We start from the raw sequence: 57,671 nt of genomic DNA on the forward strand, positions 1-57,671 counted from the left end.
CAAAGTTTCCTTTTAAATGAGAGTATTTTTTAAGCTCCGGATAACCGTGGGCAGGAAGCATTTCACCATGGGTGTAAATGTTAATTCCCTTTCCTTCAGTCTGCTCTAAAAGGTGTTTGAGATCCAAAAGATCATGGCCTGATACCACTATAAAGGGACCTTTTTCTACATTGGTTGTTACCTTCGCAGGTACCGGGTGGCCATATGCAGATGTATTGGCATCATCTAAAAGTGCCATACACTTTAAGTTGATATTACCAAATTCCATCAAGAGCCCTAACCATTCATCTACAGTATGATCCTCTCCTAATGCTTTCAAACCTTTATAAAACCATTCTGTAACATCCTTGTCTTCTTTACCTAGCACATAAGCATGCCATGCGTATGCAGCCATACCACGCATACCTAGTAGCAATGTTGATCGTAATGATACTATATCAGTATCTCCAGCCCATAATGAAGCTGCATCATAATCCTGTCCATCCCCGTGTTTAGCCTTTTCTTTCCATATCAATTCCTTTGTTTCATCAACCCTATCACCATCAAAACTAACATTTGTTACAGTAGTAAAAAGTCCTTGCATAACAAGCTCATCAGCTTCTTTTCCACCTGATTTCCCATTGGTTGCTCTGGCAAGGCCTATTAATGCACCAGTAAGCTCATCCTGTTTATTGGCTACCTCCGGTTTCTTGCCGCATACACCTACATTTGTACAACCTTTACCTCCTGCAGTCTGTTCGCATTGAAAACAAAACATGTTTGACATAAATAACTTCCTCCCTTTTTAATAAATCACTTAACTTATTTATAATAACTTGCCAATGTTAAGATATATACCTACTTAATCATCTATTACAACACCATCGGTTGTAATTGTATGAACGCTCCATGGAAGCATTTTGCCGCTTTCCATGAGGGCTTTCTTTACTGCTGCTACTATACCGCCGCAGCAAGGCACTTCCATTCTTAATACAGTTACACTTTTTATTTCATTTCTTTTAATGATTTCTCCCAATTTTTCAGCATAATCAATATCGTCAAGTTTCGGGCAACCAATTATAGTAATTTTATTCTTCATAAATTCCTGATGTACATTTGCATAAGCATAAGCCGTACAGTCAGCTGCCACAAGAAGATGGGCATTATTAAAGTATGGTGCATTCACAGGAACCAGCTTTATTTGACAAGGCCACTGCCTGAGCTGGGACTCAATAGGTCCTTCCACTGTTTGTTTCATAGGCTGTTCCTTCTTTTCTATGGTTTTTGCACGCATTCCGGGACATCCGAAGGCTACAGGTTTTACTTCCTCTTTCTTATGTTCCCCATTTTTTTCTTCCATTCGGGATTTTACCAATTCCTCATCAAATTCAGCTGCTTCCCTTTCAATTATTTCCATGGCTCCTGTAGGGCACTCCGGAAGACACGCTCCCAAACCATCACAATATGAATCAGTTATAAGCTTGGCTTTACCATTAACCAGTTGAAGTGCTCCCTCGTGACAAGCATTTATACAAAGACCGCAACCGTTGCATTTATCTTCATCTATAGAAATTATTTTTCTTTTCATAATTAATTTGCTCCTTTCGATTTATATCAGAGGATCCTGTGTTGTGTTTACAAACTGATTATAATATAATGGTAAATAATAATCGGTATCTTCAGATACCAAAATGCAATAAATAATAAAAGTATAAATATATCTTTTAGGAAGAATGTGATTATAATTATGGAAAAGTACTTAACCTCCTTAAAGAAAGCTCCTCTTTTTAATAGCATAGATGAAAATGAGTTACTTACAATGCTTAAATGCATAAACCCTAAGATTGTCAGCTATAAAAAAAATGACTATATAGCTTTAGCCGGTGAGAAATTCAATAGTTTAGGAATTATTGCCGAAGGTGAAGCCTCAATTAGTATGGAAAACGCTGCTGGAAATCGTATAATGATGGCCATTTTAAAAGCCGGAGACATGTTCGGAGAAATGCTTGTTTTCTCAAAACTCTCAGCATGGCCTGCAAATGTTCAGGCACAAGAGCCCTGCACAGTGTTTTTTCTTCAAAGAGAAAAAATTATTGGGGAATGTGAAAAGATGTGCTCCTGGCACAGGACTCTTATACAGAATATGCTTGTTATAATATCCGAGAGAGCTTTAATGCTTAATAAAAAACTAGAGTACCTTTCTATTAAAAGCATCAGGGGTAAGCTAAGTAAATTTTTACTTGAAGAAAGTAAAAAAGCAGGCAATACTACCTTTATGCTACCTATGAACCGAAACGAACTTTCAGATTTTTTAAATGTTTCCCGGCCCTCTATGTCAAGAGAAATGTGCCTTATGAGGGATGAGGAAATTATAGATTTTCATTTGTCATCAATAAAAATATTAAATGTTGATGCACTTAAAAGTTTTCTTTAAAGAGTTTATTTATAAGTCTTTAAATTTTACCATCGCCCCTATGTCGCCATATGTCTATTGACATGGTATAAAAATAAATGTACAATTAACCTAAAGTTAACGTTAATCTTGCTAAATCGTAAGAATCTTTATAAGAAAGCGGTATACTAATGGAGAGAAGCATAACGATGAAAGACATCGCCGTTAAACTTGGGATAAGCACGGTAACTGTATCAAAAGCTTTAAATGATAAAGACGGCGTGAGTATTGAACTAAAAAACAAAATTAAGAAGTTAGCTGATGAAATGGGCTACCGTTACAATATGTTGGCTAAGTCCATGCGGGATGGTTGTTCTTATAACATGGGGGTTATTGTTGCAGAACACTTTATGGGAGACCAATCCTTTTACTTGAATTTCTTTAAACACATATCCGTTCAACTTGAAAAACACAGTTATTGCGGCATATTGCAGATATTAAGCCAGCAGGATGAAGAGAACCTGTTTCTTCCGAAACTATATTATGAAAGAAAAGTTGACGGACTCATTATATTAGGTCAGGTCAGCAAACCTTATATCGAGGCATTGCAAAACATTGATATTCCCATAGTATTTCTTGACTTTTATGATGAAAATTCAAAAATCGATTCAATTGCTGTAGATAATTTTTATGGTGCCTATGAATTGACAAATTACCTTATTAAGAACGGCCATAAAAATATAGGCTTCATAGGTAATATCTATGCTACCAGCAGTATTCAGGACCGCTTCTTAGGCTATTACAAATCACTTTTGGAGCATAGATTTAAACTTAACGATAAATATGTTATTAGTGATCGCGATGAACACGGCAGATATATCGAGATCAAGCTTCCTCAGGATATGCCTACCGCATATGTGTGTAACTGTGATGAAGTAGCCCGGAATGTTATAAATAAACTTAAAGAAATGGGTAAGTCCGTTCCGGATGATATTTCTGTTGTCGGTTTTGATAACGACATGTTCTCAACTATTTCCGAGCCGCAGCTTACCACTGTAGAAGTTGATGTTGAAGAAATGTCAAAAACAGCTATAAAATTTATACTTGGAAAGATATCCAACGAAAGCAGGAAATATGGTAGAATCATGGTTAAGGGACGTATTGTCTATAGACATTCGGTCAAGAATATAATTTCTGAATGAACAAAATCGCTTGCGATTTTGCAAGCTTAATTGTTGTCGTGAGAAATTAAGGTATAGCATAAACCCCAATTTCCCAAACATTAAAACTAATTAAAAATTATATGTTACAAGTAAAAATCGCTGAAATCAGTATGTATATGCTGGTTACAGCGATTTTTTATTTATTTTAGTCCTTACTAAGGAATGGATTAAATAAAAGGAAATTATCGTGTATATTAACACAAATAATAATTTTTCCAATATATTGACATGGAAAATTTTAAGTTATATAATTTCATTAAACTAATCGTTAACCTAATAAATAAATCACAAATAAGGGGGAGCAAAATGAATAAGAAAAAGATTTTATCATTAACCTTAGGAGCATTTATTCTAGCTTCTGGTATTTCAGGATGCGGAAAAGACGAGAACGCGTCCCAAACTCCGTCGGAAGTTCCTCAAACCTCAGGTGATGCGGTTCTACCTTCAAGTGAGGTTAAAGGAGAAATCACATTCGTCAACCATAGAACAGATATGATGAATGGTAAATGGGATGAATACGCCAAGAAATTTAATGAGAAGTACCCCAATGTTAAGGTTAAGTTTGAAGCAATGGCCGACTACGAAGGCGAAATTGCAATCCGTATGAATTCAAGCAACTATGGTGATGTGCTGATGATGCCTGCTAAAATGAAAGATTCCGATCTTCCCAGTTTCTTCATTCCTTTAGGTAAAAAGAATGAGCTTGAAAAGAAATACAACTTTGTTCAGGACAGATATGTTGGTGAAGATACTTATGGTATACCTACTGCCGGAAGCTGCAGCGGTATTGTTTATAACAAGAAGGTTTTCGAGCAGGCAGGAATAGCAAGCCTTCCAAAATCACCGGAAGAATTTATTGAAGACCTTAAACTGATTAAGGAGAAAACCTCTGCAATACCTTTATATACAAACTATAAGGACAGCTGGGCACTCAATCAATGGGAAAGCTACAGAGTTAACACATCAGGAGATCCAAATTTCGTAAACCAGGTTCTTCCTCATACCGACAAACCATTCACAATGGGCTCTCCACATTACATATTATATAAACTTTTATATGATGTTGTAAAAGAAAAACTCGTAGAAAAAGACCCTATGACTACAGACTGGGAAAGTTCAAAACAAATGCTTCCAGACGGTAAAATCGCTACAATGCCTCTTGGAATATGGGCTGTAGGTCAGATGAAAGCCAAAGCAAAAAATCCTGAGGATGTATGCTACATGCCGTTTCCATATCAAAAAGACGGTAGAATGTATTCTTCAGCTGCAGGAGACTATAAAATCTGTGTTAATAAAAATTCTAAAAACATTGAAGCAGCTAAGGCTTGGCTATGGTGGTTTGTAAACGAATCAAACTTTGCATATAACGAATCAATGATTCCTCCTTTAAAAGATGCAGAGTACCCTGATACATTAAAAGAATTCCAAATGATGAATGTAGAAATGGTTGTTGATAATGGTCCAAAAGATGGAGAAAACGGATGGCTTGATGCTATTGATAAAGAAAGTGAAGTTGGTCTGTGGGCTGAGAACTTTAAAAAAGACATAGTTGAGACAGCATTAGGCAACAAAAAGAACAGAACTTACGATGACATTATGGAAGAATTAAACAAAAAATGGTCCGATACTCGTAAAAAACTCATCCAGGATGGTAAAATAAAAGCATAATCAATTGCTGTTAGACTTAATAATAATTGGGGATGTAACCTTCCCCAATTATTATATTTGTAAGTCCATCTATTATGTCACTACATCATCAGTCTTCTTGTTTATACATACCGCTGCCAAGCAGCAAAGCTTCGCTGGTCAACGCGGCGGGCTTTCAAGGAAAAATTCCTAAAAAAGTTTGTTTAAAAACAAACTTTTTTGGAGGAATTATATACGGAGGTGAATCTATGTTTTCCCGGCTAAGTTATAAAACCCAAAGAAATATAATCATTCTTACATTTCTTGCAATCCCCTTAGCGTTATTGGCAATTTTCTCATATTACCCTGCTTTAAATCTGTTTTATTTGAGTTTTCATAAATGGGATGGTATTTCAAAAATCAAGGAATTTGTGGGATTTGAAAACTTCATCACACTCTTTACAAAACCTGAATACTTTATAGTATTTAAAACAAGCCTTTATTATCTGATAGGCTCCTTTATACAGTTAACCCTGGCCCTGTATTTTGCAACACTTTTAAACTCTAAAATAAAAGGAAGAAATATTTTTAAGGGAATTATCTTTTTCCCCTACCTTTTAAACGGTGTTGCAATAGGATTTATATTTCTGTTTTTTTTCAGGCCTGATGGAACCCTCGACAGCATATTGAATTTATTAGGACTTGGGAGCCTTGCAAATTTATGGTTAGGCAATCCTAAGATAATTAACTTTTCATTGGTAGGTGCTTCAATATGGAGATATATGGGGTACATGTTCATCCTTTTTCTTGGTGCAATGCAATCTATTCCACAAGATCTTTATGAGGCCTCAGAGCTTGACGGAGCAAACAAATGGCAGCAATTTCGCTATATCATATTTCCGTCCATAAAGAAAATAATTGAACTAAATTCAATCCTGGCCATAAGCGGAGCAATCGCAGTATTTGAAATGCCATATATTATGACAGGAGGTTCTAACGGTAGCGAAACATTTGTTATAAAAACCGTTGAAACAGCATTTAAATGGATGAAATATGGAATGGCATCTGCAATGGGTATAGTATTACTTGCAATAGTTATCATCATAACTATGATACAGAAAAAGATCTTCGCAGAAAGGATGGAAAATGAATGCTCATAACAAAAATAAAATCATTAATACCGGGCAAAGAAACATATATTTCTCCCAAGGCATCAAAAAAGTCCCGGGAAATATTTGACTCAACGAGAATAATTTCATTTATAATAAGCGTAATAAAGTATCTCTCTTTGATAATAGCTTCATTAGCTGCAATAATCCCCATATTAACGGTATTCTTTGCATCCTTTAAGACCGAAGAAGAATATGCAGCTACCGACCCTCTTAAATTTCCGAAAAACTGGCTTAATTTTGAAAACTTCAAGCAAGCATTTACAGATGGCAACATGAATACCGGCTTTATCAATACAATAATAATACTTGTTTTCGTACTTGCAGGAACTATTATTTTCGGCACTATGGTAGCTTATGTTTTAGATCGCTTTAATTTTAAGGGACGCAAACTTATATTGTCCGCATTCCTGATTGCAACCTTAATTCCTTCAGTAACAACCCAGGTAGCTACATTTAAAGTCATAAATGGATTAGGGCTTTTTAACAGTCGTCTTGCTCCAATAATTCTTGGTGTTGGGACCGACATAATGGCAATTTATATCTTCATACAGTTTATTTCCAGTATTCCAGTATCATTAGATGAGTCGGCCATGCTCGACGGTGCATCCTATTTCACCATTTACCGAAAAATTATATTCCCCCTTTTAAAGCCAGCTATCGCAACTGTTGTTATACTTAAAGGAATTGCCGTATATAACGATTTTTATACCCCATTTTTATATACTCCTGCGGCAGAACTCCAAACGGTTTCAACATCCCTTTTTAAATTTAAGGGGCCTTTTAGTGCACACTGGCAGGTTATCTGTGCTGGAATTGTGATCGCAATTATACCTACGCTAATAGCGTTTTTATTCTTGCAGAAGTACTTCTACAATGGATTTACAGGCGGCTCCGTCAAGTCTTAAGGCGTGATTTATATATTACTTCCCGTTTTGAGCGTGTGTTAATCTTTTCTCATTTTTGAAAAATGTAAATTAAAGTGCTACATTCCTAATGTAGAAATGCAGCACTTTAATTTTTCTATGTGTGGCAATAATATTCTATTAATTTATTTACCACCGGATATCAATGCCTGAACCTCATCAATCTTTGGCATTGAAGGGATTGCACCTTTTTTAGTAGTACTCAAAGAAGCTACAGCATTCGAAAACACCAACATATTGTGTAGTGCTTCCGCATTAAGGTTTTGGAGTTGTCCATCATGCTCATTAAGCAGTGAATAAAGAAAACCTCCTAAGAAAGCATCGCCTGCTCCTGTTGTATCTACCGTCTTACATCTGGTAAAGGTATCCACCTGCCCTGTCTCATCCTTAAGCCTATAGAAACATCCGTTACTGCCTCTTGTTACCAATATGACATCTATCCCGTATTCCTTGTATAACTCAAGGCTTCCATTGTGTAAATCTCCCATGCCTGTGATAAATTCCAGCTCTTCTTCAGATATCTTAAGTAACCTGCAAAATTCGAGGCCAAAGCCTATTTCCTGCAATGCGTGTTCCATGCTCTTCCATAGTGCGGGGCGCAAATTTGGGTCATAAGATATAATTACGCCCTTTTCTCTGGCATATTCCAGTGCCGCAATTGTAGCACTTCTGGCCGGTTCATCAGTCAATGAAAGTGATCCGAAGTGAAATACCTTTGAATTTTCAATAAGCTCATAACTAAGCTCATTTTTATCGAGGGTTGTATCTGCTCCAGGATTCCTGTAAAAGCTGAATGACCTGTCCCCAGCTTCATTTAGCTGAACAAATGCAAGGGTGGTATTGGCGTCACCTGAGAACATGAGCCCCGAAACATCAATACCATATCCTTTTAATGTTTCTGCCAGATAATCTCCAAACATATCCTTTCCAACCTTGCCAATAAAAGCGGTCTTTCCTCCAAGCCTTGAAATGCAGGCTAATACATTAGCAGGTGCACCGCCGGGATTTCTCTCAAAGCAGATATTGCCCTGCTCCGACAACCCTGCCGGTGTAAAATCAATTAATAGTTCACCTAACGCAGTTACATCAAACATGACATAATACCTCTCAAACTTTTCTGTTTTGTGCAGGATTTATTCTAGGGTCCGTGTATATATCATAATCATCTCTGCTCTTTGTTGAAAACTCTGATACCACGGCCCCTTCAGGTCCCGCCTGAAACCAGTGCAGTGTATCTGGTGATAAGGTGTATTGCTCTCCTGCATTCAGCTCAATTTCATGCCATACTGTAAAATATTCTTCACTTCCCTTTGGTGCTTTTGCTTTTGGATTCTTTGAAGGTTCACCCGGTACATACAAATATACCTTGCCGTATCGGCATCTGAAGGTTTCTTCCTTTCCAGCCTCACCTTCTACAGGAGGGTGTCTATGTTCCGGACAAGTCTGTCCAGGTAATAAAACAAGTTCCTTGGCACAGCACCTATCTGTGTTTACATATACAATGAGCTCAAGACCTATATTTTCAACATCATTAAGCCCATACTCCGCAACTTCCATTTCACTCTTTTCTTTTTCTGTTACTACTATACCTGCTTTATTTAAGTATTCCAAAGCTCTTTCACATGTTTTGGAATATATCTCCTTAGTCAACATAAGATAAGCCTCCTTGTATTTTTTGCCGCCTAGGCCTTTTCATAGCTGTCATATAGACTGCGTATCGTTAATTCTAACTTAAGTTCCTGAAGTGAAATATTTCTTGTAAGGGAGTCCTTATTTAAGTACACTTCTCTTATCTCTCCTCCCGACATGTCAAAGTAATTGTCACTAAAGACGCCATCGGTAATTTTGAGATTAAGCTCAATGTATTTTGCAAGTTTCTTTGATGTCAAACCGATAACAAACCTGTCCGGTTCCTCCTTTATATTAACTTCAATTTCAGGATCCTTAAAATTAAAATATTTTGCAGGGACAAACAGAACAATACCTGAGCTAAGTACTTTATCCCCTTCAGTAAGCTTGAAGTCAAGATAAGCGTTTCTTTTTTTATCATCAGTGTCAAGAACTTTTGAAAAATCCAACTTCTCAAATTCAACGGCAGTTAAGGGCTCTACAATACCTTCCCTCAAATTATGCATAAGCACATTTTCCGTTAATGCATATATAAGTCTCCATTTCATAGTTCCATTAACCTTATTTAGCGTATCATTTGTAATATGGAGGGATACACTGGTGCCATCCTCACAAGCAGAGGCCAGTACACGCGAATAGAATCTTTTTGCAGCATAATGCAGTGCCTTCCATCTGCCGAAGCTGTCGATACTTGCCCAGGATGCCACTGGCCAGCAATCATTCAGCTGCCAGTATATAGCTCCCATACACCTTCCTCTGTTCCTCCTCCAATGCTCAACTCCATATCTTATGCCTTCTGTCTGAACTAGCTGGGATAGGTATAAAAGCGAATCGAAACTGTTGGGATATCTGAAGTTTTGAGAGATATAATACATAATTTTTTCGTTGCCGGTTCCGCACTTTTGGTGTTTTTCCATTATATACGAAAAAATATTTCTGTCCTCGGGCAAAGTAAACGACTCAATAGTCTTTCTGCATGGAAATGACTGTAGGCCAAACTCAGACATGAACCTCGGGAACCTTTTTCTATAATAGCTAAACGGCTCACGAGAATGCCACACTGTCCAATCGTGCATATCTCCATAGTTTTCATCATTGGGCCTGTCAAAACCGCCGAAGGATGAGGGTGAAGCTAGCCAATAGAATGTATTTGGGTCGGTATCCTTCGCAACTTGCGGCAGCACCACTTCAAATTGATCAATGTAATATTGCTTGCGCTCTTCCGACTCTTTCATATCCCATTCCGACCATCCCTGCTCCATCTCATTGTTTCCGCACCAAAGCCCTAATGAAGCATGGTGCCTTATCCTCTTCATATTGCAGACTACCTCGGCAATTACTTCCTCTTTAAACTTACCGAAGAAGTCATATACACCGCAGGCAAACATCAAATCCTGCCAAACAATGAGACCATATTCATCACAAAGATCAAAGAAATAGTCTTCGGGATAATAAGCACCTCCCCAAACTCTTATGCTGTTAAAATTGGCATCAACACAGCTTTTTATAAGCCTTTCTGTCCTTTCCCTGCTGCATCTTGCCAGAATATTATCCATTGGCACAAAATTGGCACCTTTAGCAAATATCTCAATGCCATTTATTTCATATGCAAAGGATCTGCCCCATTCATCATCCTTCTGGTTTATTGTCATGGTCCTAAGACCAATCCTTAAACTTTTGGAATCAAGCCGATTCTCACCTTTGGAAAGTACAACTTCAATATTATAAAGATTCTGCTCCCCACAGCCATTAGGCCACCAAAGCAAAGGATCGGGAATTTCTATCAACACATGCTCTTCCCTCTTATACATGGTTATACTTTTTTCAATCTTATCCCCTTGAGGTGAACAGACAGTAAGGCTTATGCCATAGTCCATTCCGTCATCCAAATCAAGCTTTAAACGAATATCTAAAGTAACATTTCCCTGCTCATGTTTCTGTGTTACATAAACTTCGTCAATTCGCTGCTTGTTAAACCCTTCTATGTATATACTTCTCCATATTCCCATGTCAGGAAGGGCCGGCGACCAGTCCCACCCGAACATATAATGGGCCTTTCTAAGATATGCAAAGGAAGTATCAGAAAAATTTGACCATATAGGCTTTACTTTTTTTCTCTCCTCAAGATAAGTAACAGGTGACTTAAAAAGAATATTTATTGTGTTTACTCCCTCAGCTAATATCTTCTTAATATCAAATTCATAACTTCTATGCATATTTTCAGTTTCTGCTATCTTTTTTCCATTTACCGATATTTCGGCAATAGTGTCAAGTCCCTCGCACTTTAATTTAAGGAAATCATACTCCAAAATACTTTTAGTAACAGTAAATTCACGGCTATACTCATAATCAAAGCATGACAACTTATAAACACTATCTTCATTTTCTCTGTAAAATGGATCTTCAATCTTGCCTGCAGATAAAAGGTCGCTATAAACCGATCCCGGAACTTTTGCTTCTATCCACTGGGGTTCGTCCACCCTTTTCATCATCCACTTTCCGTTCAAATCCATTAGTTTCATTTATTATGCTCCTTCAATAATCTAGAAATATTAATCATGACTATACAAAAGTTAATTACTCTCACAGCATGTAATAATTAAAATTATACTTGATGTTTTGATACTTATCCATCATTAATATAATTCATTTGTAGAAACTTTTAACTAATCGTCAACCTAACAGAATTATAACAGCTTTACCAACTATTTTCTTGTAATGCTTTCACAATATTTTTGTACTATTTTAACATACTTTACAGTTGATTTATAAGAGTACATTTAATATCATTATGTTAATGACTAATAGTTAATTATTAATTATAATATTGATTTAACATAATTTTCATTAATTTTGATTTATATAAGGAGCTAACTGATGGCTATTCAAAAGTTCAGTTATATTACAGTCATGGAAAGCGGTGCCGAATCCTTTCTATCCCCGGTAAATTCTATAAAATATGCTTCACCCATACATTGCCATGATTTTTATGAATTTTTTCTAATAACCAAAGGTAAAGCTGTACATGTTGTTAACAACGAGAAACAGCAAATTTCAGAAGGAACCCTTGTATTTATAAGACCTTCCGATGTCCACTATTATGAATACGAAGATGGTCAGAAGTGCGAGTTTATCAATGTATGCTTCACAAAGCGTGTTGTAAGTAGTTCTCTCAGATTTTTAGGTGAAGCGTATTCCAATGATTACCTGCTAACTTCCAAACTACCCCCATGCATTAACCTGCCTCCCATTGAAAAGGATCATTTGGTCTATCGACTTGAAAATGTTAATATTCTGAGCAAAGGAGATTTAGGTAAACGAAAAATTCTTTTAAGAGGCATTCTGGTAGAAGTTCTACTTAACTACTTCAGCCAGCTAAATAATTCGCAAAAAAGCGATTTACCGCTATGGATGGAATCTCTGCTAATACAAATGCAAAAAAAAGAAAATTTCACCGAAGGACTAGATGCCATGTACCGACTGTCTCAAAGAAGCCCCGGCCATTTAAACAGGGTATTCAAACAGTTTTTAAACATGACTCCTACCGAATATATCAATAGTCTTCGCCTAAAATATGCAAAGCATTTGCTTCTGACAACCAAAATAAGTGTAATTGATATTTCATTGGCAGCAGGTTTTGATAATCTAAGCCATTTTTATCACCTTTTTAAAAAGCAAATGAATGTCACTCCGGTACAATTAAGAAAGATCAAAGTAACAATACATCATTCCAGTTCATAAGATATAAGAAGTTAAGGAATGCAAAATCCAGCCTGATAAAGGAGGTCCGGCATGTGCACTTTTATGAGGCTGAAACAAGCTTATTTCTCATCTGATCGTATCATGTTTGATGACAGTTCCAGGCTTGTTTTTTTCAGTGACTGCCACCGCGGAGACAACAGCAAGGCTGATAGTTTTTTACAGAATCGTGATATTTACTTGTACGCACTGGATTTTTATTACACAAATGGGTTTACATATATAGAATTAGGTGATGGTGATGAATTATGGGAAAACGACCGATTTTCAGCATTAATAAACGCCCACCTTGGAGTTTACTTGCTATTACGAAAATTCCATCTGGATAATAGGCTCTATATGATATGGGGAAATCATGATATTTTTAAAAGCTGCAAAACTTTTGTAAGAAATACATTATTCCAATACTACGATTCTAGAACACAAACCTCTAGACCTCTATTTGAAAATATTAAAATCCATGAAGGGTTGATTCTCCAGCACAGCAGTAATTTATATAAGATATTTACTGTTCATGGCCACCAGGGAGACATCCTAAATGACATTCTATGGCCTTTTTCATGTTTTATGATCCGTCATTTTTGGAGGTTTATTAAAATATCTCGCTGCAAAAACCGGTTAAGCCAGATAAAAAACAATGAAAGGCTGCAGATTATTGAGAACAACATAAGACAATGGTCTAAAAACAATAATATTGTGGTAATCGCAGGCCACACACATAATCCAGCATTTCCAAAGCCTGGCCAACCCCCATACTTTAATGACGGATGCTGTATTAAAGCCAATTATATTACTTGTATTGAAATACAAAATGGTGAAATTTCGTTAACTAAATGGAGCAGAAATATACGTTCTCAAACCATAACACGAGAGGTTTTGTCAGGTCCTGAGAAGATATCAGCTTACGTTAATCAATAAAGAGGCACTTTTTACTCATTAATTGATTTTGTAAAATTTCTTACAGATATTTTTATAGGACATCTGATTTTTCAAAGAAAGAAGAAATAATTTCTGCTCAAGTTTTCCTATTTTTTCTGCAGAAATGGATCTTTCTTCTGTTTTTATCATCAAATAAATATGCATGAGCCGGGTAGTATAAATATTGACTTCTCGATGAAGTTCTTCATCTATAATTGTCTTAAACTCATCCAAAGAAAAAGCTGCTTTAAGAGAATTACGAAAATCCTCACGACAAAGAGCTTGTTTTACACCAACAAAATCAACAAAGAAATCTATTGATTTTTCAGAACGCAGCCTGCAAAAGTCATAAATGAAAATTGGAGTATCCTGCTTTACATAGCTATTAACAGTCCTAAAAAAATTTCTCAAAGACTGAAGGTCATTCAGGTGATGTAAAGCATTAACACACATAACTCCATCAAATTGTCTATCTGCAAAGTCTTGAAGTTGAGTAAAATCTTGCTTTATAAATTCAACATTAGATAGATTCATGCTTTTAGCTCTTTTTTTTGCTTTATTCAGCATTTCTTCTGAAAGGTCAACTCCAGTAAAATGAATTTCCGGATTAATTTCAGCTACCTGGCATAAAAGCTGCCCAGAGCCACAGCCAAGGTCTAATACGCGTTTGCAGCCTGAAACTGTTTTTGATACATGCGATGAAATAAATAAATGTGGTACAGCCATTGCACCATCTGAATTGCCTTCAGCGTCAAAATCATTAACATTTTCAACTGCTGACATAATAGCATAAGCCTCAGGTGTTCTCTCAAAACATTGTTTACTAAGAGCCTCTCGTAAAATTGCAAATAAAAATTTAACCATTATGATAAATTCCTTTTCAAGTATTTTTGATAAATGACATAAGAAATGCTATATTAATGCTATATTATATTATTGTATTTGCTTTTTATCAAGTATTAAGATATATTCAAGCATCTATATGTCTTGCAATAATCATTTTACATTTTTAATTATTGCAAAACATTTTCCTTGTTTCATATGTTGCGAAAAATTCATTTTTATATTGCAAATGCAGACGATTCAACTGTGTTTGCTAATGTAAAATCTTTTCGTAACATATCTGTATTAATTAACATTTTTATCATAGTAAATAGCAAGGTTGGCAGCACTATCATGAGGTGGGAGCTCTCACAGGCTTGTACACCTTAGCCATGGTCGCATAATCCCATAGAGTATTTTTAAGAATTCTTCCACTAGTTTTATTATCACTCTGTGCTAATATGTAAACACATTCAGTAACGGATATTATATTATCAGCCTGTTTGATGGAAGTTGCAAGCACTTGGAATAAAACTCCAGAAATCGGAGTTATTGCAATACTCTTTATAACTGATGCTTTCTCCAAAATACCATAATCAATCCAAAACAGCCTGTCTTGCCCATCAATTGTGACAACAGAAGAGCCTAAATTCGAGTTTATAACTTCACCTGTATTAGGGTTTATAAGTCTGAAATCAGTCAACATAAGAGGTGAATTATCTTCTTTTGAATCACCTATGTTAAGGTACCATCTTTTCTTCCCATTCATACTTAAATCATTCGAATCAACCAAGTCAGTATAATCCAAAACAAACGTGGCACTAACCTTATCCTGAGTGCCCTTAAAACCAAACTCCCCTCCCCTGCTTGAAAGGATGCTGTCTAAGTCTTTATCAGGTTTTGTGCTTGTTATATCTGAATATCCTAACGATACAGTCATTTGATTTCTCTTTGAATGACCTATTGTAAATTCTGCAATAAGCTTTGGTTTATATTCATTTTTTGCTGCAAGCCATGTTGCTTGTCCCCCAAGAATAGCCTGTGCTCTGTTTGTCACAGGCCCGCCGCTTACAGCAGAAACCTTTTTGATAGCATCATAAGCAATCCATGAAAAGCCACTATCTTCCCAACTTATGCCCCATGAATTTGCAATCCTCAATGCTCCCTTTTCTCCATTATCCACAGTGCCATTATTGTTTATATCAACCCATAGACTATCATTATACCCTACAATAGTCATTGCATGAGGCCCTAATTTACCGTCAGTCCAATAGCAAACCCTGGAATCTTTATAGGAATCATCAGCATTATCCGACGGATCATCCTTCACAGCAGAAAATTTCCAGCTATCCAGCCCTGTTGTAAAATTAAGTACATAACCATCGGTTAGCAGCATTTTTAGATTGTTAAGCCCTATATCGGTATCAAGATCCTTTATCACTCCAAATTTATCAGCTTTATTGCCTAATGCCTTTATCCATATATCCTTATCTACCTGCCACTCAGTATAGTTTGAATCATATGGTACATCCTCCCATGTTGCAACACCAATACTTGACATAACCTGGTATACCCCATAAATTGATGTACCTTCATCCTTACCGCCGTTGGCCATATTATAAGTCCATTTGGGAGAAAATTTAATTGTATTGTCGTTATTGTCTTTTTCACTCCATCCCCTGACTAACGCTGTCATATGTGTCATTGCATAATATGTTGTTGAAAAACTTGCACAGGACCCAAGAGGCTTCTGGTCCCTAATGGGCGGAAAACAATCAAGCTTGCTGTTATCCACGCTTATAGGTAAATCATCAGTTGATATTGCTGAATCTATTGTCTCCTTATTAATTGATGCATTGTCATACCTTCCTAAAAAAATATTATAATCATTAGCTAATACTTCCTGTCCAATATCTACAGCAATACTTTTATCCAATAAGCCCTTTTTCAAATCCTTTCGTCTCTCATTAATCCTCTCTACAGCTAATTCATTAAGGTTTATCTGCCTTGTAACCAGTATATTATTTTTAGCCCAGCTTTTTTCTATCTCAGTAGACTCACGAAGACCGTTTTTTAAGCCATCTCCCCTTATTTGTGAAAATACTGCTGTATAAGAACTTAAAAATGTGGCTGAAGTCATAATAAATACCATAACTCCATGCTGAAAACGCCTAAGTTTATTAGACATGAGAATGTACCCCCCTATACTAACAAGCTCCAAAACAAAAAACGTTATGCCTTTGTTTTAGAGAAATACCAGAACAAAATCGCTTGCGATTTTGTCTGATGTAAATTTTATCTCTCTTTTTCTTTGATATATTTATTAACTATCAACTTATAATTTAATTATACTGACCAAATACCCATTTATATATAGGACTAATGAACCATTGACTAATTGTATTGGGCATTTTTAAAATGCCTTAAGTAACATCAATAAAATTGTCATAATTAATATTGATAAATGAATATAAATATAGTGGAGAATGGTACAAGTGATATTTATGAAGGTTCCATATGAAAAGTGATAGAATAATTAAATTAATCACTTTTCATATAACTTAGAAAGGGGAATTTATTATGAAAAGAGGCGTTACATTAGCTGTAATTAGTCTTGGAAGCACCTTTGCCGGCTTCATGGTGCAATCGCAAACAACCCCTGAAAAAGCACTAATTTTACTCCTTCTGTTCACAATAATGCTACTTTTTATAGCTCTAGGCAATATATTCAGGATATTTGCCGGGCACGTAAAGAAGTAGTTTGTATCACTCTGCAATGAATCCAGAGGGGCTAAGAGCCGCATATAGCCCCTCTCTTATCATTTACATTTCCTATTATATTTTGAATGTCAGAATTTTATTACATTGTTATTAAAAGTATCATTAACAAAATTGTTAAATATTAAAAAATCAAAAATTTATTATTGGTATTATTTTAAAAATAGATTATAATATTATTAATAGCATAAATTTTCCGTTCATAAGTTCTTGACATACTTTCGGCTAATGGCTCATTCTGATACATTTAGCCCAATGTAGATAATATCAATTAATTTGCCAATTGGCATTTGTTTAAAGGGGAAAATTAGATATGGATACTAAAAAAGTTCTTCTCAAAGGTAGTTTTGGAAATCTTCTTAATCGTATTAACTTTAAGGATGGTGATGATAAAATCAATAAGGGTAAAGGTACAATTTCTGATTTATCAAACAACATTAAGTCTGGTATTGTAAAGAATATTGAAAACAAACCAAAGCAAATTTCAGAATTAATTAAGTCCTTGAAACACGAGAAGATTAAGAACCTTGAAAAATTACTAAAAGTAGAAAAGAGTCAACTTATTGTTTCCAACCGAAAAAACAGAATTTATAGAACAGAAGTCGGATATATGTATATTATCGATAAGGATGTTTGGGGAGAGCCTGTTAGCGTCACAGTTAAAGACGATAAAAAAGTTGTTGTCAGAACTATAAAGTATCTAAACGATCAGCCTTATCTTTTTCCTGTATTTAATGAAAAAAACGTATCTGGTATAATAATACATATGACTCAGCAGGAAATCTGGTATCAGGATGATAACATCGTCATTGTGGTTTCCTTTAAGGGAGAAACATCAGATATAACCAAAATTAAGATTGCAAATATTAAGTCATTAAGTCGCAACAAGCTTCATGAATACATAAATAATTATAAAGCAGTAGGCAAAAATAAAAAGCTTCAAGAGATTGTTAAAGAAAAGGACTTGCGGATTGATGATGTCCTCATAGTGACAAACAAATATATAATAGGAAAAGATTCCAAGAATTTCATTAAAGCTTATTTATTTAATAATGAATATACAATTTACGATGAGATACCGCTAAGAGTTCTTCCGCAAATTGAGCCTTTAGCTTATGACATACTATTTTCAGAAGAAGTATTGGATTACATAAGAGCCAATAAGTACAACATTGAGGATTTCACGCAAAATGGTGACTTTATAGAATATTGGCAAAAAATAGGTGATAGAAAAATGTGCGTTTTGAGGTATAAAATATAATAATGATTTCTTAATAAAAATAAAACAAGTAACTGATTTGGTTACCAAACAGTCACTTGTTTTATTTTTATATAAAATTGCTTTTATGCTTGTGACACTTGCGGAGGGGTATAAACCCTTTGTGCCATTTCAGCATCCAACATTAATATACCCCTTCCATCTGATCCAATAAGCTTTATTTTCTCAAGATTAGCTTCTGCTGTAGCTTCTTCTTCCGCCTGTTCAGTCACAAACCATTGCAAAAATGCATTGGTCTTATGATCCCTTTCTTCAATTGCCTGATCAACTATGCTATAAATTGAGCTTGTTACAAATCGTTCATGCTCTAGAGCCATTCTCAAAACCTCTTCTATAGACTCAAATTCTGATTTCGGTTCCTCAATCAATCCAAGCTTTACTTTGCCTCCTACGTGATTAACATAGTTAAAAAACATCATGGCATGATCCCTTTCTTCCTGGGCCTGTACACGAAAGAAGTTGGCAAATCCGCTTAAATTTTTTGAAGAAAAGTATGCTTCCATCGAAAGATACAGATAAGCGGAGTAAAATTCCTTTTGGATTTGTTCATTAAGCTTTTTTTGGATTTTTTCACTAATCATCTAAATTTCCTCCCAGTTTTTTATTCTATTACCTATTATAGGGTTTTGCAATAATCATTTAAATTTTTATATATTGCAAAACATTTTCCTATGTCCATATGTTGCGAAAAATTCATTTTTAATGCAAATGCATGTGATTCAACTGCATCAGCTAATATAAAAACCTTTTCTTAGCATATATAATCTATTTCTTTAATTATATATTTTTACCCATAATTCCATTTATTAAATCAATTATAATAAAATATTTAAACTATATGTTTTCCAATAATCATTTTACATTTTTAACTATTACAAAACATTTTCCTTGATTATTTTAGATCCATTCAATAACTACTCTAATTTTACACTATATATCATAACATAATTAAATATGAATATACTTATTTTTATATTTTAAGTATATTATGTTTAATGGTGGAATAATTACATATATTATTATAAACAATCCTAACATACTCCCCAAATTTCTATAGAAAGGAGACTATTATGCAAATAGAAATGGGATCTAGTTATGATAAAGATACCGGCAAAGTACATTTCAATGTATTCTCGAAAAATGCAAGCCATATAGAAATATACTTCTATTTAACGCCCTTTGGTGCCGACGAGGTTATGAAAAAATCATTAGTAAGAAACAATGATATCTGGAGCCTGGATTTACCACTTGCTGAGCTTAAAAGTGCAGGTTTCACATCCAATTGTGTTTACTATGGATACCGCACTTGGGGGCCTAACTGGGAATACATGGAGGATTGGAACAAGACAAGTGACAAAGGTTTTATCTGTGATGTCGATGATGAGGGCAATAGATTTAACCCAAACAAGCTTTTAATAGATCCATATTCCAAAGAACTTAGCCATGATCCTCAGGTCGCAAAAATCTATATCGATCCTAATGTTTACATTGACAATTATTACAGTGGTGCCAACAGAAACGCTGATACAGGCAAAATTGCCCCAAAGTCCATGCTTTTTCTGGAAAAGGACAAAACATCTTATGGAATCAAGCCTAAAAGGCATTTGAAGGATGACATCATTTACGAAGTAAATCTTCGTGGTCTTACCATGATGGATAAGAGTATACCTAAAGATGAGAGGGGAACATATAAGGCTGCTTCAATCAAAGCTGCCTATCTTAAAGAGCTCGGTGTAACAGCCGTAGAGTTTCTGCCAATCCATGAGTTTGCAGATGAGCAGAATGATGACAACGATCCTAGAGGTGATAATTATTGGGGTTATATGACGTTAAATTTCTTTTCACCAAACAGAAGATATTCCTTCGACAAAAGCCCGGGCGGCCCAACAAGGGAATTTAAGCAAATGATAAAGGCCTTTCATGAGCAGGGAATAAAAGTATTTTTAGATGTTGTATATAACCACACCGGAGAAGGAATTTTAAAAAGAATTATAAACCAGGGAAATCCTTCTACAGAGGAAGATATCAAAAAAGCCATACAGGAGGCAAACCATTCCCGTGGAGATGACAATCTCCAGGATTATACTGCCGCATGTATAATGAGTTTTACAGGACTTGATAATAGCAACTATTACTATCTTCGGGATGGAAACAAAAGATACGAAGGCAGAGGCGGCTGCGGTGGAAATCTAAAGTATGACAATGAAGTAGTAAGGAAGCTTATCTATGATTCCCTGAAATATTGGAAGGATGAAATGGGAGTAGACGGATTTAGATTTGACCTTGCCCCTGTCCTAAGTGTCACAGGCTCTAATGGTAATTATTGGCCGGATACCAACACTACAATTTTTGAAGAAATCAGCAACATACTGCCATCAAGAATTAAAGATCAGGATAATGGTGCAGATCTTATTGCTGAGCCTTGGGGAGAAGGAAGTTCAATAGACTGGCTTGACAAGTTTCCCAACAGTTGGGCTGTATGGAACAAAGCCTTTAGAGATATATTTAAAACTTCAATGAATAAATACGGCGTTGCACCATTTAGAATATGCAATATTGCAAATGTCTCATCCGGGTCAAGTAGTATTATAAAAAAGAAACCATGGAATTCAATCAATTACTTTGTTTCTCATGACGACTGCAATTCACTTCGCAATATATTTTCCTACAACGAATACTTCCACCTGAATGAAGCTGGAATCAAGAATGATCAAATCACCTGGAATCAGGGAAATGATCCATCTCTTCAGAAAAAAGCCGTACTAAATGCCTTTACACTCATGATGTTTTCAGCAGGTGTTCCAATGTTTACGGGAGGCGATGAGTTTTATAGAGCCATTTCGCCGTATCATCAAGGCGTTGGTAGAATGAATATGGTAACTGTAGACGGACCTGATGGCTATGTAGATTTCCAGCACTTTAATAAATTAACCGTCCTCAGAAACTCAGGTAATTCACATGAAGCAGAACAGCTAACTAAAAATACTGATGAGCTTTATATCTTTGAGTTTGTAAAAAAAGTTATTGATTTTAGAAGCAATCATGAATGCTTAAGACCAGAGAACTATTTCAAAGGCGAAAGAGAGAATGACAATTTTCTTAAGGATATTACATGGTATCAGCATAATGGCCTGGAAATTGACAGCAGCTATTGGGATAGCAGTGACTTTGTTGCTTATAGGATAAGTGCTGAATCGGAGAAAGTGGCAAATGTTAATAACAGGATTTTTTCCATTTACCTTGCCTACAATCGGAGCCCTAGAACAGAAAAAGTCTTACTTCCTTCAAACATTCCAAACAAGAGATGGTACAGGCTTATAGATACTGATAACACTTACGGATGGATGTCAGAATTAAGAAACTTTGACGGCGATACACTGCTGGAAAATGAGTATGTTATGCATGATAGAAGTATATTGGTTCTAATTGAAAAATAAGCAGGAGGCAATATAATGATTGATAATAAATTTGAGAATTATTATAAAAACAAGCGTAATGATATTGAGAAAACCAAAGAAAGAATAAGGCTTAATGAATATATCGAATATGTTGAAGGCCTAATAACCGATAACTCCCAAGGTAAGAATTGGCGGAAATGGGGCTGTTACCTGAGCGAACGCCAATGGGGAACCGTAAGAGAAAATTATAATACCGTTGATTACTCATGGGGAGAAGGAGGTCAACCGGGAACTTTCCCTAGAGATCAGGCACTAAGCAGGGCTTATCGCTGGGGGGAGGATGGAATAGCCGGAATAAGCGACGACCACCAGTTCCTGTGCTTTGCAGTTTCAATGTGGAATGGCGAAGACCCATGCATTAAAGAGCGTTTATACGGTTTGACCAACGGCGAAGGAAACCATGGTGAGGACGTAAAGGAATATTACTTCTATCTTGATAATACTCCTACCCACTCATATATGAAGTATCAGTACAAATATCCATACAGATACCCTTATGAGGATTTATACAACAAAAAAGGCAGCTTTAACCCTCTCGAGTTTGAACTAATCAATACAGGTACATTTGAGGGTGATCGGTATTTTGATATCACTATAGAATATGCAAAATATGATGCAGAAGATATACTGATAAAAATAAAAGCAAAAAATATGGGTAACGAAAAAAGAACATTGCATCTTCTGCCTACAGTCTGGTTTAGAAATACATGGTCATTTAAAGGCGAAACAAGTAAAAGCAGCTTGAAAAGAAACGGGAATAATGTGAAAATCAATTATCCCAAGACAAACGAAAATAGTGATACTTATTCTAAAATAAATATGCTTTATACCGACAGAAAATATAAAGATATATTGTTTACAAATAACGAAACTGATAATAAGGCATCATTTAACAGTTCAAACGATGGAAGGAAATATTTTAAAAACGGTGTTAACAACTACATGATGGCTAAGTACAGAGATGGTAACGATGCCGTTGACAATCTTGATTATATAAATAAAGAGGAAACAGGAACCAAGGCTTCTGTACACTATATGTTTGAGCTTGAAAGCAAGCAGGAAACTACAATATCCTTAAGGCTTTCAGATAACAACAATTTACTTAATCCCTTTAGCGACTTTGAAGATATGCTTACTAAAAGGATTAATGAAGCTAATGAATTCTATGATACGTTAAGCCCATATAACCAAAACGGTAACACCAATAACAGCGATGCCGATGACATGGAAAAAGACTTATACAACATACAAAGACAGGCTTTTTCAGGTATGCTTTGGAACAAACAGTTATTCCATTTTATAGCGGACGAATGGCTTGAAGGCGATAAAATCGCTCCAATTCCTGAGCATATAAATGATCCTAAAATGACCAAATGGAAGCATCTGTATTGTAAAGATATACTTTTGATGCCTGATAAATGGGAATATCCCTGGTTTGCTGCATGGGACCTGGCATTCCACACCGTTACTGTGGGATTGATCGATCCTGATTTTGCCAAGCATCAACTTCTCCTTATGCTGAAGGAGTGGTATATGCATCCAAACGGTCAGATTCCTGCATATGAATGGGATTATTGCAATATAAATCCACCGGTCCATGCATGGGCTGCATTAAAAGTTTATGAGCAAGATAAAATGATTTATGGAAATGATGATATAGAATTTTTAGAAGAAATATTTGAGAAGCTCAATATAAATTTTACCTGGTGGATTAATAAGGTAGATGATGATGGTAACAATATATTTTCAGGTGGGTTTTTGGGACTTGATAACATAAGAATTCTTGATAGGGATCCTGATGGAAATCTTTTGGAACAGGCAGACGGTACTGCATGGATGTCAATGTTCTGCCTCAATATGATGAAAATGGCACATATACTAAAAAGGTATGAAATGGAGCGTAAATATCTACAGCATTTCATCTACTTAAGTGATGCTATGGGTAAAATAGGTTCTTCAATTTTCTGTATGGGTGAAATAGGATATGGCTTTTATGAAAAGTTGAAGGGGCAAAGCGATGATGTCCTAAAAAATATCTACGACAAACTATTTTATGATGAAAAATATAAAAACCTGTTATATCAATGGAATGAAAAAGAGTTTATAGAAGCAATGAATTTAAGGATTTTACCGGACTATAACTTCTGCAAAACCATAGAAAATATAGAGCAGATTGTTGAAGACAGTAAAAATAGCGAAGAGTGGAATCAGATAAGCAAGATTTATGAAAAAACAAGCAAAAACAGGTTTGAGATTCAAGAGTTAAATCGTTTATTGCTGGCTTATATGTATAATGAGATAAAAAAGAACACTCGATTCGGTCTTTGGGATGAAGATAAAGGATTCTTTTTTGATTGTGCAAATGTATATGGTATTATCAACGTCTGCTCAGTAGTAGGCCTGGTTCCTCTTTTTGCTATTGAAAAGGTAGAAATGAAGTCAAATGAACAATGTTATGATTCTTTTAATAGTTTTAAAGGTTCACTTGAATGGTTTATGAAAAAGAGACCTGAGCTTGTATCAAAAGAAGCACATAATAATTTTAGCGATTTAATGGAAATTAATGAAAATCAAGATGAAAAAGGCTGTCTTGAAGGTTATATTTCTATAGTTGATAAAAATAAGATTAAAAGGATCATGAAAAGAGTATTGGACAAAAACCAGTTTTTAAGTGACTATGGAATACGCTCACTTGCAAAGAACACTAATCTCAATTGGTACGGAAAAACAATTGAGTATGAGCCGGCGGAATCAAACAAGGTTAAACTAATGGGAGGAAATTCCAACTGGAGAGGACCTATATGGTTCCCCATCAATTATTTGCTGATTGAATCCCTGCGTAAGTTCAGCAATTACCTGGGAAGGAGTTTCGAAGTAGAGTATAAGGATTCTGATAATAGTACAGGTATAAAAAAACCCCTGGATGAAGTTTGTGATGACTTGGCAGATAGGCTTATAAATATTTTCAGAAGAAATAATGAGGGCAACAGACCTGTATATGGAGGCCAGTCAAGTCTATTCAATAAAGAAGACTTTATGGACAATATTCTTTTTTACGAATATTTTCACGGTGATCTTGGAGCAGGCCTTGGTGCCAGCCACCAGACAGGTTGGACCGGGCTTGTGGCAAATCTGATACAAGAAAAAGGAATCACAGAAAAGGCATAAACGTAATATATTATATTAAGAACTGCCAATGAGGGCTAACCTTTTTGGCAGTTCTTCTTTTTGTAGTGCCTTATCATAAAGCCATGCTAAAAACATATATTACATTAAGTATTAACAAATAATTAACTGGTAATACCCAAAATATAATGCAGGGAGTGGTTTAAAATGTGTGGAATTGCCGGATGGATAAATCTCAATGAAGATATACGCCCATTCCAAGATAAATTGGAGCAAATGACATCCAAGTTAATGTACAGGGGTCCTGATGCCAGAGGTAAATGGACTTCAACCCATGCACTCATAGGACATACACGGCTGATAGTTGTTGACCCGGCTGGAGGAGGTCAACCTATGGTTAAAACCTATGGAAACCGCCAATATGTCATAACATATAACGGCGAACTATATAATACATCAGATTTACGTGAAGAACTTGAGTTACTAGGTCATAAGTTTATAAGCAATTCGGATACTGAGGTGCTGCTTGTCTCATATATTGAATGGGGGCCCCAATGTGTTGAACGGCTAAACGGAATTTACGCATTCGGAGTATGGGACGAATACTCCCAAAGTCTTTTCCTGGCACGTGACAGATTTGGGGTTAAGCCGCTATTCTATGCACAGGTTGGTAATTCACTTATATTTGGCTCTGAAATAAAAGTTCTTTTAGAGAGCAATTTAATTAAGCCACAAATTGATAAGGATGGCTTATTGGAAATTTTTTCTCTTGGACCTGCCAGATCACCCGGTATCGGTGTATTCAAAGGCATACACGAACTAAATCCTGCCCATTGCCTTTTACATAACAGTAATGGCACATTTGTAAGAAAGTACTGGTCCCTTACAAGTTATGAACACAAGGACAACCTTGAATATACAATAGATACTGTAAGAGATTTGGTTAAGGATGCCGTGGCCCGACAACTTGTAGCCGATGTACCCGTATGTGTATTTCTCTCAGGCGGTTTGGATTCAAGTGCTATAACAGCTATAGCTGCAAAATCATTTTATGCCTCGGGTAAAAATAAGCTGCACACCTACTCAATTGATTATGCAGGCAATGATTTGTTCTTTAAAGCCAACGATTTTCAACCTGATTCAGATGCTTACTGGGTTAAACGAATGTCGGAGGAATTCGGTACCTGTCACCACTATATAACCATAGACAATGAAAGCCTTGCCAAAGCACTTGAAGATGCTGTTCTAGCAAGGGATTTACCAGGCATGGCAGATATCGATTCATCACTTTTGCTGTTTTGCAGAAAGGTCAAACAGGACGCAACAGTTGCACTATCAGGTGAATGTGCTATATCATTGATGTATTATCATATGTTAATTCTGAAATGTCCACAAGCAATTTAAACTCTATAGTTTTATCATGGTAAATCAATATTCTGTCCAAAATCATCTCAATAACCTTTCTATCAGGTCGCTCTGATTCAATGATGCTATCAAATTTATCAATAGCTGTTTGTATCTTCTTTTCGATATCTTTATTTCCCACTCTTTTGAGCTCTTCAATTTTTATTGTCAATTCATTTATCCTAGCTTTTTTATCATTCTCTAACTGAGAGTAACTATCTTCTATAATTTCGCGAAATTCCGCATTCGTCTCTTTGATTATATCTTTGATTTTCTGATTTAGAAGTATCTTCAATTCTTCATTTGTGACCTTGAGTTCCTTTTGAAGTCTATTCAATGACTCTGTTACATTCTTTCTACTTTGTTCAAAATTGAAGGTTTTTAAGTACTCTTCATATTGATTTTTTATCTCTTTTAAAAACTCTTTAAAGAAAAATAAGAGTTTGTCCTCCCATACATTATGACTAACGCACCTTTGAAGACCATATTTCGCATATTGTGTACATTCATAACCCCTTATGACTTTAGGTTTTCTTCCTAAATTCTTTCCAGTTGCAGCAAAACCACAATCGCCACAAAAAACAAAGGATGAAAATATATAATCATATTTTGCATTTCCCTTGTAAGTAGCTTTTACATTTGAAAAGCTCTTTCCGCTATAATCAATAAGGCTTCTTCTCTTATTGTTTATCTGTTGTGCTAATTCAAAATCCTCTTTGCTTATAATTGCTTCATGGTGGTTTTCAAAACAATACTGTTCTTCTTTCTTTACTTTTTCTTGTTTCCCGCCAATTTTTTTATTTTGCTTTTTATGTGTCCATAAGGTGCCAATATATAAATCATTTTGAACTATTCTTTGAATATTATGAGTCTGCCACAAATCGCTAACTAAATTTTTGAATACTCGACCACTTTCAGCGTGTTTTTGCTTAATATATGCTGATGGTGTCGGATAACTTTTTTCATTTAGGATATCGCTAATCTTTTTATACCCCAAGCCATCTATATAAAGTTTAAATATTAACTGGATAATGGGTCTTATATTCTCATCTATATATAGTTTAGATTTGTTATTTGGGTCTTTTATATATCCGTATAAATTTCCCATTACGAGTTCACCTTTTCTTTGCTTTATGTGCATATTTGCTTTAATTTTTTTAGAAATATCTTTTACATATCTTTCATTATACCATGTTTTTATTCCAAGTATATCATCATCATCTGATTCTGTGTCATAACCACTACCTTCTTCGGGCAAAACCAACCTCTTTCCATTTGTTTGTACATATTCAATAAATAGTAATGTTTTCGCATTATGTCTGCCTATTCTCGAAATATCTTTGGCAATAATAACGTCAACTTTACCATTCTCAATATCTTCTTTCATCCTATTAAAAGCTGGTCTATCAAATGTATATCCGCTATAATTATCATCGACATACATTCTACATATTTCCCAGTTTAATTTTTTTGCATATTCTATAATAATTTCTTTCTGTGCTACTATAGAAGAGTAGTTTTCCTTATCTTCATCGCGGGATAAACGTACATACCCAACCACGTTCATTTCAAATACCTCATCTTCACATTTTAAATATGGGCTATATCACCGATATTATATAATAGTTAATTTAGAAAGTAAACGGAATCAATAATGATTACTGATTTCTGACCTTTCTATGATCATTTTCTTCAGAACACCCTTTATATCCGCTTTCCCAGATATAAATACGGAAATACTTTTATACTTTTTCTTATATTCATCAATCCTACTGATAATCTCACTATTATTACTTTCTTCTTCAGTAATATAGATTATGAGATTTGATTCAGATTTAAAAGTTGTTTCCTTTATTCTCATTTTTCCCCCTATTTTATAAAAACAAAAAGACACTACTAAAAGTATATTAGCAATATCTTGTCTTTCTTTACTCCTTCCAGCTATCAACCTTAACGTTTCTATTTAAAAATCTATCTTAGCCCCTACATCTTTGAAATAATCCTCTTCCTTCACTTTTCTAATAAAATCCCTAACATCATCAATAGAATCTGTTACTTCAAAATCCGGCAAGGCTTTTAAAACCCTCTGTCGGTATCTGCCTTTTTTACTTATCCTGAAATCGAGAACAGCTATAACCCCGGTATCTGTTTCACATCTAATTAATCTTCCAATCCCCTGCTTCAATTTGATTATCATTTCTGGAAACACTATGCTGTCAATAAATTTTCCCATAGTATCGAACTGCTCTTTTTTGTATTCCGCAATGGGTGTAGGTGTAGGAAATGGTAAATTCACAATAATAAGTGAAGATAAAATATCACCAGGGCAATCCACTCCTTCCCAAAAAGAGCCGGTAGCAAAAAGAACACCGTTTCCGCTATTTTTATAAGCTTCTACGATGTTCCTTTGACTTTTGTCCATTTTAAAAAGAGGGTATTTAATTCTACTTCGGGCCAACTCATAAACCTTTGATAACAATGTATATGATGTAAATAGAATAACAGCATGTCCCCAAGTTGCATCAACCAAGTTAATGATTTCCTCTGCAACAGCTTCTATGAATAGATCACATTGTTTGTCTGGAAACGGTACCTTTTCACTTATATATAGCAAAGCATTTTTATTATAATCAAATGGTGATGAATAGCTTATTTGACTTGTTTTGCTTGGTGTTATTAAATCTATCCCAGTATTACGTTTAAAATAATCAAATCCTAGATCATCAGACAATGTTCCTGATGTCACAATTTTCGGAATTCCATTCCTCCATAACAGTTGATATAACTGATATTCCAAATCTATGGGAACGCCACGAATTGCAATAAGACTTTCATTTCCAGGATTCTCAAGCCAATATACAGCATCATTAGTTTTTAATATGTTTTCAAGTTGTTGCTCTATTTCCAAAACCATCATTTCTAATTCTCTGCTTTTAGAAATAATGGTGGAACAGTAATCTTTTATATTGCTGATTTGTAAAAGCATTTCAACTAGGATTTCTCTTTCATGATAGCCAATTGTAACCCCTATTTGAGATACGTCATCATCAATAATCTCTCTATTAATATTTGAAATCAGTCTCCTAAAGAATTTTGTCCTCAATAAACATAATCTTTCCAGTTTGAGTTTTGCTGAATTTTGAAACGATTTTTTACCCTTCAGATTACTACTGATCATATTCGACATTATTGTTATATCTTCACCAGAAAAGCTTTTAACAAGGATCTGCCTCGCTGCATCCATCAACTTATGTGCTTCATCTATAATATCAATTGAATGTTCCGGAATCAGCATTTGCCTTCCTTTTGCTCTTTTGACTGCATCTGCAAGATAATAATTGTGGTTACATACCTGAAAGTCATGGAAAGGTGCTCTTGCATATTCCATGTATTTCATGTATTCACAATCTTTAAATCTAGGACAGCTTTTGTCACAATTCTTTGGTACATTAATTTTCTGAACAATATGATTTTTTAGTCCTTTGTATTCATCTAAATCAATTGAATTTCTAAGATTGAACGAATTAAGCTTTTCAAACAAGTCTCTATCAACGGCCTTTTTACTGTTTTTCAAGTATTCTACCAACCGTTCATACCTCATTTTACAAAAGTAATGCTCTTTACCTTTTCTTAATACCGCACTTAGCGAACGATTTATAACTCTGTTTTTATATAAGATTTCTGATAAAGTTGGAACATAATTATTGATAATGGCATTCTGCAAGTCAATACTGGATGTAGATATTACACATGGTATAGAATCTTCTTGGCTTATACCATCTTTACTCTGCCTTTTCCTTTCATACAATGCATAACTACACAGGAGTAACCTAATGAACAAAGCATTCTCATACATAATTGACTGCATATCCTTGGAACTTCTTCATAGAGAAAGAAGCTCCAAATCACACTTTTCAACCGACTCAAACATTGACATAACAAACTTCTACAAAAAACCTTCAATCCCAATAATCACTCTTAACCCAACTGATAAACCAACAATATACTCTTACACCTTCAAAAGCGAAGTTGACAATAACAAATGCAATGAATTGATCCATGGACTTTATTATAAAAACCCAACCCAACCAGCATCAAAGTCAATAGTCTTAGTCCCTGGCTGGAGGATGAAAGATTATTCTGCAATATCAGATATTTTTTTAGAAGGTTTTCTGGAAAATGGTTATGATGTGTATTTTATATCTTTACCCTTTCATAATCCTAGGGCAGGAAGTGATTCAGAATATTGCAGCGAATTAATGATTAGTACCGACATTGGTAGAACCCTGTTATCTGTAAAACAAGCAGTGTCAGACATTCGGGCACTAATATGCTATCTTAAAAGCATCAACCAAAAGGTTGTACTTGCAGGTATCAGCCTTGGCGGTTTTATAACCAATTTAACTGCAACTGCTGATGAAAACATAGATGCACTCATATCTGCGTTTTATGCAAACAGTATGTCGTATTCAACATGGCACACTATTCCTGGCAGGTACCTAAAAAGAGATTTTGTTGCCAATTCATTTGATTATGAAACGTTAAAACAGAAATGGAACATTTTTAATCCAAGCCTACGTATGCCTCTTATACCAAAAGAGAATATCCTATTATTCAGTGGATTATATGACAAATATGTTCATATAGAAGATACTGATAGATTGTGGGAAGCCTGGAATAAGCCAAAAAGAATTTTATATAAGATTGGACACTCGGGACTTATAATCTATAAAAAAAAAATATTACATGAGTCTTTATTGTTTATAAAAGAAAAAAACCTTTAGAACATTGCAATGAAGTAAGAACATCTTTAGGATGTGAAATAGATGCTTTTTATTTGTATTTTTCTTTGGACAATGTCTGCAATGCTATTTTTCAGCAATCCTAAAAACAAGGTAAATGTCTGGTGCAGCCTGGTTGCATTTTTTTCAGGTTGTGCCGGGCTTGGGACTTATATTGAAGAATCGGTAATTTCACTGCTTACGGGTCAACTAAAATATTGGATAACAATACTTGACTCATTCATTTTTACGCTTTCTCACCAATTTTCACCATATGCATTCTTAGTTTATTCAATCCATTATTCAAATTCATTCAAAAAACGTTCCGACAGAATTAATAAACACTTTAGCAGGGTTCTTGCAATTCCAGCATTAATAGGCTATTTTGCACAACAAATAGTCCCGTATTTTAAACCCAATTATGTATACCTTTGTATTTGGGTAGTACCTTACATATTCTGCGGAAATTACTTGATATTCAAGGAGTATCTTAAAGAAACCAACCTACGAATCAAGCAACAAAAACTTCTGGTATGCATATTATTTTGCCCCATAACATTGCTTACTGCATTCCTTAATTATATTTTTGGGTTAATTGATATCAAAGACGCGTGGCGTTTCCAGGTGTTTACGGTAGGAACTGTGTTTTTCCTATTCATAATATACGCAGTTAAATTTGGTGCATTAGGAGTTAAACTTAAAATTGAAAATACCGCTTGGATAATGCTTTTAAAGCCTTTTCTTCAGGGACCGTCCAGCTGAATCATTCTATTAAAAACGGTATATTGAAAATAACCATGTGTATAGATAATATAAAAATTAGTACCAAAAAAGCCAATGAGCTTGAAACCCTTAAGAAATCACTTAATGAGGATATTCATATAATATCTGTTTCAGCTGATCACTTGATTGAAATGGTTAAACGATTTCGGGAGCAGATGCAGGATATTGTTATTAGTCCAACCCAGAATTCTATTATGGATATAGTAAACCAAGCATTAACCATGGTTAACCCCTTAATTTTATCTAAAAACGTAACTGTGATAAAAGATATGGAGTTTGATGCAATTTTAAAGTGTGATGAATTCCATTTGAAAGAGGCCTTGATCAATATTCTGAAAAATTCGATTGATGCTATGGAACCAAATGGAAGAATCATAATAGATTTTAGCAGGACTCAAAACAGAGGTATTGCTATTAGTATTACCGACGATGGAAAAGGAATTCCAGAAGATACTATTAACCGTGTATTCGATTCATTCTTCTCAACCAAGAAAAGCGATCTTAATTTTGGCCTGGGCCTTTTTTACTGTTATAACGTGATGCTTTATCATGGAGGGAAGTGTGATATCAGTAGCAGAGTAGGCGAAGGTACATCGGTATTTCTGACCTTTAATAAGAAAAGTGTTTTTGAAGTCGTTGAAGTATAACGGAGGTTTTTATATGGATCAGATTAGAATTATTATAGTAGAAGATGATACTGATTGGATGAAAACTATCACCAAATTCCTTAGTAATGAAGATGATTTCCTAATTGTGGGTACTGCCACCTCTAAAGCTGATTCTGTTAAACTGGCAAAAAGCATAGATTTTGATATTATTCTAATGGATATAAATTTGTCAGGTGATAATTACGATGGCATCAATGCCGCCCAAGAAATTTTGGAATTTTCCAATAGAAAGATACTGATGCTAACCTGTATCAGTGATATTGATGTCATAAAAAACTCATTTACTGCTGGAGCCGTCAATTACATAACCAAAGATAACTACCGAGAGCTTCCAGGTATTATCAGAAATTGTCTTAATGATAATTCTCCGCTTAATGTTATGCTGCAAGAATACGCCCGTTTGAAGGAACAATAGCAGCTCATGCCGCTTTCCGATGCAGAAAAGGAAGTGTATGTTCTTATTGAAAAAGGGCATTCAAGAGCTGATTTGCAGAAGATTTTGGTGAAGAGCGAGAATACCATAAAAAAGCAGATTAAGGGTATTTTCAAAAAGCTTGGGGTGAAGAATAGTCAGGAAGCGGTTCGGAAGGTTAAACGGAAGGGACTTTTATAGAAGTTATTGAGCTCCAAAGCCTTGCTCTTTAAGACTTAAGCTGTTTGTTGCACCAAATTTAAAATACATCCTCTTCTCGGAGTATAACACCAATTACTTCAACCCCTATTGAAATCTCTTTATGTTTATCTATAAGCCGCCGAAATACACAATAGCTATTGCAATACTCATGCCAATTCTACCTAAATCCCTAATCGGTAACTGTAAAATCTTCAAGTTGATTATAAATTTTCAAAGTACATATACTTTCATCGTTACCTATCTTATAGCTTATTTGTGTCATTTCAAAAGGTTCAATCTTCTTTCCTATTTTAGACTTATCAATACACAATCTATTATTCCCTTTATAAGATTCCCCTATATAATTCCCTTCCGAAGAATAGATTTCATTATCAATAAACTTACCGATTATTTTGCCATCTGAATTCCATAAGAACCCTTTATCAAAATACCCAATACATTTACCGCTCCAGTTCCAATACCATTGCAATTGATTAATCAATTTATAATACTTGCTAATTGCGTTAATATGAGGCGAGAACAGCAACAATCCACCACATGCTAAAAAATATAATATCATTAAATTACTAATTAACGTGAGTTCGATAATATGATTGTAATAAGAATGAAACAGAAATGAAAAATGAAGCTCCTGTCCGAATCTGTATAATCAATGTTGGCAAAACAAATTTAACAGAGGGAGATGGAGCTTCATGGAAGATTTACTTATTAAAATTTTCTGCGATACTGATGATTTTTGCATTAGGCTCAACAACTATTTAAAGCATCATTTGGTTACTGATAATAGACTGAAGGAACCTAACCTCTTTAACATTTCAAGAATGATGACACTAAGTGAAGTAATAACAATAACAATATATTTTCATCATTCGAGTTATAGAAACTTTAAGCATTATTATAAAGAATTTGTTTGTAAAAGATTAAGTGGGTACTTTACGAGCCTTGTAAGTTATACAAGGTTTGTAGAGTTAATGCAGCAAGCACTAATTCCATTAATATTATACACACAAAAGTTTAGACTAGGCAAGACAACAGGAATTTCCTTTATTGACTCTACGACATTAGATGTTTGTGATAACAGGAGGATTCACTCTCACAAAGTTTTTAAAGATATTGCTCAGAGAGGTAAATCTTCTACAGGTTGGTTCTACGGGTTTAAGCTGCACATTGTAGTAAATGAAATAGGAGAAATTTTATCGTTCTTTTTAACACCAGGTGATACAGACGATAGAGACTCAAAGGTGATAGATATACTTACAAAAGATCTATTTGGAAAACTTTTTGGAGATAAGGGCTATTTATCACAGCCTTTGTTTAAAAAGTTGTATGATCGAGGGATAAAGCTAATAACCAAGATAAAAAAGAACATGAAAAATAAGCTAATTGATATAGAAGAAAAGCTTCTACTCAGAAAGCGAGCTCTTATTGAGACAATAAATGATTTTCTGAAAAATACTTGCCAGATTGAACATACTAGGCATAGAAGCTTTACAAACTTTTTAACTAATGTTGTAGCTGGTATTGCTGCGTATAGCTTTTTGCCGAGCAAACCAAGCTTAAAGTTTAGTAAAAGCATTCTTGTTGCCACACTCTAAGGTTGCTTTTCATAATAAAAAGGCTTCAGAATTCAAGAAACTAAAGCCTTACTTAATTATAATCTATGAGTATGGTTAATTATGGCACTTATTTTATCGAACTCACGTTAATTAACTTAACAAGAAAATTAAACGTGTTAAGTTGTAATTGGTGCATTAAGTAAAACCCTAATATTGAAGCCGATAGGAATAGAATAACTAAGGTAACTCTTGCTGCTAAACTTCCTTCCCTGGTTGCTCTTAGAAGAGCAATTGCGATAACCGTTCCAATTCCTAGGGTTATTATTCTATATATTCCTTCACCAACCCCAAACGCAATAAATGCTAAAAGTGCTGTTATACAAGCTAATGCAACATAGGTATATTTAATAAAATCAATAACCTTTTGACCAGTCTTAACATTGTCATACATTTTTATCGTCCACCTTTACCAATGAATTCTTATAAAAAGCTTTATAGCATTGAATCCTTCATCCTCTAACGATTCAAATCAAATCCCTCGCAAGCCTCAATAACCTTAGCATATCCAATATCAAATCACAAACTCCATCCTCAATTTCATCAATACTGTGCAATCGTTTCTCCAATGCTTCCGCTATACACTCCACTTGACGAGCAATCCTCACTAATCCTATGGCCCCAGCATCATTTGCAATTTGTTTCCACAAAGCAGCTGTTTGAATGTCCGTTTTTCTGATGCCCATCTGTAATATTTCAGACAAAGCATACTCTAAAGAAGAAAACCACCGAGCTATTGGGTCACGTACTGGAAGTTCCTCATGACTGGTTGTGGTCTCACTTGCCTGCAAACCTTGAGGCCCATCCAACCAAGGCTGTATCATTGTCCTGCGACCATCCTGTTCAACAACTACCGATGCTGGATAAATGGTTAATCCAGCGGAGGTTATTTTAATGTGTCCTGCTGCAAAAACAGGACGTACATTCTCTTGTGAAAGGCTTCTTAGCAGCAACTCACAACCTGATGCCGCTTGTGACAAATACGGATGAATCATTGATATCTTAGCACCTTGACTATCAATAAACTCACATCGGATCTCTTGAGTCACAGGGTCAAATCGTGTGTTCTCAACTGCTGTAATTCCTATTATTTGAAAAGACTCTGCCACACGTCGAGCCCTAAGTGATGATGGCGGTTGAAAAGTCATACGGTTGTGTAATTCTGCATAATCAATATGATAATTATTTTCCCTGAATCTTTCCCAGTTAAATGCCTGTGGATTAACTACCAATTTACGCCCAAAGGACAGAATACCTGAAGCAGTTCGCTTAGATGACCCTGATAGGAGCTGTGACCTTGCAATATCAATAAATTTTGCACCTGCCGCAACCGGTGTCTCCCCAAGAAATCTAAACTCACGGGCTGGCCCATTTTCCGGATTCAAAAACTCTTTTTCAATTACTACGATCAAACCGCTATCAGCATCTTCTAAAAACACTTGTAAAACTACACTCTTAGACAGAATCCTTACACCTGATCCCAATCCGGTAAACCTACGTGTACCAAGTTCATGAGGTGTATCATACCGGGTGCCGCCTACAAGTGCTGAAGGAATAGAGTTTTGAGAAGATGTTAGACAATCGGCACGAAGCAAAAACTCTCCTGCATACTCAAGACAACGTTCAGGTGAAAAAAGACTATCATGGTCTATGTACCGTCTGAATTCAAGTGCAAGATCCGACATAATTTCAGCCGGCCACATGAGGCTTGACTCACGAAGATGTTGCTCTGCACTTTTTAGCCTGTCTTCAAAACGCGGCGGAAGAGAAACAAATCCGAAATTCATGACCTCCGAAATATTTAATTTCCCTGAGTTAAAGACTTCGGAAGAAATAGCTTCTGACTGTGCCGTTACCACAAAACCCGTCTCTTTATCTTTATCAAGAAGCCGAAAAGCCCATACTGCAATTACAGACCCTAAAGTCGCCATATTTCCTTCACAGTCTGCATGAACATAGCGAAAATCACCTGACACGGGAAAACGGACCATAATTCCAAGTCCATGGATTACTGCATAAGGCTTTAAAGAACGAATACACTCGACTAAAAGTCCTTCAGAAAAGAGTTTTTTAGCTTTTGCCAAATGACCTGTTGATATCAGAGCTTCTATATCAGCATCAGATATGTCTCCAGGATCCCATTTTGATAAAACATCGGTTTCACTATCAATTACTGTTTCTTTGTGAAACCGCTGGTAAAAAAGCACTGTTCTTACCAAATGGCGGCACATGGAAGTAGCCGGACATGTACATCTCCCGTCCTTGATTAGCACCCCAGGGGCAAAACGGCATATAGCACCATCAGACCATAAGACCTCTACCAAACCATCGTCAGTTTCGTTTAATTTGGCGGTAAACAGTGCTTCATCAAGATCACGTACTGCTCTCTTAACAGTCCCACGATTTGTGAACACCTCAAGATCAGCTTCAGAAATTGTCATTAAATCTTTTCGCATGATAATCTCCATAATTAGAAATAGTTAAAGAATCTAAAACAATATTTTTTATAATATTTCGTTTGTCTATTGGCAGCGTATCATCGAATTTTCTCTCCCACCCAGGCAGCAAGTTCACCAGGAGTCATGGCAGCTACTTCAGCCCCCAAATTGACCATCCGTTGTGCAATAGCCTTATCATAGTTAGGATTGGCCTGCTCGTCTAAAGCAGCAAGTCCCAATAACTTTGCACCACTCTCCACAATCCCATGTGTCGTTCCCAATAGCCGCTTTGGATCGGCACCTTCATAAAAATCAGTTATCAAAATAACTATCGCCTTCCTAGGATTATCAATCAGTGACTGTCCGTAAGCAAGTGCCTTTCCAATATCCGTACCGCCGCCTAGTTGTACTTTCATAAGCATTTCTACAGGGTCCACGCAATCTGCTGTTACATCAACTATATTTGTGTCAAAAAGCACCAGATGAGTTTTGAGTGCCTTGATTCCCCAAAAAATCGATGCAACAATTGCCGAATGAATAACACTATTAACCATGCTCCCTGATTCATCCACAAGGATTATCACTTGCCAGCGGTCAGCATTTACACGTATCCTTGAATTGAATATCGGATCCTGAATTACCAGTAGCCCTCTGGAAGTATCAAAATGACGAAGATTACGGCGTATAGTTGCTTTCACATCAAAGTTTCTGGCAATTTTACGGTAAGAGCGGTGTTGTCGATCCCTTATTCCAAATAGAGGTGACTCAACTTGTCGGGCAAGTTTTTGCATAAGCTCATCAACTACCTTTCGAACAAGTTGACGTGCCATGCCAAGAACATTCTGGTTCATAAGGTGCTTGGTGTGGAGCACCGCTTTTAAAAGAGTTACACTTGGTGTTGCACGCTGAAGCAATTCCGGGTTGGTTACAAGCTCCTGAATTTCATACCTCTCTAAAGCGTCACGCTCTAGCCGTTCAATTGTCTTTTGAGGAAAAAGATCATGTACATCATTTATCCACTCCGGAACGATAATCTGAGAATCGCCAAGTGAACCTTGACGACTGCCTCCGCGAACATTTCTTGCATTGTACTCCCTTGAATAAAGATATCCCAGAGCTTTATCACGTTTCTCGTCTATGTCGGAAAGACATCCGCCGAATGCTGATTCACTTCCCTCTCCTAGAACCAAACGCCATCTTGCATTACGCATTTGATTTTTATCCAGCATCAGTACCTCCTTTAAGACCATATTTCGAAAGAGTCTCATAAAGTTTATTCTCAAAACGCAATGATAACAGAGCTTGCTCAGCATTTACAATAAGATCTTCAGGCGATTTATCAGCAATTGCCCTTTTGCAAGAATTATTAGTGTCCTGAGTATCAAGCAACTGCATTGACAAATAGTATTTCTCTCTGGGTGTAAAGTAAGTGAATGCCAGCCTTAAGGACGGAACAGCTTCTAGGAATTCATCATCATTTAGCTCTATAAGCCACCGATCTATTTCTGTTAAAAAATTTTTATCCCGCTGTATTGTTTCCCGTGCTAATGCAAAAAGGCCTGTAAGGTAATCCCCCATGAGACCCGGATCATAAAAAAGACGAAGGTCACTTAGTATCGACGAATTTTCAATGAGTTTTAGTGACAATAGTGTGCCGGCAGCAGCACCTCGAAGCATAGGCGATTGTTCCCGGTCTTCTTTGACACGTTTAAACACCCCTCCTGTTTCTTCCAATGTAAGCCCTAATGAACCTGCACAGCGTTCATATACTGCTGCAATACCCCTGATTCCATCTACATATCGTTTGTCACCTTGGGCAGACACCCCCAAATTCTCAAGAAGGTAAAGACATCGCCTATAGGTTTCTATAAATAAATCTGTCATACTTTCTCGATTTTCAAGCTCTAGAACTGTATTATAACTGTATAAGTATAAAAGGTTATCAAGCACCATGGTTGTTGCCGGAAAATCGTATCCAAACCGTATCATAGCCTCAAGACGCTGGGTTAGCTTGCCAAGCTTTCCTCCCAATCCAGCCAGTGTAGCGTCTACAAGAAGTTGAGAAGCCTTTTCTATATCACGGCCTGCTTTATCAGCACTTTCAACCAGTGCGGCAGAAGCTGCGTCAATAAGACACGGACCAAGTGACGCAGCTTCAATCACTGAAGATGCAAATTCAGGTATCCATTTGATGGACCATTCCTCCTGTACATCCGCATGATAGGTACCAGAGCTTATATCAATTCCTCCTGTCAACGAAAATCCACTGATCCCTAGAATACGCAAGCAATGAAGGACACGGCTTCTCTTTCGGTCATCTTGTCGGTTTAGATTGAGCTCAATAACACGCTGCTTTTCTGTAGGTGTAAGGCTTAATTCCTCAAGTATGGTTTCAATTTCACGCATAAGCTGGGGTACTGTCGTTCCTTGGGCCAACCGCCCTACACCATTACCTCGGAAAATTTCCGAAATAACATCAAGCAGAGGATGCGTACCGCCCCTAGCAAGGTCATCTTTTATTAGTGAACCTCTCAAGCCATCTATTATATCCCTACGCCATACGTCCCTGTGCCCCCGCAAGTCTGCAAGAGCCCTACATGTAGAACTTGCCGCTATCAAATCGGCTGTACTGAAAAGAACACCTTTCTCACGAAGGGAATTGACAAGTCTTACTAATAGAGGACTGTAGTCGAAGGATTTATTTATTGATCTGTCTTCCCATACAAATTCATAAAATCCTGGCCCCGGCATTCCTGATTTATACCCTGTCAAGCTGTCCAATCGCTCATTGGAAAATGGAGTTATTGCACTACCATAATCCGCTGGAAGATCAACTTCAATGTTTGGTTCATCAATGATAGACTTTTGAGTGATAAGTGCTTCTAATGCTGAGGTATGATATCCACCTGTGATCACAAGTATGCTTCCTGTATATTTATCCATACACTCAAGTATCTGCCTAGCCATAAATCGTTCTCGTTCAATGTCTATGGGATCCGGAATATCAACCTGACGGCAATGATCGCAAAATGTACGAGCTCTCAAGACATATTCATCGCATGACAATTCAGGATCAATTTCAAACAATTCATCCCATAATCCGTCGAAATCATCTACCCCCACTTCTTTACACAAACGGGTTATATAGGAGCTCCGCCGCAAATGAACGTCTGCATACCGTTGTTCTTCAAGAACAGGTCGTTCCGGCAGATTTGGTAATGCAGCTTCCAGATGACATATATATGACCATGGCAAATCAATAAACATAACTTCCGCACCAATACTATGCCCCTTTTGCAAAGCTTGCCATTCCGGTGAATAAGTAATAAACGGGTAGAATGCTCCACGCCTTTCACCGCCCGCATCCCTGAAATAGCAATAAACCGCCAGTGGAAGACGGTGTGGCAGAAAGAGTTCATTAATATGCTGATTAAAATCACTTGGACCTTCAATCAAAATAGCAGCGGGCTGAAGCCTGTCTATAAGCTCATTTACTGCCCGTGCAGCTGCCGGACTATGATGTCTGACCGGCAAAAAGAAAACTTGTGAGGTATTGAAATCATTTGATATATTCTTCAATATTTTATCTTCCATCAATACACCGCCGTGCTGCATAAAACTCTTTCCAATGGCTGCCTGTGCGATTGGCAACTACATGTTCAAAGTAATGACGAAGTTTTTTGACATCATCGTTTGAGTCTTTTAGTGCAGATCCAAGCATATTGGTGACTAAATGTTCTGCCCGAACAATTCCGTCATCATAGTAAAAAGCATGCATTGCTGCCGCATATCCGACGGATATGGCTTCAGCAGTGCTCATTACCGTATTTAACGGCTCCATCGATTTTCCTTCACAACTCTCTGCATTACGAAGTTCATGAAAAACAGTAACAAGGACCTCGGTTTTATCAGGTGGAAGAATAATACTTACCCCTGCCCGTTTAAGCATTTTTTCAGTTTCCCTCTGGACTAGTGCAAACTCCTCCTTAAGGTTCAGAATTGGCTGCACAGTTTCAAAGTTAAAACGGCGTTTAAGTGCAGCACTCATTTCATTTACACCGCGGTCACGGGTGTTTGATGTTGCAATTATATTGAATCCCTGTCGTGCAAAGAGTACATTATTCTCACTCTTTAGCTCTGGAATATGAAGCACACGATCACTTAGGACCGAGAGCAAGGAGTCCTGAATTTCGATCGGACACCTTGACAGTTCTTCAAATCGTACCAGTTTACCTTCGCTCATCCCCTTGTGTAAAGGTGCTGCTACAAGAGCTCGTTCTGAAGGACCTTCTGAAAGCAAGAGAGCATAATTCCAAGAATATCTGATCTGGTCTTCGGTAGTTCCTGCACTTCCCTGTATTGTCAAAGTGGAATCACCGGAAATTGCTGCAGCTAGGAGTTCACTTAAATAGCTTTTTGCAGTACCTGGATCTCCAATGAGCATAAGCCCACGATTAGTAGCTAATGCGACAATGCAACACTCAACAAATGACCTGCGACCTACAAATTTCGGTTCGATATTTCCTTTTGCGTCCCCAAGTACAAAATCCAACACTGCCCGAGGTGAAAGAAACCACCCCGGCGGCTTTGGAGCACCTTTATCACGCTCCTGCAAAACAGCAAGTTCATCAGCATATAATTGCTCGGCAGGTGGACGTTGTAGATTTTTTGTTTTATTATCTGATTCCGTAGCAGTTCTTTTGGGCATGATTTTCCTCCAATGAATATTTTATATTATAAACGACTTGTTACTTGTTAATATCAACTGAATATCTATACAAAAAACTATTTTGCTTTTGCAGCAAGAAGGGATAAATCATGTAAAACTTCGCTAATTACCACCCTGTCCACCTTTTCCAGATTAAGCTTGTTCTCCTTGTGATAGTAGCCTGAAGGCTCACGTAATCCCTTTACAAAATAAATATCTGTAATAGTAAGATCCTCTTCAGGCATAATATATCCCATTCCTACATTTCCATCATAAGTTACAACAATGGTAACATCAGCAGCCGGGAACTGCTTTGAATGCTCGTCAAAACATCCTGCATCCATTGGTGTCCCACGTTCCCAACCAAACTTCTCAAGTGTAAATACCAGAGTGGGAGCTGGAAATTTCATTCCAACAAATCTTGCAATTGTATCGTTTTTCAATTCAGCAGGATCAAGAGTATAAACAGCCCTGCCCAACTGCGGGAAAGGAGGCATGATTTCATAATCACTGAACAACTCACCCCATGTACTCGCACTGTCGCTAGTTAAGTTAAGGGGATGAATAATTTCGATACGCTCGCACTCGTCTATAAAAACTTCCGAATCGGTTTCATCAGCATAATTCCCTTCCTCAGTAACCCTGAAAGTCCTAATGAAGGTACCCTCTTTTGAATAACCTGCCCACACAACCATACGGGTAAGATGAACCATTAGCGGATGCCGAACTAGCAGTAATTCAAACTGATCACGAGTCCATTGTCTTCCGATAATCATGGCCTGTTCAAGTCGGCCAGCCTGAATTTTAGCAACTTCCCTTATCTGCTTCTTCATAAGTTTCCATGCAGCTACCGAATCAGCTGCTTTTTCCTGGTCGTCTTTTGAATTAGGTTTAGGCAGATCATCTCTCAGCTTTCCATCCTCGTCACGTATCATAGGCTTCATATCAGGGCCTAATGCAAAGGTAAATTTACGTGCTCCAAAATCAAATTCATATCTTCCTTTTTCGTCCAGTCCACAGTCGGGTACAATACGGTCCTCAAGTTCCGCTTTCGTCAATCCTTTATCTTTAGCGATAGCATCCATACACTCATTTGCACGCTGCTTGAGCCCTTTAAACTGAACCTTTTGTGCTATACCGTTAAGCTGCATAAGTGCAGTGTCAGTGCCTATAACTCGCAGAACTTCAAGGCCAGCTACAGCTCGTTGATGTTGTGCTTCACCAGGCCAGACACGAATCATAGGTGAGAGTTTAAGTGCGGTACGATCTCCACCGGTAAACCCAAGTGCTGCAAAAGCCCATTTTTCTTTGCTCGGTGCACCTACACCCAGCCAAAGCTCGAAAAGCTTCCATCCAAAGTTTTCAAGTGATGTCGTATCCCCTTCCTTTTTAATTTCATCTATAAGCTCCAGTGTCTTATCCGGTATTGGTAAAATAAGATGCAAAAGAACTGCTGTGGTTTGCTCCCTGGTTAATCGACGTTTATTTACCAATATAGGCGGTAGTTCGTCAACGATAAGCCATGGAGGTAGTTTAGCCTTCGGCGACCACTCTGTAAGAATTGATGCAAGCCTTTTTGGGGTTGTTGCTTCATCCAGAAATGGTGCAGAAAGAGCCTCATTTTCAAGTACCTCAATGCGTATCCGCTCACGCGTTGATTCAGAAAGACTTAATGATATTTTAGAAATTGTTTCTGTTAATCCTTGTGCATGAAAGGTACGGAGCATATCAAGTGCTGCATCCGCTGTTTTTCCACTTCCTCCTGCGATTGCTGCAAATCCTTCAATGGCATGATGCTGGTTTTGCACAATCCATTCCTTGGCTATATATGGTGCTTTAGATCCCTGATATATCTCCAGCATAGGTACTGCCGCCTCAGGGGATTTCACACACGAAAATGCCTTGACAAGAGATTCTGATATTTCCTTGTTGGTATTCTTGTTAATTGTTGAAACTATGAGATCAAGATTGGAAAATTCCATATGTGACAGCCAAGCTTTAATATATTGTGGTTCATAGAGTGAAAGTTTCAACCTTCTCATGTGTAAATTTACAAGTGAATGGTCACATAACCCGAATACAACTTCCTGATGCCGTGATCTGTAATAATTTTCTGAACATAAGTCATCTGGCCAGGACTCTATGACCTCAAGTAATTCCTCATGCATTCCGAGCGGTGATGCAAGTAAAAATGCTATTGGTACTGGGTGAAAGGTAGCGGGCCAAGCCTTTTTTCCAATTTTAGGACGCAAAAACGCACGGCATCTCTCTATTTGTTCTGAGGTAAGGTGTGGCAGTACAAGTAGCCTGAAGCTGTCAACAAAACCATCGATTTCGCATGGTCTTCCAGCATAATCCCTTCCTAGTGGTGTTGATATTAATTCACAGAGTTCTTCTAATTCCAGCAGGTAAAAGAGAGGCAAAACAATGTCTGGTGTAACCAATAGCCTACTCTTGCTGTTAAAAAGAGCCTTAGATGTTTCAAGGCTTATATCCCCGGTGGGTTGAAAGCTTTTCATATGATGAATCATATCATCAATAGAATATTCTCTTTTCAGATTTACCATTGCTTCCACCCAGAAATGTGCCTCGATCCGACTCATATACATGGGAAGTTTAACACCTGACCAGTCTGAAGCCCAGCCATATTGTACCAGCTTGACAGCTTTAAGCTTTTTTAGTCCTTCTTCAATATCAAAGGGCTTAGGGTCCTGTACCGGGAGCGGTGGAATATTACGCCATGGTGCCCATCGCAGCTCATCATTTGTTAGTCCAAGAGTTCTCTCGCTGGATAGTATTTTGATATCTTCCGTAACTCGTGGTTTCACCACTTCCAAAGAAGTTTCTAATACGTTTGAACCCGTCGATGACTCTGATTTGTTTAAAGTATCAGGAGATAAGTTTGAAGATTTATTTGACGCAGATTTCGATTGAGTTGCAGTTTTTGCCGTTTTTGTTTTTGGGGCAGGCAGATTAGTTGAAACCTCTGTTGACTGCTTCTCCAAGCCATCACTATCACCTGCAATTTCCAGGTATCCTTCTTTAATCTTTTCTTTGATTTGTTGCTCACCTTTTTTTATTGTCTCAGCCTTAGATTCAAAGTTTTTCTCCTTTGTCTGGCCTGTGGTTCCAATCCTTCCCCACCTGACCTTAAAACTCAAATCTGAAAATTCGATTTCCCAGAACTTGTTAGATGTGCCTTGAGTGAATTCAAAATATCTTTTGCTCATAATCCATCCCCTTAAAAAGTCCTATGTATTTTCTCTGATCTATTTGAAAATTATTGTATCATTACATATTTGCTGGTGCAATAAGATTTTCACAGGGCTTGATTTGTGCAAAGATTAAATCATAAAATCGCCAACCTTTATAATGAATAACCGCAGAGCTTATTCATTGTGTTTTATATTAAGCTCATAATCCTTACACACAATTTCAAAGACATCATCGTATGTTTGTATAATGAAATGCCGCAAATCAACTCCTCTATTCCTTTTGGCACATTTCAACAGGTCTGATTCCAGAACTTCAAATAAACTTGAGTTGTGATTATCCATATCTATTAACTCATCGCTAAGATCCAACTCAACCATTTTAAAAATATAAACGCTTCGAAACTCCAAAAGATATTTTGTAGCAGAATTATCAATATCAAACCGGCTTCCAAACTCACCCTTTAATCTAACAATATTGTTATTATAATTAAATTCAACATCATCAATGAAAATAGCATCTCTTCCCCAAAGAACTCCAAGACTCGTCTGAATAGGAATACATTTTCTCAAACCATTCTCCTCCTGACATTGATTTATGTCTTTTACTTCCTTATCTTTCCTAATACTCTCCATTGTACTCAACAAAACTTGTTCGTTTTACGCAGTCAACATGATGTGGTATGTAAATATTCCTTGCTTTAGGAGATAAATTTTCTATAAAATCAATTGCAGCATCAACTAATTCATCAGATGAAAACACTTCCTCATCCAAAAATCCTCCTATTAATGCTGCATCCCCTTTAAATTTGATATAAAGATAGCCAAAACCAGGGTCAACAATAACAAGATTGATAATTTCATCTTCTTCCTGCTCGTTAGAACTATCATAAAATCTTATTAATAAATCATCTTCTTTATAAAAAATATCTACATCACACGAAAAGTTTTTATATTCAAATTTCATCCTTTAGCTACCTTTCTGAATACACTCTCTGTCACTTTTATCATGCCAATTATGCTTACATTTCAAGCATTGTTTCGCCTTGGGTGTTCTGGTGAGATTTCCACATTTCGGGCAATAATTTAAATATATATCATTGGCATGTTCCTTCAATATTCGATTAGTCGCATTCGTATAAAATTCATTTTCATCACAATCAATTAAATCTATGATACCATGAATTTTGTAAATGCTCTCCAATCTCGCTACTGTATCTTTTCGCCCTTTGGCATTAAGCAGATAGTATTGCCATATAACACGCTCCTTGAGAGTCAATAGGCCACTATAGTTTCTAAAAATATATTGAACTAGTTCATCCATAATTATCACCGACCTTTTTAAGACGTGTAACAAATAATTCTATAACTCTATCTATTTGCTATAAATTTTATTGTATTGACAAGTACTCTTACTTCTCTTCTGATTTTTCATATTCTTCTGTAAATTTATATTTTAAGAATGCACCAATTTTATCACCCTCGAAACCCGGTGCATCCAAATCCCCATCAATTTCTTTCATGATTTTATCTGGTATAGGAAGTGGAATTTCATATATTTCTAATGGAACATTATTAATACCATATTCCCAACAGATAAATTCAAGGCACTCAAACGCACTCAAAGACACTACTTTATCCTCAGAGTAGAGTTTTTCAATGATAAACTGGTATTGATGTTTAAAAGTCCTGGCGAACTCCAATCCAAGCCTCTTACCAAAGGATGGTGTATATCTTGGCAACCTCATACTCCTTGGAAAGTCCTCTATTCTACTATGTTTAATCCATATTTTTAGACAGTTATTCCAACTTACTTCAATATCTTCACTAATAAACTCTTTAATATTTTCTTGGTCCACAAGATAACCTCGTAAAAATTAATTCTGCCTACCAACCTAAAAGGCTGCAGCACCAGGACAATCCACTTCCTTGTAAAAGAACCCAACTTTATCTCATATTGTCATTTTTATTCCAATTGATATATCCATAACACTTTTCATTTTCTACAATTCTTTCCCAATGTTCAATGGTTATCATGTCAATATTTCCAATATTTGTTCCAGTAAGTACGTACTTGTCATCCCAACTGTAAACTTCGTTAATGTCTATCATAGATTTTTCACTTAATATCGGCAATTGTAAATTCAATAGCCAATAACCTTCTTTGATTAAGCTGAGCATTGATTTTATATCCTTTGGAAAATCTAAACAAGTCCATTCTGATAATTCTGACGCAATTCCTTCATTTATTTTAGAACTTTCCCAATATCCCTCAGCATGCCAGGAATACTCGCTTTCCCAACGTCCTTCATTAATCCAAACAAATTTTTTCTGCTTATTCTGTGATATTTTTATTGCAATCTCCGAATAATATTTTGGGTCGTAGTACCATGGTTCCGACATAACCCCTCTGGTAATATCAAATCCTACCTCAAAATTTTCTAAATAGCTAAATTCACTATTTAAACTTTGAATGTATGGATTAATTCTACGATATAACTCATCGATATTTTTACTTTGGTTTAGGAAACACAATAAATCTGACTTCATCAAATCACATCTTTTTTGATATTGGTCCATATAGCTTTCAATAATCCTATTCATCATAACCTCTTTCCAAACAATTATTCAAAGTCATACACATAAACAGGAATTCCTCGTTCTGTTAAATTACTTATTATTAATGGTTCAATATTCTCCCATTTACCGCCAGCTAATCCGCAGCCTATTCTGGGTATATGAACACTTGCATTTATTTCAAGAGCTTTGAGCCCTAATTTATTTAAGCATTCATTAACTGCCTCGTATCTTATAGGTGGTCCATTAGCACCTCTTTTTATATCGTGCTGGCCGATCATATTAGCAATGAAGATATCTTCTTGTGCTTGAACAAATTGTACTTCACCCAGTTTAAAATTTTCTCCTTCCTTAAACCACTTTCTATATTCTGCTTCAGGCTGCTTCCATTTCTTTGATAACGCAAGAACAAACCCCTTTCCCCAACCTCCAATGTCGTTACAAATATGAGCTATTATCTTAACCCCCTGCTGACTTGGACAAGTTGCATCTCCTTTTAAAAATACAATATTTTGAATCATAACTTATTCACCCCGTCTTCTAGTTCTTCATAAATCAACCGAATATATTTAAAATTATTATCTTGTTGAACCAACTTGTAAAAATATTTGTTCATGCTTTGGGATAATAACAGCTTATTCCCCGTTTTAATTTCAACATTTTGGCTCTTAACATTATCATAAAACGACCTTATAAAATTCATTTCAAACTGCTCTATCTTGTCCCCAAGAAATTCTGCATACAGCTTACCTTCTATTCCAAATGTAAAGGGCATCCCAGAACCATATTTTATATATTCCTTTATCTCCAGATAGAACTCATTTAATTTCTCCAATTCTAAGGGAATAAAGTCTCCCCACCACTTGTACTCTTTATCACTGCCGTAAAAATTAATATATGTAACTGTACCATCTATCTCACTCTTAAAATCATATTTATCTGGCATATATATGGTTGACATTCTATTTTTCCAACTTTCAAATATACTTTTCTTAACTTCGATGACTTTACCTTCGATTGAAGGAACTTTTTTAAAGTCCAATCCTCTTTTGATACAAAAATCAAATCTCATAACATCGTCGGGAATATGCCATTCATAAAATGCAGCATACCCACTATCAAGAACTTCCCACATTTTTGAGCTAAAGGCCGGATAAGGGGGCTCTTCATTAATACTAACCACTTTATTTCCCGTTACCCCTGCATGATTACCTTGCAAGAATATCATTTTACTGTCTGAAAGGAAATCTGAAAATTCACCTTTTCTCATAAATTCACCTATTTTTCGTAAAGTTACTTTAGTAAGGGTTAAATATCAAGCTCTATTATAAATATACCTTTACAGTTATATTTTATCACTTGTTTCAGTTATTTCATATTGAATAAAAGTTAATGGCTTTAGTTCCGGTCCTGTTATATTAAATCTTGCTTTAGTAAAATTATCAGTTTAAGAAACCATTACCCCCATTAAATGTTAATTCAAGTTAATAATTGATTTCATGTTAGAGAAAGCATTCCGTCAATCTCTCCTTGTAAAACTCCCTTTAAACTATCACTCTCAATGTTGGTTCTATGATCCTGCACCATTTCATTGGGGTAAAATATATAGGAACGCCTTTTATTCATTAAAGCTTCGTTTACTGGAATTTCTATAAGATCTTCAATACTTTCAAGCTTGGCGTATCTCATCATATCAAGAAGTTTTGAATTAATAATTTTAATAGCTGATGATTTCTTCTCTCTCATTGTAGCTCCTGAACCGGAACCTAACCAGATGTTTATACCTGTTGGTACATGAACAACCTGAGAAACATCCCTGTGACGACCTTCTTTATCTTTTGTCAAATAGCAATTTATTAAATAGTTCTCAGGTTTTACATATACTTCTTCGCTATCTTCTAATTCAGGCACAACATCCACCAAGATTTCATAATTACACAATTCGTTTGTCAATTTGGATATATCGGTAAATTGATGTACTCCTTTTTCACCTTTCAAATACCCGTATGCATATTTCCCGATCACTCCAAATACTAATTCATGAATACTCTCAGAAAACATCTGCACAGTAAATTTATTCTCTTCTCCCCATTTTGAATACATATTAAAAAGCATTTTGAGATATTCCTGAGTTTGTTCATCTTTATTATCGGAATGAATTGTTATTATTGCGTTATTTGTTCCAAATCCATCCGCTGAAAGAATTGCTTCCAATCTGAGCTTATCCAGGTCTTTTTTAAAGGAGTCAAAAGTCTTTAAAATATCATCCAAAACACTAACATCTTTTTCCTCAATTGCAAGGTCACATAAATTCTTTAAGTCACTCCATGCTTTTTCAAGTTGGTCATATTTCTCAACCTTTTCCTTCAAGTAAGTCAATCTTTTCATAACTTTTTTAGGATTCTTTGTATTTGTCCAGAATCCCGTTTCTGAGACCTGCTGTTCAATTGTATTTATTTCTGATTCTATTTTAGGAAGGTCCAATAAACTTTTTAAATCATTTAATAACTCTTTATAATTATCAATATTCTCTTTTAGTTGAATTATTTCCAGCATAAGATTATCCCCTTCCTCCTTTTAAACGCAGAAATATCATCAGGTATATCCAATGATATTTTTCAAATCATCTGATATTGGGTATTCGCTTATATCAGGAAGTAAGCTAGACACATCTTTACCAGATTTAATGATACTGGATATTTCTTTTGCTAAATCCGTAACATCTTCAACCCCAATTATCCATTCATATACGTATTTTTTTATTGCTTCATTTCTTAGTCCAATTTGTATAGCACGTCTATTAAGCTTCATTCCATTTAATGATCTATCCGGGTCCCATTGTGGATAACATCAGATTTTTCAAAATCAGCTTTCCAAATAGTTTCATTTTTGTACCTTGAACTGTCAAATTGGCTTGGAACGCTTTGAGAAAGGATCTCAAGCCATGCTTTATGTGATAATTTGATTTTTGCAATAGCTTCCATCCTGTGCTTGGTTGCATAGCTTGACCTATGCAAAATCCATCCAAATGAAGGTTTTATCCAAGTGATTCTATCTAAACCAAAGCCCTTACCAAAAGTGCCAATTTCAACAGCATTTTTAACTATATTTGGTTTAAACGCCTGATAAACGTAGACCCCTTCATCATCAAAATAAGCAAAAATACGTTTCATATAGCTCCCCCAATAATATTATTTAAGCATTTCTTCCACTCGCTTACGCTCTTTTTCCAGTAACCTCATATAAAATCCATACTTCTCTGATATTCCAAGCCTATTACAGCAATCGTTGGCTTTCTCTAACATATTCAAATGATAATATTTGATTGTGTTTATCATTTTATCTCCATTTAAAAAACAATCATTAGCAAGCTCAATGTCATTTAATTTTATAAATCCCAAGCAAATGTCAAACCATATTTCTGTTAGCATCCTGCCTAACCCCGTATCCTTCCAGCGATCGAATTCACTAAGCATGCTATCCCATTTCTTTGCGGTTTCGAATGCGTTTAAAAGATCTCCATTAAGCAAATACATCTCCGCAATGCTTTCAAGAGCCGAAACTTTATCCCACGCTGTATCTGCCTCTCCAAGAACTATCCTTTTGTAATAAATAGCTTTCTCATAATTCTTTATATCCTTAGCACAATGATATAATGTGGAGGCATCATTTTCTTCATCTTGTTCCATTAAACCGAACAATCTTTCTGCCTCTGTACAATCTTCAAACTCTACCGCTCTTCTAAAAAGGGTTTGTACCGACTCTTCTTTTATGCTTTCAGGAAACCACAGCTTCATTCTTGCCAAAAATTTCTCTATATCTCCTTCGGTGAAAAGATCATGTAGTTCATCCCTATATTCATAAAGATAGTTCTCTTCGGTTAACCCCTTCTTTTCCAAGTAATCACAAGTCACTTCAACCCCTGCAGAGAATATAAACTCACTATTATATCCCAGAGCTGTATCAAAATTAGCACTTTTTGCTTTATCAAATAACCACACATTTTCTACTTCCTTAAATTTAGCAAGTAGATATGAAATAAGGTTCAGAGAATCACCAACACCTTGATAAGGATCATTTATTCTGCTTTCAACCTCATTCTCCATAAGGAATTTAATAAGTTCTTTATCTTCTTGTCTATTGTCATATTGTAGTGCAATAGCCAAGGCATACCTCTTCATATAATTAATATCTGGATCAGAATACTCAAACTCCTTCCACATATCTTTAGAGCCTCTGATTTTGTCCAAATTTTTTTGAATATCTTTTATTTCCATCTATAAAACCTCCGAAAATCCATTGTTAAACTGGTGGTTTCTTCTAATTATTACGACATTTTAAGTTTATCAAATACTGCTATAAAAATCTTTGTAATATTTTTCGCATCATCAATTCCTCTGTGATGTGTCCCTTCCAAAGGCAACCCAAGCAAATCCAATGCTCTGCTCATACCACAAGGACTTATGCCTTTGATTTCAGCAAATTGATGTTTGATACTGATATGCTTATCAAGCAGACTATGGATTCTACGGGAATAATTCTTTAGTTTGCACTCCTTATATATCTGTTTCTTGTCATAGAACCCCCATGAACATAAAGCCACTTCAGTATCTGAGGCAGTAATCCAGTTTTCAAATTCCACCATAACATTCTTAAAAATATCTGCTACATCAACATTTTTTTGCTCTATGCTTGTTAGTCTTATGCAAAAATCGGAAAGTGCTGGGTATATCACAGGTTTAATGAACTTTGAGAAGGTAGCAACTACCTCCAGCTTATCATTCAATTTTACTGCACCAATTTCAATTATTTCACTGGTTTTCGACTTGTCATTTTCCCAACAAGTTGCTTCTAAGTCAAATATAATGTAATTCATTTTCCTTCCTTTCTTTGAACAATCCAGTTCATTTGTTTCAAACTTTTTGTCTATCTTTTTATAAAACAAGGACAAGATTTTCATCAACCATAACTTTATTAAATGCCAAATGAGTCGCAATTTTATAACACATTTCACTAGAATCAGTAGTATTTATATAAAGATCTGTAAGTGTAATCTTCACATTAATGATTGGCTTATTATTATCATGTAAATTGTTGAATTCCTCTTCAAGTCTTTGATGGATTGCATTCACATAACTAATAAAGTCATTTTCATACTGCCTGTTTCCAGCCAGGTCACTCTGAAGAAAGGCTTGATTAACAAAATATACTGTCGGGTCCACTTCAGAAAAATACGGTTCAAAAGTCAGTGTAAAAACTGCAAATTTGTCATAGCTGCAACTTTGCTTGATATATCGTGCATTTTGAACAATAGTTTTATTAATCGTCCAGGCTGGTCGTACATTTTTATCATATTTTGTATTTATAGAAATACTATTCATTTTTAGACTCCTCATCAACAATTATATCTTAATTTTACCATATTTCTAATCTCCCCGACGGGATTCGAACCCGCACTCGGTTTCCTAAGCATGAGCCTGGGACTGGTCGCAAGCAAGCTTGCTGCTCGTCTATGCAACCTAGATAATGTGCTTCCCTACGCATTTCAGCATACAGGAATTTCACCCGCTTCGGGTATTCATCCCTTTCGGTGCTTCCTCAACCCTCACCCTGCAACCCGCTCCAGTCAATCTTTTTACGGTGCTCTTCCCTCCTAGAGCTACGGGGAGATATAAAAATTGCTTAGTCCGGAAAGTCTGTAACACCTCGGACAAAATATTTAATTTACTTGAGGAAAGTGGCTGAAGACAACGTGCTCTGCCAACTGAGCTACTGCCCCACTTGCGGGGCAGGTAAGATTCGAACTTACGACAACGCGGTTAAAAGCCGATGTAGTCTTCAAAGCACCTCAAGTAATTATGGTGGGTGAGGATGGATTTGAACCATCGGTGTTTCAATGTCACGGTTTTACAGACCGCTGCCTTCGCCTCTCGGCACACTCACCCATAAAATTGTGGTGACGGATAGGGGAATTGAACCCTCTATTATGAGGTTGAAAGCCTCATTTCCTAGCCATTAGAAGAACCCGCCATAAATATTGGTCGGTAAGGAGAGAATCGAACTCCCACTCTCCACGTTATCAGCATGGAGCTTTACCGTTAAGCTACTTACCGGAGTAAATATGGTGCAGGGAGAGGGAGTCGAACCTAGGACGCATAGGCGAGCAGTGTAGCGAAGCGAAACGACCAGCCCTCAAAACCTTGCTTCTAAGGCAAGTATCTATGCCAATTCGATTATCCCTGCATATTATAATTTTTAGTGGAGCCAGAGAGATTTGAACCCTCTACCTCCTGTTTGCAAGGCAAGTGCTCTCCCATATTGAGCTATTGCCCCAAATTTTGGCGGTGGATAGGGGAATTGAACCCCTGACTTAAGATCGACAGTCTCATGTGATAGCCACTTCACCAATCCACCATGATGATCCGGGTAGAGAGACTTGAACCCACGCCCATCCGGTTAAAGGCCGGGCTGGGCGTTTCGCTCCGCTACACTGCTCGCCCATGTATCCTGAGTGCACTACATACTTTCGCCACAGGCACATTCTTTTTTTGATAAAAACAAAGAGTGGTTTAATCCTTTTCTGGACTTAACCACTCTTTTGATAAATGCTTTTATATATCAACCCTTAACTAATTCCTATCCAGATAAGATGGTTTCTGCATTTATGCAATAGAGGATTAAGCCAATGTACGAGTAAATCCTTACTTGGTTTATATTCCAAATCAATCGCCATATTAATTTGTTCGAGTATACCTTTTTCAATTAAGTACATTGATGATCCTCCTTTCCTTTGGAATACGATATAGTCTTCCTTGCACCTCTAGTAAGAATTCAAAAATAATAAAGCGGTTAAGTCCTAATCTCTACGACTTAACCGCTCTTATAAACTGTGAGAAATTTTATTTGTAATCATCTATTTCTACACTTCATAAGCAGAGGATTAAGCCAATGTATATAAGTATTCATATCTTGTTTCGCAGATAATTCAATTGTAATATTATTTTTATCGAGATTATAACTTTTCAGGTTATACATCGAAATCCTCCTTTCTCATAATCAAAATCATGTATTCTTTGCCCCTCATTAGTTTTTTACTCAACAACATTTTTTTAGGCACAGTGTTTATATGGTAACACAGGTAATCTTGTCCCGTCAAGGAATATTTTAAGTTGTAACATTTTTGTAATATTAAAGCAAATCACTTCACTATCAAAAATCTTTTTTACTTGAAACTACGGCTAAGCCGCTCATGACCTTTAGCAGCAACGCATTCAAAGCATTCATCTAAATCCATATATATATCCCATCGTTTTCTTCCTAATTCTTTAGCAGCCTCATCAATTACCATTAATTCTAAAGTTTCATCACGTTTACCCTTCCATAGCTTATCTGCTAATGCAACAATAAGTTCTTCAGTAGAACAAATCATTTTATTATAGTTGGCATGAGATAAACAACAACGTGCAATTCTTGTGTCAACACCTAATTTTAATAGGATTTTCTCCCCTTCCTCCTCATGGCAGTGACCTGGTGCATTTAGTTCTGATATATGAATTATTTTTCCGATATCATGAAGAATAATAGAAATTCTTATAAAATCATAATCTAGCGATATACCTAAATTTGATAATTTTTCCGTAATTTCTTCAGCTGCCTCACTAACCAATTTTACATGGGTTATCAAATGTACAGGAGCATTAAGTTCTTTGAGTAAATTAAAAGCATCGTCAACACTCACAATATTTTTCTTCATAGTAAACTACTTCCTCTTTACTAAATATATTTACTGTAGAATCCGAAATTTGTCCATAATTCAATCATTTCAACTACTTCTTTTGTACTTCTAGACTCGAATTTTTCAAGTGGTTTTTTCAAATATCCATGCAATACCAATTCCGATCTATATCTACCATTGCTATCTCCATCAGGATACCAACCAAGATCAAGAATAAGATCAAATTTTGTATTTTTTAATCTTAATAAATCCTCATTGAAATAACTCCATAAGCTATCACAACTATCTGGCTCACATTCATAAAAATTATTGAATTCTAATGTCCAACCCCCAGGAATTAAACAATCTTCGTTCCATTTGGTAGAATTATATCACCATCATTAGAACTAACATCAAAAAATCCTACACCATGCTGTTTCGCGAGTTGTTTCATTTTTTCATATGCCTCTTTTGCCAATGACCAAGAAAATGCAGCATAGATTACATCTCTTCCTATACAATAATCCGTCAAACGATTTTCTAACTCCTCATTTTCTTCCAGTTCATCATCAGATGGAGCATCTATCCCATTCATAGGTGGAAAAATTCTCTTCATTGATTGATACCAATTCTGGAGTGCAGATGAAGAAACAGAAGGTGATTGATAATCATGATCTTCACTCCACTCAATCTGAATTTCATACCACTTCATAAATTCCGCCTTTGTTCTTGGAGCCTTTGTTTTTTCAAAAACCATTAAATCATAACTCCTTTCTTTCCTCCAAAAAATGATGTTTAGCGAATCGCCACACAAGAGATTTTCAATGTTATTAACTTCTAATAAAGCACTATACCATTTCTTCCTTTTCCAAATTCCTCATAAATACTTATTAAAAATACTATAGTCCCTAGATATCTCATCTATTTCAAGTTTAAATTCGTTTGTAATTTCTTTTCTTTGATTCTCTTCTATTGTTTTTAAATAATCAGAGTTTTCATAGTCATTTAACATCATATAAAAATACTCACATTCATGTTTTGCACTATCCGAACCATCAGTAAATTGACCAGCCTTTAAAAGAAAAGATTCCCAGGTTATTTTTCCCCGTTCATATGAAAGAAAAAGACAAGCCACATAAAGATCATCAATATCTTTGAATTTTATACACGGTTCAGAATAAATAAATTCACATACAACATTATACGCTTCATGAACATCTCTTTTTAATGATAATTCAATAATCCAGTATGGAGGCTTTTCAAAAGTCTCTATAATTTCGTCACACCATCGAGAGTAATGCTGATAAGATATTAAGCCTGTATCCAGCATAATACATAGCTTTCTGGCAAATTCTTTACTTAAGCAATATTCCAACAAAAAGACCCCCACCCTTACGCTTTTCATCAAAAGATTAAAAGTCCTGCACTCCTAACTTCCCTACCAAATTTGTCTATCAATAATATAACAACCTTTAAATCCCCAGCTTATCCATACGATTCCTTCCCATCCTGATTTGTCAACAAATACGGACATCTTTCCACTAATATTTCCTTATCATCACTATCTGCAAACGAACACATTGTAACCGAAGAATCAGCGTTTAAACTTAGCAAATTGCCATTCCTGCTGCATGGAGTACTTGTTATAATAGTTTTCAGGCATTCATCAACAAAAACCTTTCCCGGAAACATCATTTTAATAACCTTTATTATAGTAATGGCATCCTTTAATTCATAAGGTATGTAATACTTTTTAGGAATTAAAAAATGAAACTGTTCAAAACAATCTTGGTACTTCTTAAAAAAGACCATTACATCCCTTAATGTTGGAAGTTCATTCATTAAAAAATTCATCCCAATTTTTATATTCTTCTTTCTTCTTAACTCATCGATAATTGCTCTAATGTCTACTTTATTAAGGTTAGAAGTATTTAGTGATAATGCTATGTAGTCAATATTTTTGATGATACTCTCTAAAGACATAATGCAATCCGGCTGCAAGGTTACAGATACCTCAGCCTGGCTATGTGCTCTTTCAAGTAATTTCCCGAATAA

General features: G+C 36.0%; 52 protein-coding genes and 5 tRNA genes (2 of these 57 cut by a window edge). 18 read left to right on the forward strand and 39 right to left on the reverse strand.

What is annotated here, in order from left to right; translation table 11 throughout:
* Together hcp and Bccel_RS10160 are read right to left on the reverse strand one after the other, a co-directional pair.
* Positions 1–766: the 5' portion of a hydroxylamine reductase gene (gene hcp / locus Bccel_RS10155; RefSeq protein WP_036947124.1), read on the reverse strand. Its footprint begins 800 nt before the window's first position; 766 of the gene's 1,566 nt are visible here — the first part of the coding sequence; its start codon is at positions 764–766; its stop codon lies beyond the left edge, outside the window.
* A gap of 75 nt (positions 767–841) precedes the next feature.
* A complete protein-coding gene (locus tag Bccel_RS10160; RefSeq protein ID WP_036947127.1) occupies positions 842–1,567 on the reverse strand; it encodes an ATP-binding protein in 726 nt (241 codons plus the stop codon).
* A 156-nt stretch (positions 1,568–1,723) separates the two neighbouring features.
* Between Bccel_RS10160 and Bccel_RS10165 the strand changes: the two genes are divergently transcribed.
* From Bccel_RS10165 to Bccel_RS10185, 5 genes are all read left to right on the forward strand, one after another.
* Positions 1,724–2,413: a Crp/Fnr family transcriptional regulator gene (locus Bccel_RS10165; RefSeq protein ID WP_036947259.1), complete on the forward strand. Its 690-nt coding sequence runs from the start codon at positions 1,724–1,726 to the stop codon at positions 2,411–2,413.
* Between the two features lie 149 nt (positions 2,414–2,562).
* A complete protein-coding gene (locus tag Bccel_RS10170; protein ID WP_036947130.1) occupies positions 2,563–3,573 on the forward strand; it encodes a LacI family DNA-binding transcriptional regulator in 1,011 nt (336 codons plus the stop codon).
* 327 nt (positions 3,574–3,900) lie between these two features.
* Positions 3,901–5,262 carry an ABC transporter substrate-binding protein gene (locus Bccel_RS10175; protein WP_036947133.1) on the forward strand — a complete coding sequence of 454 codons (1,362 nt, stop codon included), beginning with the start codon at positions 3,901–3,903 and terminating at the stop codon, positions 5,260–5,262.
* Positions 5,263–5,489: 227 nt separating this feature from the next.
* On the forward strand, positions 5,490–6,380 hold the full coding sequence (locus tag Bccel_RS10180) for a carbohydrate ABC transporter permease (protein WP_036947136.1): 891 nt from the start codon (positions 5,490–5,492) through the stop codon (positions 6,378–6,380).
* Positions 6,371–7,297, forward strand: coding sequence for a carbohydrate ABC transporter permease (locus Bccel_RS10185; protein WP_081927398.1), 927 nt, complete (start codon positions 6,371–6,373; stop codon positions 7,295–7,297). The genes Bccel_RS10180 and Bccel_RS10185 overlap by 10 nt, the downstream gene beginning before the upstream one ends.
* Before the next feature lie 143 nt (positions 7,298–7,440).
* Here Bccel_RS10185 and Bccel_RS10190 read toward each other — a convergent pair whose 3' ends face one another.
* The 3 genes from Bccel_RS10190 to Bccel_RS10200 are packed head-to-tail and all read right to left on the reverse strand — an operon-like array spanning position 7,441 to position 11,466.
* Complete coding sequence (locus Bccel_RS10190) at positions 7,441–8,409, reverse strand: PfkB family carbohydrate kinase (RefSeq protein WP_036947139.1); 969 nt, start codon at positions 8,407–8,409, stop codon at positions 7,441–7,443.
* A 13-nt stretch (positions 8,410–8,422) separates the two neighbouring features.
* Positions 8,423–8,968, reverse strand: coding sequence for a cupin domain-containing protein (locus tag Bccel_RS10195; RefSeq protein WP_152965976.1), 546 nt, complete (start codon positions 8,966–8,968; stop codon positions 8,423–8,425).
* Positions 8,969–8,997: 29 nt separating this feature from the next.
* Complete coding sequence (locus Bccel_RS10200) at positions 8,998–11,466, reverse strand: beta-mannosidase (RefSeq protein WP_036947142.1); 2,469 nt, start codon at positions 11,464–11,466, stop codon at positions 8,998–9,000.
* Positions 11,467–11,821: 355 nt separating this feature from the next.
* Here Bccel_RS10200 and Bccel_RS10205 point away from each other — a divergent pair, with 355 nt between their 5' ends.
* Positions 11,822–12,685, forward strand: a complete 864-nt coding sequence (locus Bccel_RS10205; RefSeq protein WP_036947145.1) for a helix-turn-helix domain-containing protein — start codon at positions 11,822–11,824, stop codon at positions 12,683–12,685.
* A gap of 51 nt (positions 12,686–12,736) precedes the next feature.
* Positions 12,737–13,621 carry a metallophosphoesterase gene (locus tag Bccel_RS10210; RefSeq protein WP_036947148.1) on the forward strand — a complete coding sequence of 295 codons (885 nt, stop codon included), beginning with the start codon at positions 12,737–12,739 and terminating at the stop codon, positions 13,619–13,621.
* Between the two features lie 18 nt (positions 13,622–13,639).
* Here Bccel_RS10210 and Bccel_RS10215 read toward each other — a convergent pair whose 3' ends face one another.
* Complete coding sequence (locus Bccel_RS10215; RefSeq protein ID WP_036947152.1) at positions 13,640–14,485, reverse strand: class I SAM-dependent methyltransferase; 846 nt, start codon at positions 14,483–14,485, stop codon at positions 13,640–13,642.
* A gap of 310 nt (positions 14,486–14,795) precedes the next feature.
* Complete coding sequence (locus Bccel_RS10220; RefSeq protein WP_036947156.1) at positions 14,796–16,631, reverse strand: C1 family peptidase; 1,836 nt, start codon at positions 16,629–16,631, stop codon at positions 14,796–14,798.
* A 392-nt stretch (positions 16,632–17,023) separates the two neighbouring features.
* On the opposite strand from Bccel_RS10220, the gene Bccel_RS10225 reads away from it, so the two are divergent.
* Together Bccel_RS10225 and Bccel_RS10230 are read left to right on the forward strand one after the other, a co-directional pair.
* Complete coding sequence (locus Bccel_RS10225) at positions 17,024–17,203, forward strand: hypothetical protein (protein WP_036947159.1); 180 nt, start codon at positions 17,024–17,026, stop codon at positions 17,201–17,203.
* Positions 17,204–17,534: 331 nt separating this feature from the next.
* Positions 17,535–18,482, forward strand: coding sequence for a hypothetical protein (locus Bccel_RS10230; RefSeq protein ID WP_036947161.1), 948 nt, complete (start codon positions 17,535–17,537; stop codon positions 18,480–18,482).
* Positions 18,483–18,565: 83 nt separating this feature from the next.
* Here Bccel_RS10230 and Bccel_RS10235 read toward each other — a convergent pair whose 3' ends face one another.
* Positions 18,566–19,081 carry a ferritin gene (locus Bccel_RS10235; protein ID WP_036947163.1) on the reverse strand — a complete coding sequence of 172 codons (516 nt, stop codon included), beginning with the start codon at positions 19,079–19,081 and terminating at the stop codon, positions 18,566–18,568.
* Between the two features lie 489 nt (positions 19,082–19,570).
* Between Bccel_RS10235 and Bccel_RS10240 the strand changes: the two genes are divergently transcribed.
* From Bccel_RS10240 to asnB, 3 genes are all read left to right on the forward strand, one after another.
* Complete coding sequence (locus Bccel_RS10240) at positions 19,571–21,937, forward strand: alpha-amylase family glycosyl hydrolase (RefSeq protein WP_050753346.1); 2,367 nt, start codon at positions 19,571–19,573, stop codon at positions 21,935–21,937.
* A 15-nt stretch (positions 21,938–21,952) separates the two neighbouring features.
* Positions 21,953–25,126 (forward strand): MGH1-like glycoside hydrolase domain-containing protein, encoded by a 3,174-nt coding sequence (locus tag Bccel_RS10245; RefSeq protein ID WP_050753347.1) that lies wholly within the window; start codon positions 21,953–21,955, stop codon positions 25,124–25,126.
* Positions 25,127–25,291: 165 nt separating this feature from the next.
* Complete coding sequence (asnB, locus tag Bccel_RS10250) at positions 25,292–26,488, forward strand: asparagine synthase (glutamine-hydrolyzing) (RefSeq protein ID WP_050753348.1); 1,197 nt, start codon at positions 25,292–25,294, stop codon at positions 26,486–26,488.
* Here the strand turns inward: asnB and Bccel_RS10255 are convergent.
* From Bccel_RS10255 to Bccel_RS10265, 3 genes are all read right to left on the reverse strand, one after another.
* Entirely contained in the window at positions 26,433–28,055 is a 1,623-nt protein-coding gene (locus Bccel_RS10255; RefSeq protein WP_050753349.1) for a recombinase family protein, read from the reverse strand. The genes asnB and Bccel_RS10255 overlap by 56 nt on opposite strands.
* 81 nt (positions 28,056–28,136) lie before the next feature.
* A complete protein-coding gene (locus tag Bccel_RS10260) occupies positions 28,137–28,349 on the reverse strand; it encodes a hypothetical protein (RefSeq protein ID WP_036947166.1) in 213 nt (70 codons plus the stop codon).
* A 102-nt stretch (positions 28,350–28,451) separates the two neighbouring features.
* Positions 28,452–30,329 carry an ATP-dependent DNA helicase gene (locus Bccel_RS10265; RefSeq protein WP_242857007.1) on the reverse strand — a complete coding sequence of 626 codons (1,878 nt, stop codon included), beginning with the start codon at positions 30,327–30,329 and terminating at the stop codon, positions 28,452–28,454.
* Between Bccel_RS10265 and Bccel_RS10270 the strand changes: the two genes are divergently transcribed.
* From Bccel_RS10270 to Bccel_RS28825, 5 genes are read left to right on the forward strand one after another with little or no spacing between them, the layout of a single operon-like run.
* A complete protein-coding gene (locus Bccel_RS10270; protein WP_036947168.1) occupies positions 30,322–31,272 on the forward strand; it encodes an alpha/beta hydrolase in 951 nt (316 codons plus the stop codon). The two genes, Bccel_RS10265 and Bccel_RS10270, sit on opposite strands and share 8 nt — an antisense overlap.
* Before the next feature lie 42 nt (positions 31,273–31,314).
* Positions 31,315–32,031: a hypothetical protein gene (locus tag Bccel_RS10275; RefSeq protein ID WP_036947171.1), complete on the forward strand. Its 717-nt coding sequence runs from the start codon at positions 31,315–31,317 to the stop codon at positions 32,029–32,031.
* Positions 32,032–32,054: 23 nt separating this feature from the next.
* A complete protein-coding gene (locus tag Bccel_RS10280; RefSeq protein WP_160317711.1) occupies positions 32,055–32,699 on the forward strand; it encodes a sensor histidine kinase in 645 nt (214 codons plus the stop codon).
* A 13-nt stretch (positions 32,700–32,712) separates the two neighbouring features.
* Entirely contained in the window at positions 32,713–33,135 is a 423-nt protein-coding gene (locus Bccel_RS10285) for a response regulator (RefSeq protein ID WP_081927400.1), read from the forward strand.
* A gap of 6 nt (positions 33,136–33,141) precedes the next feature.
* Complete coding sequence (locus Bccel_RS28825) at positions 33,142–33,333, forward strand: helix-turn-helix transcriptional regulator (RefSeq protein WP_081927402.1); 192 nt, start codon at positions 33,142–33,144, stop codon at positions 33,331–33,333.
* A 190-nt stretch (positions 33,334–33,523) separates the two neighbouring features.
* Here the strand turns inward: Bccel_RS28825 and Bccel_RS10290 are convergent, their stop codons facing one another.
* Positions 33,524–33,835, reverse strand: coding sequence for a 4-fold beta flower protein (locus Bccel_RS10290; RefSeq protein WP_152965977.1), 312 nt, complete (start codon positions 33,833–33,835; stop codon positions 33,524–33,526).
* A 211-nt stretch (positions 33,836–34,046) separates the two neighbouring features.
* Here Bccel_RS10290 and Bccel_RS10295 point away from each other — a divergent pair, with 211 nt between their 5' ends.
* Positions 34,047–34,949: an IS982 family transposase gene (locus Bccel_RS10295; protein WP_050753351.1), complete on the forward strand. Its 903-nt coding sequence runs from the start codon at positions 34,047–34,049 to the stop codon at positions 34,947–34,949.
* A gap of 88 nt (positions 34,950–35,037) precedes the next feature.
* On the opposite strand, the gene Bccel_RS10300 is transcribed toward Bccel_RS10295, so the two are convergent.
* The 27 genes from Bccel_RS10300 to Bccel_RS10430 form a co-directional block, all read right to left on the reverse strand.
* Positions 35,038–35,361, reverse strand: coding sequence for a hypothetical protein (locus Bccel_RS10300; RefSeq protein WP_036945275.1), 324 nt, complete (start codon positions 35,359–35,361; stop codon positions 35,038–35,040).
* Positions 35,362–35,434: 73 nt separating this feature from the next.
* Entirely contained in the window at positions 35,435–37,423 is a 1,989-nt protein-coding gene (locus tag Bccel_RS10305; protein ID WP_036945272.1) for a hypothetical protein, read from the reverse strand.
* An 80-nt stretch (positions 37,424–37,503) separates the two neighbouring features.
* Positions 37,504–38,655 carry a VWA domain-containing protein gene (locus tag Bccel_RS10310; RefSeq protein ID WP_201781953.1) on the reverse strand — a complete coding sequence of 384 codons (1,152 nt, stop codon included), beginning with the start codon at positions 38,653–38,655 and terminating at the stop codon, positions 37,504–37,506.
* Positions 38,624–40,999 (reverse strand): DUF5682 family protein, encoded by a 2,376-nt coding sequence (locus tag Bccel_RS10315; RefSeq protein WP_050753352.1) that lies wholly within the window; start codon positions 40,997–40,999, stop codon positions 38,624–38,626. Before Bccel_RS10315 ends, Bccel_RS10310 begins: the two co-directional genes overlap by 32 nt.
* The gene (locus tag Bccel_RS10320) at positions 40,989–42,113 is read right to left on the reverse strand and encodes an ATP-binding protein (RefSeq protein WP_050753353.1); all 1,125 of its coding nucleotides are present in this window, start codon (positions 42,111–42,113) and stop codon (positions 40,989–40,991) included. The genes Bccel_RS10315 and Bccel_RS10320 overlap by 11 nt, the downstream gene beginning before the upstream one ends.
* A 77-nt stretch (positions 42,114–42,190) precedes the next feature.
* Complete coding sequence (locus Bccel_RS10325) at positions 42,191–45,343, reverse strand: DUF4132 domain-containing protein (RefSeq protein WP_050753354.1); 3,153 nt, start codon at positions 45,341–45,343, stop codon at positions 42,191–42,193.
* A 159-nt stretch (positions 45,344–45,502) separates the two neighbouring features.
* Entirely contained in the window at positions 45,503–45,898 is a 396-nt protein-coding gene (locus Bccel_RS10330) for a hypothetical protein (protein WP_036945270.1), read from the reverse strand.
* A gap of 49 nt (positions 45,899–45,947) precedes the next feature.
* Entirely contained in the window at positions 45,948–46,292 is a 345-nt protein-coding gene (locus Bccel_RS10335; protein WP_036945268.1) for a hypothetical protein, read from the reverse strand.
* Positions 46,293–46,737: 445 nt separating this feature from the next.
* On the reverse strand, positions 46,738–47,184 hold the full coding sequence (locus Bccel_RS10345) for a hypothetical protein (protein WP_036945263.1): 447 nt from the start codon (positions 47,182–47,184) through the stop codon (positions 46,738–46,740).
* 88 nt (positions 47,185–47,272) lie between these two features.
* Positions 47,273–47,932, reverse strand: coding sequence for a hypothetical protein (locus tag Bccel_RS10350; protein WP_152965978.1), 660 nt, complete (start codon positions 47,930–47,932; stop codon positions 47,273–47,275).
* A gap of 17 nt (positions 47,933–47,949) precedes the next feature.
* The gene (locus tag Bccel_RS10355; protein WP_036945258.1) at positions 47,950–48,423 is read right to left on the reverse strand and encodes a macro domain-containing protein; all 474 of its coding nucleotides are present in this window, start codon (positions 48,421–48,423) and stop codon (positions 47,950–47,952) included.
* Positions 48,420–49,172 (reverse strand): hypothetical protein, encoded by a 753-nt coding sequence (locus Bccel_RS10360; protein ID WP_036945256.1) that lies wholly within the window; start codon positions 49,170–49,172, stop codon positions 48,420–48,422. The genes Bccel_RS10355 and Bccel_RS10360 overlap by 4 nt, the downstream gene beginning before the upstream one ends.
* A gap of 227 nt (positions 49,173–49,399) precedes the next feature.
* Positions 49,400–50,458, reverse strand: a complete 1,059-nt coding sequence (locus Bccel_RS10365) for a PCRF domain-containing protein (RefSeq protein ID WP_036945254.1) — start codon at positions 50,456–50,458, stop codon at positions 49,400–49,402.
* A gap of 39 nt (positions 50,459–50,497) precedes the next feature.
* Entirely contained in the window at positions 50,498–50,713 is a 216-nt protein-coding gene (locus Bccel_RS32060) for a DUF4291 family protein (protein WP_050753355.1), read from the reverse strand.
* Between the two features lie 5 nt (positions 50,714–50,718).
* Positions 50,719–51,075 carry a DUF4291 family protein gene (locus tag Bccel_RS32065; protein ID WP_050753356.1) on the reverse strand — a complete coding sequence of 119 codons (357 nt, stop codon included), beginning with the start codon at positions 51,073–51,075 and terminating at the stop codon, positions 50,719–50,721.
* An 18-nt stretch (positions 51,076–51,093) separates the two neighbouring features.
* Positions 51,094–52,179, reverse strand: a complete 1,086-nt coding sequence (locus tag Bccel_RS10380; RefSeq protein WP_036945252.1) for a hypothetical protein — start codon at positions 52,177–52,179, stop codon at positions 51,094–51,096.
* A 50-nt stretch (positions 52,180–52,229) separates the two neighbouring features.
* Entirely contained in the window at positions 52,230–52,778 is a 549-nt protein-coding gene (locus tag Bccel_RS10385; RefSeq protein ID WP_036945279.1) for a 3'-5' exonuclease, read from the reverse strand.
* Positions 52,779–52,836: 58 nt separating this feature from the next.
* The gene (locus Bccel_RS10390; RefSeq protein WP_036945250.1) at positions 52,837–53,283 is read right to left on the reverse strand and encodes a hypothetical protein; all 447 of its coding nucleotides are present in this window, start codon (positions 53,281–53,283) and stop codon (positions 52,837–52,839) included.
* Positions 53,284–53,761: 478 nt separating this feature from the next.
* Positions 53,762–53,847, reverse strand: a tRNA-Tyr gene (locus Bccel_RS10395).
* Between the two features lie 9 nt (positions 53,848–53,856).
* Positions 53,857–53,932: transfer RNA gene (locus Bccel_RS10400), tRNA-Glu, on the reverse strand.
* An 8-nt stretch (positions 53,933–53,940) separates the two neighbouring features.
* A tRNA-Ile gene (locus Bccel_RS10405) sits at positions 53,941–54,015 on the reverse strand.
* 9 nt (positions 54,016–54,024) lie between these two features.
* A tRNA-Leu gene (locus Bccel_RS29630) sits at positions 54,025–54,145 on the reverse strand.
* Positions 54,146–54,241: 96 nt separating this feature from the next.
* A tRNA-Asp gene (locus Bccel_RS10410) sits at positions 54,242–54,316 on the reverse strand.
* An 808-nt stretch (positions 54,317–55,124) separates the two neighbouring features.
* Positions 55,125–55,655, reverse strand: coding sequence for an HD domain-containing protein (locus tag Bccel_RS10415; RefSeq protein WP_036945248.1), 531 nt, complete (start codon positions 55,653–55,655; stop codon positions 55,125–55,127).
* A gap of 319 nt (positions 55,656–55,974) precedes the next feature.
* Positions 55,975–56,373 (reverse strand): hypothetical protein, encoded by a 399-nt coding sequence (locus Bccel_RS10420; protein WP_036945246.1) that lies wholly within the window; start codon positions 56,371–56,373, stop codon positions 55,975–55,977.
* A 120-nt stretch (positions 56,374–56,493) separates the two neighbouring features.
* The gene (locus Bccel_RS10425; protein ID WP_036945244.1) at positions 56,494–56,991 is read right to left on the reverse strand and encodes a hypothetical protein; all 498 of its coding nucleotides are present in this window, start codon (positions 56,989–56,991) and stop codon (positions 56,494–56,496) included.
* A gap of 110 nt (positions 56,992–57,101) precedes the next feature.
* Positions 57,102–57,671, reverse strand: the 3' portion of a protein-coding gene (locus Bccel_RS10430) for a hypothetical protein (protein WP_036945242.1). 183 nt of this gene lie beyond the right edge of the window; only the last 570 of its 753 coding nucleotides appear in the window; its start codon lies beyond the right edge, outside the window — the gene reads right to left on this strand; it ends in the stop codon at positions 57,102–57,104.

Source organism: Pseudobacteroides cellulosolvens ATCC 35603 = DSM 2933 (genome assembly GCF_001262605.1).
Classification (GTDB): Bacteria; Bacillota; Clostridia; order Acetivibrionales; family DSM-2933; genus Pseudobacteroides; species Pseudobacteroides cellulosolvens.

Bases quoted from the DNA above. Each gene is read 5' to 3' on its own strand.
- Bccel_RS10160 (WP_036947127.1), bottom strand. From the start codon at position 1,567: ATGAAAAGAAAAATAATTTCTATAGATGAAGATAAATGCAACGGTTGC.
- Bccel_RS10170 (WP_036947130.1), top strand. From the start codon at position 2,563: ATGGAGAGAAGCATAACGATGAAAGACATCGCCGTTAAACTTGGGATA.
- Bccel_RS10175 (WP_036947133.1), top strand. From the start codon at position 3,901: ATGAATAAGAAAAAGATTTTATCATTAACCTTAGGAGCATTTATTCTA.
- Bccel_RS10180 (WP_036947136.1), top strand. From the start codon at position 5,490: ATGTTTTCCCGGCTAAGTTATAAAACCCAAAGAAATATAATCATTCTT.
- Bccel_RS10185 (WP_081927398.1), top strand. From the start codon at position 6,371: ATGCTCATAACAAAAATAAAATCATTAATACCGGGCAAAGAAACATAT.
- Bccel_RS10190 (WP_036947139.1), bottom strand. From the start codon at position 8,409: ATGTTTGATGTAACTGCGTTAGGTGAACTATTAATTGATTTTACACCG.
- Bccel_RS10195 (WP_152965976.1), bottom strand. From the start codon at position 8,968: ATGTTGACTAAGGAGATATATTCCAAAACATGTGAAAGAGCTTTGGAA.
- Bccel_RS10200 (WP_036947142.1), bottom strand. From the start codon at position 11,466: ATGAAACTAATGGATTTGAACGGAAAGTGGATGATGAAAAGGGTGGAC.
- Bccel_RS10205 (WP_036947145.1), top strand. From the start codon at position 11,822: ATGGCTATTCAAAAGTTCAGTTATATTACAGTCATGGAAAGCGGTGCC.
- Bccel_RS10210 (WP_036947148.1), top strand. From the start codon at position 12,737: ATGTGCACTTTTATGAGGCTGAAACAAGCTTATTTCTCATCTGATCGT.
- Bccel_RS10215 (WP_036947152.1), bottom strand. From the start codon at position 14,485: ATGGTTAAATTTTTATTTGCAATTTTACGAGAGGCTCTTAGTAAACAA.
- Bccel_RS10220 (WP_036947156.1), bottom strand. From the start codon at position 16,631: ATGTCTAATAAACTTAGGCGTTTTCAGCATGGAGTTATGGTATTTATT.
- Bccel_RS10225 (WP_036947159.1), top strand. From the start codon at position 17,024: ATGAAAAGAGGCGTTACATTAGCTGTAATTAGTCTTGGAAGCACCTTT.
- Bccel_RS10230 (WP_036947161.1), top strand. From the start codon at position 17,535: ATGGATACTAAAAAAGTTCTTCTCAAAGGTAGTTTTGGAAATCTTCTT.
- Bccel_RS10235 (WP_036947163.1), bottom strand. From the start codon at position 19,081: ATGATTAGTGAAAAAATCCAAAAAAAGCTTAATGAACAAATCCAAAAG.
- Bccel_RS10240 (WP_050753346.1), top strand. From the start codon at position 19,571: ATGCAAATAGAAATGGGATCTAGTTATGATAAAGATACCGGCAAAGTA.
- Bccel_RS10245 (WP_050753347.1), top strand. From the start codon at position 21,953: ATGATTGATAATAAATTTGAGAATTATTATAAAAACAAGCGTAATGAT.
- asnB (WP_050753348.1), top strand. From the start codon at position 25,292: ATGTGTGGAATTGCCGGATGGATAAATCTCAATGAAGATATACGCCCA.
- Bccel_RS10255 (WP_050753349.1), bottom strand. From the start codon at position 28,055: ATGAACGTGGTTGGGTATGTACGTTTATCCCGCGATGAAGATAAGGAA.
- Bccel_RS10260 (WP_036947166.1), bottom strand. From the start codon at position 28,349: ATGAGAATAAAGGAAACAACTTTTAAATCTGAATCAAATCTCATAATC.
- Bccel_RS10270 (WP_036947168.1), top strand. From the start codon at position 30,322: ATGAACAAAGCATTCTCATACATAATTGACTGCATATCCTTGGAACTT.
- Bccel_RS10275 (WP_036947171.1), top strand. From the start codon at position 31,315: ATGCTTTTTATTTGTATTTTTCTTTGGACAATGTCTGCAATGCTATTT.
- Bccel_RS10285 (WP_081927400.1), top strand. From the start codon at position 32,713: ATGGATCAGATTAGAATTATTATAGTAGAAGATGATACTGATTGGATG.
- Bccel_RS28825 (WP_081927402.1), top strand. From the start codon at position 33,142: ATGCCGCTTTCCGATGCAGAAAAGGAAGTGTATGTTCTTATTGAAAAA.
- Bccel_RS10295 (WP_050753351.1), top strand. From the start codon at position 34,047: ATGGAAGATTTACTTATTAAAATTTTCTGCGATACTGATGATTTTTGC.
- Bccel_RS10300 (WP_036945275.1), bottom strand. From the start codon at position 35,361: ATGTATGACAATGTTAAGACTGGTCAAAAGGTTATTGATTTTATTAAA.
- Bccel_RS10305 (WP_036945272.1), bottom strand. From the start codon at position 37,423: ATGCGAAAAGATTTAATGACAATTTCTGAAGCTGATCTTGAGGTGTTC.
- Bccel_RS10310 (WP_201781953.1), bottom strand. From the start codon at position 38,655: ATGGTCTTAAAGGAGGTACTGATGCTGGATAAAAATCAAATGCGTAAT.
- Bccel_RS10315 (WP_050753352.1), bottom strand. From the start codon at position 40,999: ATGGAAGATAAAATATTGAAGAATATATCAAATGATTTCAATACCTCA.
- Bccel_RS10320 (WP_050753353.1), bottom strand. From the start codon at position 42,113: ATGCCCAAAAGAACTGCTACGGAATCAGATAATAAAACAAAAAATCTA.
- Bccel_RS10325 (WP_050753354.1), bottom strand. From the start codon at position 45,343: ATGAGCAAAAGATATTTTGAATTCACTCAAGGCACATCTAACAAGTTC.
- Bccel_RS10335 (WP_036945268.1), bottom strand. From the start codon at position 46,292: ATGAAATTTGAATATAAAAACTTTTCGTGTGATGTAGATATTTTTTAT.
- Bccel_RS10350 (WP_152965978.1), bottom strand. From the start codon at position 47,932: ATGATGAATAGGATTATTGAAAGCTATATGGACCAATATCAAAAAAGA.
- Bccel_RS10355 (WP_036945258.1), bottom strand. From the start codon at position 48,423: ATGATTCAAAATATTGTATTTTTAAAAGGAGATGCAACTTGTCCAAGT.
- Bccel_RS10360 (WP_036945256.1), bottom strand. From the start codon at position 49,172: ATGAGAAAAGGTGAATTTTCAGATTTCCTTTCAGACAGTAAAATGATA.
- Bccel_RS10365 (WP_036945254.1), bottom strand. From the start codon at position 50,458: ATGCTGGAAATAATTCAACTAAAAGAGAATATTGATAATTATAAAGAG.
- Bccel_RS32060 (WP_050753355.1), bottom strand. From the start codon at position 50,713: ATGAAGCTTAATAGACGTGCTATACAAATTGGACTAAGAAATGAAGCA.
- Bccel_RS32065 (WP_050753356.1), bottom strand. From the start codon at position 51,075: ATGAAACGTATTTTTGCTTATTTTGATGATGAAGGGGTCTACGTTTAT.
- Bccel_RS10380 (WP_036945252.1), bottom strand. From the start codon at position 52,179: ATGGAAATAAAAGATATTCAAAAAAATTTGGACAAAATCAGAGGCTCT.
- Bccel_RS10385 (WP_036945279.1), bottom strand. From the start codon at position 52,778: ATGAATTACATTATATTTGACTTAGAAGCAACTTGTTGGGAAAATGAC.
- Bccel_RS10390 (WP_036945250.1), bottom strand. From the start codon at position 53,283: ATGAATAGTATTTCTATAAATACAAAATATGATAAAAATGTACGACCA.
- Bccel_RS10415 (WP_036945248.1), bottom strand. From the start codon at position 55,655: ATGAAGAAAAATATTGTGAGTGTTGACGATGCTTTTAATTTACTCAAA.
- Bccel_RS10420 (WP_036945246.1), bottom strand. From the start codon at position 56,373: ATGGTTTTTGAAAAAACAAAGGCTCCAAGAACAAAGGCGGAATTTATG.